This is a genomic window from Granulosicoccus sp. 3-233 (assembly GCF_052681095.1).
On sequence record NZ_JBQYLE010000004.1, the window covers coordinates 113,586 to 170,194 of the forward strand.

56 protein-coding genes (2 of these 56 cut by a window edge) are annotated in these 56,609 nt (G+C 59.3%); 22 read left to right on the plus strand and 34 right to left on the minus strand.

Annotation, left to right across the window (positions count from 1 at the left end; all coding sequences use genetic code 11):
• A protein-coding gene (locus tag ACUNV4_RS12405; RefSeq protein WP_430878873.1) for a GMC family oxidoreductase crosses the window boundary here: on the plus strand, positions 1–1,001 show its 3' portion. Its footprint begins 619 nt before the window's first position; the window shows 1,001 of its 1,620 coding nt (coding positions 620–1,620); its start codon lies off the left edge, out of view; it ends in the stop codon at positions 999–1,001.
• Positions 1,002–1,058: 57 nt separating this feature from the next.
• Here ACUNV4_RS12405 and ACUNV4_RS12410 read toward each other — a convergent pair whose 3' ends face one another.
• Together ACUNV4_RS12410 and ACUNV4_RS12415 are read right to left on the minus strand one after the other, a co-directional pair.
• Positions 1,059–2,285, minus strand: coding sequence for an MFS transporter (locus ACUNV4_RS12410; protein WP_430878874.1), 1,227 nt, complete (start codon positions 2,283–2,285; stop codon positions 1,059–1,061).
• Between the two features lie 30 nt (positions 2,286–2,315).
• Complete coding sequence (locus ACUNV4_RS12415; protein WP_430878875.1) at positions 2,316–2,939, minus strand: HAD family hydrolase; 624 nt, start codon at positions 2,937–2,939, stop codon at positions 2,316–2,318.
• 155 nt (positions 2,940–3,094) lie between these two features.
• Here ACUNV4_RS12415 and msrA point away from each other — a divergent pair, with 155 nt between their 5' ends.
• A complete protein-coding gene (gene msrA, locus ACUNV4_RS12420; protein ID WP_430878876.1) occupies positions 3,095–3,685 on the plus strand; it encodes a peptide-methionine (S)-S-oxide reductase MsrA in 591 nt (196 codons plus the stop codon).
• Positions 3,686–3,749: 64 nt separating this feature from the next.
• Here the strand turns inward: msrA and ACUNV4_RS12425 are convergent, their stop codons facing one another.
• Both ACUNV4_RS12425 and ACUNV4_RS12430 read right to left on the minus strand, forming a co-directional pair.
• On the minus strand, positions 3,750–4,685 hold the full coding sequence (locus tag ACUNV4_RS12425; RefSeq protein ID WP_430878877.1) for a pirin family protein: 936 nt from the start codon (positions 4,683–4,685) through the stop codon (positions 3,750–3,752).
• Between the two features lie 85 nt (positions 4,686–4,770).
• Positions 4,771–5,631, minus strand: coding sequence for a pirin family protein (locus ACUNV4_RS12430; protein ID WP_430878878.1), 861 nt, complete (start codon positions 5,629–5,631; stop codon positions 4,771–4,773).
• 125 nt (positions 5,632–5,756) lie between these two features.
• Here ACUNV4_RS12430 and ACUNV4_RS12435 point away from each other — a divergent pair, with 125 nt between their 5' ends.
• Positions 5,757–6,668 (plus strand): LysR substrate-binding domain-containing protein, encoded by a 912-nt coding sequence (locus tag ACUNV4_RS12435; RefSeq protein ID WP_430878879.1) that lies wholly within the window; start codon positions 5,757–5,759, stop codon positions 6,666–6,668.
• 42 nt (positions 6,669–6,710) lie between these two features.
• On the opposite strand, the gene ACUNV4_RS12440 is transcribed toward ACUNV4_RS12435, so the two are convergent.
• Positions 6,711–7,451 (minus strand): maleate cis-trans isomerase family protein, encoded by a 741-nt coding sequence (locus ACUNV4_RS12440; RefSeq protein WP_430878880.1) that lies wholly within the window; start codon positions 7,449–7,451, stop codon positions 6,711–6,713.
• A 283-nt stretch (positions 7,452–7,734) separates the two neighbouring features.
• Between ACUNV4_RS12440 and ACUNV4_RS12445 the strand changes: the two genes are divergently transcribed.
• Together ACUNV4_RS12445 and ACUNV4_RS12450 are read left to right on the plus strand one after the other, a co-directional pair.
• A complete protein-coding gene (locus ACUNV4_RS12445) occupies positions 7,735–9,660 on the plus strand; it encodes an AAA family ATPase (RefSeq protein ID WP_430878881.1) in 1,926 nt (641 codons plus the stop codon).
• Between the two features lie 119 nt (positions 9,661–9,779).
• Positions 9,780–10,358, plus strand: coding sequence for a GNAT family N-acetyltransferase (locus tag ACUNV4_RS12450; protein ID WP_430878882.1), 579 nt, complete (start codon positions 9,780–9,782; stop codon positions 10,356–10,358).
• 20 nt (positions 10,359–10,378) lie between these two features.
• Here the strand turns inward: ACUNV4_RS12450 and ACUNV4_RS12455 are convergent, their stop codons facing one another.
• The 3 genes from ACUNV4_RS12455 to ACUNV4_RS12465 form a co-directional block, all read right to left on the minus strand.
• The gene (locus ACUNV4_RS12455; RefSeq protein WP_430878883.1) at positions 10,379–11,179 is read right to left on the minus strand and encodes an aspartate/glutamate racemase family protein; all 801 of its coding nucleotides are present in this window, start codon (positions 11,177–11,179) and stop codon (positions 10,379–10,381) included.
• Between the two features lie 95 nt (positions 11,180–11,274).
• On the minus strand, positions 11,275–12,636 hold the full coding sequence (locus tag ACUNV4_RS12460; protein ID WP_430878884.1) for an NCS1 family transporter: 1,362 nt from the start codon (positions 12,634–12,636) through the stop codon (positions 11,275–11,277).
• 15 nt (positions 12,637–12,651) lie between these two features.
• Positions 12,652–13,350, minus strand: coding sequence for an aspartate/glutamate racemase family protein (locus ACUNV4_RS12465; protein ID WP_430878885.1), 699 nt, complete (start codon positions 13,348–13,350; stop codon positions 12,652–12,654).
• Positions 13,351–13,555: 205 nt separating this feature from the next.
• Here ACUNV4_RS12465 and ACUNV4_RS12470 point away from each other — a divergent pair, with 205 nt between their 5' ends.
• The gene (locus ACUNV4_RS12470) at positions 13,556–14,233 is read left to right on the plus strand and encodes a GntR family transcriptional regulator (protein ID WP_430878886.1); all 678 of its coding nucleotides are present in this window, start codon (positions 13,556–13,558) and stop codon (positions 14,231–14,233) included.
• Positions 14,234–14,277: 44 nt separating this feature from the next.
• On the opposite strand, the gene ACUNV4_RS12475 is transcribed toward ACUNV4_RS12470, so the two are convergent.
• Positions 14,278–15,435: an alpha/beta hydrolase gene (locus ACUNV4_RS12475; protein WP_430878887.1), complete on the minus strand. Its 1,158-nt coding sequence runs from the start codon at positions 15,433–15,435 to the stop codon at positions 14,278–14,280.
• Between the two features lie 65 nt (positions 15,436–15,500).
• Positions 15,501–16,457: a hypothetical protein gene (locus ACUNV4_RS12480; protein ID WP_430878888.1), complete on the minus strand. Its 957-nt coding sequence runs from the start codon at positions 16,455–16,457 to the stop codon at positions 15,501–15,503.
• A gap of 127 nt (positions 16,458–16,584) precedes the next feature.
• On the opposite strand from ACUNV4_RS12480, the gene ACUNV4_RS12485 reads away from it, so the two are divergent.
• Entirely contained in the window at positions 16,585–17,058 is a 474-nt protein-coding gene (locus ACUNV4_RS12485) for an Lrp/AsnC family transcriptional regulator (RefSeq protein ID WP_430878889.1), read from the plus strand.
• Positions 17,059–17,133: 75 nt separating this feature from the next.
• Here the strand turns inward: ACUNV4_RS12485 and ffh are convergent, their stop codons facing one another.
• Both ffh and ACUNV4_RS12495 read right to left on the minus strand, forming a co-directional pair.
• Positions 17,134–18,522 (minus strand): signal recognition particle protein, encoded by a 1,389-nt coding sequence (ffh, locus tag ACUNV4_RS12490; RefSeq protein WP_430878890.1) that lies wholly within the window; start codon positions 18,520–18,522, stop codon positions 17,134–17,136.
• A 99-nt stretch (positions 18,523–18,621) separates the two neighbouring features.
• Positions 18,622–19,347, minus strand: a complete 726-nt coding sequence (locus ACUNV4_RS12495; protein ID WP_430878891.1) for a DUF2786 domain-containing protein — start codon at positions 19,345–19,347, stop codon at positions 18,622–18,624.
• A 173-nt stretch (positions 19,348–19,520) separates the two neighbouring features.
• Between ACUNV4_RS12495 and ACUNV4_RS12500 the strand changes: the two genes are divergently transcribed.
• From ACUNV4_RS12500 to tsaA, 3 genes are all read left to right on the plus strand, one after another.
• Positions 19,521–20,378, plus strand: a complete 858-nt coding sequence (locus tag ACUNV4_RS12500) for a cytochrome C assembly family protein (RefSeq protein WP_430878892.1) — start codon at positions 19,521–19,523, stop codon at positions 20,376–20,378.
• A gap of 118 nt (positions 20,379–20,496) precedes the next feature.
• Complete coding sequence (locus tag ACUNV4_RS12505; RefSeq protein ID WP_430878893.1) at positions 20,497–21,801, plus strand: HlyC/CorC family transporter; 1,305 nt, start codon at positions 20,497–20,499, stop codon at positions 21,799–21,801.
• Between the two features lie 61 nt (positions 21,802–21,862).
• Positions 21,863–22,639 carry a tRNA (N6-threonylcarbamoyladenosine(37)-N6)-methyltransferase TrmO gene (tsaA, locus tag ACUNV4_RS12510; RefSeq protein WP_430878894.1) on the plus strand — a complete coding sequence of 259 codons (777 nt, stop codon included), beginning with the start codon at positions 21,863–21,865 and terminating at the stop codon, positions 22,637–22,639.
• A 17-nt stretch (positions 22,640–22,656) separates the two neighbouring features.
• On the opposite strand, the gene ACUNV4_RS12515 is transcribed toward tsaA, so the two are convergent.
• The 3 genes from ACUNV4_RS12515 to ACUNV4_RS12525 are packed head-to-tail and all read right to left on the minus strand — an operon-like array spanning position 22,657 to position 24,672.
• Entirely contained in the window at positions 22,657–23,709 is a 1,053-nt protein-coding gene (locus ACUNV4_RS12515; protein ID WP_430878895.1) for an adenylate/guanylate cyclase domain-containing protein, read from the minus strand.
• On the minus strand, positions 23,709–24,146 hold the full coding sequence (locus tag ACUNV4_RS12520) for a DUF1987 domain-containing protein (protein WP_430878896.1): 438 nt from the start codon (positions 24,144–24,146) through the stop codon (positions 23,709–23,711). The genes ACUNV4_RS12515 and ACUNV4_RS12520 overlap by 1 nt, the downstream gene beginning before the upstream one ends.
• The gene (locus tag ACUNV4_RS12525; protein WP_430878897.1) at positions 24,109–24,672 is read right to left on the minus strand and encodes a SiaB family protein kinase; all 564 of its coding nucleotides are present in this window, start codon (positions 24,670–24,672) and stop codon (positions 24,109–24,111) included. The genes ACUNV4_RS12520 and ACUNV4_RS12525 overlap by 38 nt, the downstream gene beginning before the upstream one ends.
• Positions 24,673–24,908: 236 nt before the next feature.
• Here ACUNV4_RS12525 and ACUNV4_RS12530 point away from each other — a divergent pair, with 236 nt between their 5' ends.
• The 4 genes from ACUNV4_RS12530 (at position 24,909) to phaC (ending at position 30,053) form a co-directional block, all read left to right on the plus strand.
• Positions 24,909–25,301, plus strand: a complete 393-nt coding sequence (locus tag ACUNV4_RS12530; protein ID WP_430878898.1) for a hypothetical protein — start codon at positions 24,909–24,911, stop codon at positions 25,299–25,301.
• 13 nt (positions 25,302–25,314) lie between these two features.
• Positions 25,315–26,838 (plus strand): SpoIIE family protein phosphatase, encoded by a 1,524-nt coding sequence (locus tag ACUNV4_RS12535; protein WP_430878899.1) that lies wholly within the window; start codon positions 25,315–25,317, stop codon positions 26,836–26,838.
• A gap of 90 nt (positions 26,839–26,928) precedes the next feature.
• The gene (locus tag ACUNV4_RS12540; protein ID WP_430878900.1) at positions 26,929–28,146 is read left to right on the plus strand and encodes a hypothetical protein; all 1,218 of its coding nucleotides are present in this window, start codon (positions 26,929–26,931) and stop codon (positions 28,144–28,146) included.
• Positions 28,147–28,241: 95 nt separating this feature from the next.
• A complete protein-coding gene (gene phaC, locus ACUNV4_RS12545; RefSeq protein WP_430878901.1) occupies positions 28,242–30,053 on the plus strand; it encodes a class I poly(R)-hydroxyalkanoic acid synthase in 1,812 nt (603 codons plus the stop codon).
• Between the two features lie 38 nt (positions 30,054–30,091).
• On the opposite strand, the gene ACUNV4_RS12550 is transcribed toward phaC, so the two are convergent.
• The 5 genes from ACUNV4_RS12550 to ACUNV4_RS12570 all read right to left on the minus strand — a co-directional run bounded on the left by ACUNV4_RS12550 (position 30,092) and on the right by ACUNV4_RS12570 (position 33,900).
• A complete protein-coding gene (locus ACUNV4_RS12550) occupies positions 30,092–30,667 on the minus strand; it encodes a DUF3299 domain-containing protein (RefSeq protein WP_430878902.1) in 576 nt (191 codons plus the stop codon).
• Between the two features lie 49 nt (positions 30,668–30,716).
• On the minus strand, positions 30,717–31,970 hold the full coding sequence (locus ACUNV4_RS12555; RefSeq protein WP_430878903.1) for an ABC transporter permease: 1,254 nt from the start codon (positions 31,968–31,970) through the stop codon (positions 30,717–30,719).
• 1 nt (position 31,971) lies between these two features.
• Positions 31,972–32,721: an ABC transporter ATP-binding protein gene (locus ACUNV4_RS12560; protein WP_430878904.1), complete on the minus strand. Its 750-nt coding sequence runs from the start codon at positions 32,719–32,721 to the stop codon at positions 31,972–31,974.
• Between the two features lie 38 nt (positions 32,722–32,759).
• Positions 32,760–33,410 carry a DUF2796 domain-containing protein gene (locus ACUNV4_RS12565; RefSeq protein WP_430878905.1) on the minus strand — a complete coding sequence of 217 codons (651 nt, stop codon included), beginning with the start codon at positions 33,408–33,410 and terminating at the stop codon, positions 32,760–32,762.
• A gap of 67 nt (positions 33,411–33,477) precedes the next feature.
• Positions 33,478–33,900 carry a hypothetical protein gene (locus ACUNV4_RS12570; RefSeq protein ID WP_430878906.1) on the minus strand — a complete coding sequence of 141 codons (423 nt, stop codon included), beginning with the start codon at positions 33,898–33,900 and terminating at the stop codon, positions 33,478–33,480.
• 125 nt (positions 33,901–34,025) lie between these two features.
• On the opposite strand from ACUNV4_RS12570, the gene radA reads away from it, so the two are divergent.
• The 4 genes from radA (at position 34,026) to dxs (ending at position 38,704) form a co-directional block, all read left to right on the plus strand.
• Complete coding sequence (gene radA, locus ACUNV4_RS12575; protein ID WP_430878907.1) at positions 34,026–35,405, plus strand: DNA repair protein RadA; 1,380 nt, start codon at positions 34,026–34,028, stop codon at positions 35,403–35,405.
• Between the two features lie 30 nt (positions 35,406–35,435).
• Positions 35,436–35,717 carry an exodeoxyribonuclease VII small subunit gene (locus tag ACUNV4_RS12580; protein WP_430878908.1) on the plus strand — a complete coding sequence of 94 codons (282 nt, stop codon included), beginning with the start codon at positions 35,436–35,438 and terminating at the stop codon, positions 35,715–35,717.
• Between the two features lie 29 nt (positions 35,718–35,746).
• Entirely contained in the window at positions 35,747–36,646 is a 900-nt protein-coding gene (gene ispA / locus ACUNV4_RS12585; protein WP_430878909.1) for a (2E,6E)-farnesyl diphosphate synthase, read from the plus strand.
• 93 nt (positions 36,647–36,739) lie between these two features.
• A complete protein-coding gene (dxs, locus tag ACUNV4_RS12590) occupies positions 36,740–38,704 on the plus strand; it encodes a 1-deoxy-D-xylulose-5-phosphate synthase (protein ID WP_430878910.1) in 1,965 nt (654 codons plus the stop codon).
• A gap of 39 nt (positions 38,705–38,743) precedes the next feature.
• Here dxs and ACUNV4_RS12595 read toward each other — a convergent pair whose 3' ends face one another.
• The 3 genes from ACUNV4_RS12595 to dapA are packed head-to-tail and all read right to left on the minus strand — an operon-like array spanning position 38,744 to position 41,420.
• Positions 38,744–39,556 (minus strand): MBL fold metallo-hydrolase, encoded by an 813-nt coding sequence (locus ACUNV4_RS12595; RefSeq protein ID WP_430878911.1) that lies wholly within the window; start codon positions 39,554–39,556, stop codon positions 38,744–38,746.
• A 2-nt stretch (positions 39,557–39,558) separates the two neighbouring features.
• Positions 39,559–40,545: an outer membrane protein assembly factor BamC gene (gene bamC / locus ACUNV4_RS12600; RefSeq protein WP_430878912.1), complete on the minus strand. Its 987-nt coding sequence runs from the start codon at positions 40,543–40,545 to the stop codon at positions 39,559–39,561.
• Entirely contained in the window at positions 40,542–41,420 is an 879-nt protein-coding gene (gene dapA, locus ACUNV4_RS12605) for a 4-hydroxy-tetrahydrodipicolinate synthase (protein ID WP_430878913.1), read from the minus strand. Before dapA ends, bamC begins: the two co-directional genes overlap by 4 nt.
• Before the next feature lie 89 nt (positions 41,421–41,509).
• On the opposite strand from dapA, the gene ACUNV4_RS12610 reads away from it, so the two are divergent.
• Positions 41,510–41,980: a peroxiredoxin gene (locus ACUNV4_RS12610; RefSeq protein ID WP_430878914.1), complete on the plus strand. Its 471-nt coding sequence runs from the start codon at positions 41,510–41,512 to the stop codon at positions 41,978–41,980.
• 94 nt (positions 41,981–42,074) lie between these two features.
• Here ACUNV4_RS12610 and ACUNV4_RS12615 read toward each other — a convergent pair whose 3' ends face one another.
• Both ACUNV4_RS12615 and ACUNV4_RS12620 read right to left on the minus strand, forming a co-directional pair.
• Positions 42,075–43,163 (minus strand): AI-2E family transporter, encoded by a 1,089-nt coding sequence (locus ACUNV4_RS12615; RefSeq protein ID WP_430878915.1) that lies wholly within the window; start codon positions 43,161–43,163, stop codon positions 42,075–42,077.
• Positions 43,164–43,351: 188 nt separating this feature from the next.
• Positions 43,352–44,281, minus strand: a complete 930-nt coding sequence (locus ACUNV4_RS12620) for a LysR family transcriptional regulator (protein ID WP_430878916.1) — start codon at positions 44,279–44,281, stop codon at positions 43,352–43,354.
• Between the two features lie 125 nt (positions 44,282–44,406).
• On the opposite strand from ACUNV4_RS12620, the gene ACUNV4_RS12625 reads away from it, so the two are divergent.
• On the plus strand, positions 44,407–46,098 hold the full coding sequence (locus tag ACUNV4_RS12625) for a proline--tRNA ligase (protein WP_430879220.1): 1,692 nt from the start codon (positions 44,407–44,409) through the stop codon (positions 46,096–46,098).
• A 177-nt stretch (positions 46,099–46,275) separates the two neighbouring features.
• Here the strand turns inward: ACUNV4_RS12625 and ACUNV4_RS12630 are convergent, their stop codons facing one another.
• Positions 46,276–46,722, minus strand: a complete 447-nt coding sequence (locus ACUNV4_RS12630) for a DUF2852 domain-containing protein (RefSeq protein ID WP_430878917.1) — start codon at positions 46,720–46,722, stop codon at positions 46,276–46,278.
• A 232-nt stretch (positions 46,723–46,954) separates the two neighbouring features.
• Here ACUNV4_RS12630 and ACUNV4_RS12635 point away from each other — a divergent pair, with 232 nt between their 5' ends.
• Both ACUNV4_RS12635 and ACUNV4_RS12640 read left to right on the plus strand, forming a co-directional pair.
• Positions 46,955–47,566 (plus strand): TetR/AcrR family transcriptional regulator, encoded by a 612-nt coding sequence (locus ACUNV4_RS12635; protein WP_430878918.1) that lies wholly within the window; start codon positions 46,955–46,957, stop codon positions 47,564–47,566.
• 261 nt (positions 47,567–47,827) lie between these two features.
• A complete protein-coding gene (locus tag ACUNV4_RS12640) occupies positions 47,828–48,607 on the plus strand; it encodes an acetoin reductase (RefSeq protein ID WP_430878919.1) in 780 nt (259 codons plus the stop codon).
• A gap of 150 nt (positions 48,608–48,757) precedes the next feature.
• Here ACUNV4_RS12640 and ACUNV4_RS12645 read toward each other — a convergent pair whose 3' ends face one another.
• The 8 genes from ACUNV4_RS12645 to ACUNV4_RS12680 all read right to left on the minus strand — a co-directional run.
• On the minus strand, positions 48,758–50,515 hold the full coding sequence (locus ACUNV4_RS12645; RefSeq protein ID WP_430878920.1) for a hypothetical protein: 1,758 nt from the start codon (positions 50,513–50,515) through the stop codon (positions 48,758–48,760).
• A gap of 100 nt (positions 50,516–50,615) precedes the next feature.
• Positions 50,616–51,884, minus strand: a complete 1,269-nt coding sequence (locus ACUNV4_RS12650) for an NAD(P)/FAD-dependent oxidoreductase (RefSeq protein WP_430878921.1) — start codon at positions 51,882–51,884, stop codon at positions 50,616–50,618.
• Between the two features lie 208 nt (positions 51,885–52,092).
• On the minus strand, positions 52,093–52,521 hold the full coding sequence (locus ACUNV4_RS12655; RefSeq protein WP_430878922.1) for a BrnA antitoxin family protein: 429 nt from the start codon (positions 52,519–52,521) through the stop codon (positions 52,093–52,095).
• A 222-nt stretch (positions 52,522–52,743) separates the two neighbouring features.
• Complete coding sequence (locus ACUNV4_RS12660; RefSeq protein WP_430878923.1) at positions 52,744–53,517, minus strand: hypothetical protein; 774 nt, start codon at positions 53,515–53,517, stop codon at positions 52,744–52,746.
• A gap of 100 nt (positions 53,518–53,617) precedes the next feature.
• Complete coding sequence (locus tag ACUNV4_RS12665) at positions 53,618–54,748, minus strand: GNAT family N-acetyltransferase (protein ID WP_430878924.1); 1,131 nt, start codon at positions 54,746–54,748, stop codon at positions 53,618–53,620.
• Positions 54,745–55,746 carry a hypothetical protein gene (locus ACUNV4_RS12670; protein ID WP_430878925.1) on the minus strand — a complete coding sequence of 334 codons (1,002 nt, stop codon included), beginning with the start codon at positions 55,744–55,746 and terminating at the stop codon, positions 54,745–54,747. The genes ACUNV4_RS12665 and ACUNV4_RS12670 overlap by 4 nt, the downstream gene beginning before the upstream one ends.
• Before the next feature lie 112 nt (positions 55,747–55,858).
• Positions 55,859–56,386: a GNAT family N-acetyltransferase gene (locus ACUNV4_RS12675; protein WP_430878926.1), complete on the minus strand. Its 528-nt coding sequence runs from the start codon at positions 56,384–56,386 to the stop codon at positions 55,859–55,861.
• 57 nt (positions 56,387–56,443) lie between these two features.
• Positions 56,444–56,609, minus strand: the final stretch of a protein-coding gene (locus ACUNV4_RS12680) for a GspE/PulE family protein (protein WP_430878927.1). 1,634 nt of this gene lie beyond the right edge of the window; only the last 166 of its 1,800 coding nucleotides appear in the window; its start codon lies beyond the right edge, outside the window; it ends in the stop codon at positions 56,444–56,446.

Sequence of the window (56,609 nt, forward strand, 5' to 3'; positions counted from 1 at the left end):
CACCCTTGCAGGACGATCCGAACCTTGAGGTGCGACTGCACTGCGAAGTGCAACGAATCCTGCTGCAGGACAATCGCGCCTGTGCCGTGGAGTATCGTGACCGATCCGGGCAGTTGCACACAGTCCATGCCGACGGTGAAATCATACTGGCAGCAGGCTCTCTGGTGACGCCCAAGTTGCTGATGCTCTCGGGCATCGGCCCGGCCGACCATCTGGCCGAGCACGACATTGCCTGCACGGTCGATCTTCAAGGGGTGGGGCAGAACCTGATCGACCATCCTGAAGTCCCCATGACGGCTCTGACCAATGGCCCCTACGGATACTACAAGCAGGGTGAGGGTTGGCGCATGCTGAAGAACGGCTTGCAGTTCAAGCTGTTCGGTTCCGGGCCGATCACCACGGCCGGTGTCGAGGCCGGTGCCTTCATCAACCCGATGGAGCGCGATGCCACGCCCACCATTCAGGCCTTCTGCCCGCCCATCGTGTACCTCGACCGGGACACACTCGGTGAAGTTGAAAACGGATATGGTCTGACCATAACAACCGTTGTCGTCAAACCAAAGTCGCGCGGCGAGGTTCGACTGGCCTCCGCCGACCCGTCTGCCATGCCACGAGTCTCACCGAACCTGCTGAAGCACGAAGACGACATGCGCACGATGATCGCCGGCCAGCGCTTCTTTCTGGAAGCTCTGCGTCAATCGCCGCTGGCAAGCCGCATCAAGCGCATCGCCGTACCACCCGATGGCCGCGATGACGACGAGACGCTGCGCAATCATTGCAAGCGCTTCGTCAAGACCAACTACCACCCCAGCGGTACTGCCCGCATGGGTCGTGATGGTGATCGCGATGCGGTGCTTGACGCCCGCCTGCGGGTGCGCGGCGTCGATGGGCTGCGGGTATGTGATCTGTCGGCCATGCCGAACATCAACGCCGGCAACACCAATGCACCGGCAATGATGCTCGGTGATCGCTGTGCCGATCTGGTCAGTGGACGGCTTTGATGGCTGTAGCCGTCCCGGCGACGACTCGGCCGATACTGCCGCACCGGGCGGCGTATCTCACGGTGATGGCTCGCTCGGCAGGCGCGACAGGCGCGCCACCGGAGACTCGTTGATGGGCAAGTGCAACAGCGCTGCCAGCAAGCCCAGAACGATCCCTGCGACCCACATGCTGTCGTAGCTGCCACTGCTGTCGTAGAGCCGACCACCGAGCCAGACACCCAGAAAGCTGCCGATCTGATGGCTCAGGAAAACGATCCCGAACAGCGTGGCCATGTATCGCGTGCCGAATACCTGCGCCACGATACCGGTGGTCAGAGGCACCGTGGAGAGCCACAACAGCCCCATGATGGCTGCAAAGCCGAGCACCACCAGTGGCGTCTTGGGCAGGAGCAGCAAGGCGGCGATGACGAGCGCCCGAGCCGTGTAGATGACACTCAGACTGAGCTTCATGCTGTAGCGCTGCCCGGCCATGCCCGACAGCAGGGAACCGGCAATGTTGAACAGGCCGATCAGTGCCAGACTGTAGGCACCGATGTTCGGATCCAGACCGATGTCGCGCACATACGCCGGAAAATGCACCGTGATGAAGGCCACGTGGAAGCCGCAGACGAAGAATCCCAGCGTCAACAGTACGTAGCCTCGGTGCGACAATGCTTCCCCGAGCGCCGCCTGCAGCGTCTGCTCGTTCTGCGCCTGACTGCCTGACACGCCATGCGGCAGCATCCACGCCAGCGGAATCAGGATCAATGCAAAGCAGGACATCATGATCAGGGCCTGCTGCCAGCCGAAACCGTTGATGAAACCCTGGCCTATCGGCGAGAACAGGACCTGCCCCAGAGAACCCGCTGCCGTACCGACGCCCAGTACCAGCGAGCGTCTTTCCGGCCCGACCACTCTGACCATGGATGCCATGGCCAGAGTGAAGGCCGAGAAGGCGATGCCCAGTCCGCACAGCACGCCACCGGTCAGATACAACAAGGCATGGGAGTCGGACAGGGCCATGCCGTACACCCCGGCAAAATAGGCCACGGCACCGCCGATGATGACGCGGCTGGAGCCCCACTTGTCCGCCAGCATGCCGGCAATGGGCAGTCCCAGCCCCCAGAACAGGTTCTGTAGCGCCATGGCGAGACCGAATGTCTCGCGCGACCAGCCCTGGTCCGCTGTCATCGGCTCCAGAAACAGCCCGAAGGAGGAGCGAACGCCGAAGCCGATGACAGAAATGAGACAGCCCGCCACAACGACGACCCATGGTGTGCGCCATTGGCGCGTCAGCAAACTCATGAGGCTTGTGCTCCTGTTGAATCGACCGAATCAGGCCAGCAAGTCCAGCAGATCGGTCAGTGCCGTGATTCGAGTCACCCCGGCCATGCTGATATCCGAACCGTGCGGATCATAGAATACTGCTGGAATACCTGCTGCCTGTGCCGCTCGCAGACCCACCTCGCTGTCTTCCACCACCAGACACTGCTCGGGCTCTGCCCGACAGGCTGCCGCCGCATGCAGAAAGAGCGCTGGGTCGGGTTTCCAGGCCTGCACCTGATAGGCACTGAAGATGTCGCTGTCGAAATGATGCGACAGACCGCAAATCTGCAGGGATCGTCGGGTCTTCTCGATTGAAGCATTCGAGGCAATGCATTTGCGGTGACGGAGTTGCGACAGCAGACTCTCGACACCCACGCTGGGGGTGATCATCGAATGCGCCAGTATTGCCTCTCGTTCCCGGTAACGCTGCAGACAGTCTTCGGGAATACAGCCTGGCTGCCGGGACTCGATATCCACGAAAACCTCAGCCAGCCGCCAACCCCGGTAGCGCTGCGTCAACTCATCGAGACTGCCTTGCAGGTCGGGGATGGCCTCCAGCAATGCCTGGGATGCGCATTCTTCACTCTGTACCAGAGTGCCGTCCATATCAAAGATGATGAGTGGGTGCTTCATGGAATACCGGATTGTCGCGGAGCTGCCATTGTCGGGCAATTGGCGAGCGCGTCAAGCCGATATTGCGATCAGCCCTTTGAATCCACCAGAACTCCGGCCGACGTACAAGGTCACAAACTCATGCAATCACCTGCGCCAGACACCTCGGAATACACATGAAAAGCACACTTGCCAGCCTCTTTCTCACCGCGGCCACCCTGCTGCCCCTGTCTGCACAGGCCGACACTGCCGTACTGGCCGGCGGCTGTTTCTGGTGCATGGAAAAGGACTTCGAGAGTCTGCCGGGGGTCAGTGAGGTCATCTCGGGCTTCACCGGTGGCAGCGCCGAGAACCCGACCTATCGCGGAGACCACACCGGCCACTACGAAGCGGTGGAAATCACCTACGATCCCGAGGTTCTCGACTACAAGGACATTCTCGATCATTTCTGGGTCAACATCGATCCGTTCGATGACCGCGGTCAGTTCTGCGACAAGGGTCCGAGCTACCTCAGCGCCGTATTCGTTGCCAACGAGGAGGAACGGGCACTGGCCGAGCAGACCCGTCAGGCCGTAGTCGAACGATTTCCCGACCAGACGGTCGTGACTCCGATTCTGCCGCTGAGCACCTTCTACCCCATCAAGGGCGATGAGATTGCTCATCAGGACTTCTACAAGAAGAGCCCCATCCGCTACAAGGCCTATCGATTCAGCTGTGGCCGTGATCGTCGTCTGCAGGCCATCTGGGGAGATGATGCCACGGTATAGCATCACCAGGCGGTGCCGCTGATCCGTCAGCGACACCGCCACACCACCGAAGGCGCTACCGGCTTCAGTCCGGCAAGGGAATGAACTCCTGGCGATCATCCGGCGGCAGATCGAACAGTCCGGCACCCCATTGCTGCTGCTGCCACTGTGCCTTCGCCTCTTCGATGCGCTCCTTGCTGGATGAGACGAAATTCCACCAGATGTAACGCGGACCGTTCAGAGTCTCGCCACCCAGAATCACAAGTCTGGCACCTCGTGAACCTGCTTTCACCGTGATCCGGTCGCCGGGTCGAAAGACCATCATCTGCCCATCCGTGAATTCCTGACCGGCGATGGACACGGAGCCGTCCACCACATAGAGTCCTCGATCCTCGTGATCATCGGGCAGTGGCAACAAGGCACCGGGCTGCAGGCTGACATCCGCGTAGAAGATTTCCGAGAACACGCTGGCGGGCGCCCTCTCGCCATAGGCATTGCCCAGGATCAGGCGCATGTGTATACCTTCGTCTTCGATGATGGGCAAATCCGCCTTGCCATGGTGCTCGAAGCTCGGCGCCACCGCTTCGTGGCTCTCGGGCAGAGCCACCCAGGTCTGAATACCGAACAGGCTGTGCGGGTTCTGACGGGTCTGTTCGCTGGTTCTCTCCGAATGCGTCACCCCTTGACCCGCCACCATCCAGTTGACCGCTCCGGGAAGAATCACCTGATTCGTACCCAGACTGTCACGATGCTGAAACTCGCCACGGTACAGATAGGTAACCGTTGCCAGTCCGATATGCGGATGTGGCCGAACATCCACGCCCTTGCCGGTAATGAATTCGGCGGGCCCCATCTGATCGAAGAAGATGAAGGGTCCGACCATCTGTCGTCTGGGTGCCGGCAACGCGCGCCGCACCTCGAAGCCGCCCAGATCTCGGGCTCTTGGCACGATGATGGTCTCGATGCTGTCAACACCGATCTCATCGGGACAAGCGGGTTCAATGCCTGGTCTCCAGCTCATGATTCTCTCCTGACATGCTGATGTGGGGTGAAAATCGGACGGTCCCGGCCGCATACCGAAACCGCCCGTATCAGGCCTTTCCTGTCTACATCGATCCGAAAGCACCACTCTGGAACTGCACCATGGCCTGCCGGATTTCATCGGCCGTGTTCATGACGTACGGACCGTGTGCCACAACGGGCTCATCGATCGGCTCTCCACTGAGCACCAGTATTCTGGCATCACTGTTCGCCTCGAGGCTGACCCCACCGCCCTCGCGGGCCAGCAGTACGGTCTGCGATTCACGAACGGTTTCCCGCCCGTTGACAGTGACCGTGCCAGCCAGTACCACTATCGACAGTGTATGCCCCTCCGGAACATCCAGTGTGACCGACTTGTGACTGCGCAAGCGCAGATCCCAGATGTTGATGGGTGTGAAGGTTCTCGCCGGACCACCCCGACCATTGAATTCACCGGCAATGACACGAACACTACCTGACCCTTCGGGCAGGTCGAGCTGCGGAATCTCTGTCTTCACGATGGTCTGGTAACCCGGGCTTGCCGACTTGTCCTTCGCCGGCAGATTGACCCACAGTTGCACCATCTCGAAATTACCACCTTTCTCGGCGAATGCCGGTGAGTGGTATTCCTGATGCAGGATGCCCGAAGCGGCTGTCATCCACTGTACGTCACCCGGACCTATCACCCCGCCAGCGCCGGTGGAATCACGGTGTTCCACTTCGCCCTCGTACACGATGGTGACGGTTTCGAAGCCCTTGTGAGGATGGGTTCCGACACCGCGTCGCGCCGTGGTCGGTTCGAACTGATGCGGCCCGGCATGATCGAGCATGATGAACGGACTGACGTGCTGCCCCTGATCGTGATGCGACAACAGCGTGCGAACGGGAAAGCCATCACCCACCCAATGTGCCCGAGGGGCACTGTGAACACCCAGTATCTGTCTCATGGACTTGATCTCCTGTGATGGACCGGACATTCCGGTCTTCGTTGGAATCAAGTATATGTGCGAGACGACAAATTGATTAGAGGGGTATTATTGATTGCATCGTCCCATATTCAGGACAATCAGCAATGCAAGACCTCAACGATCTCTACTATTTCGTGCAGGTGGTGAACCACGGCAGCTTTGCCGCTGCCGGACGTGCCCTGGGTGTGCCCAAATCGACGCTCAGCCGCCGCATCCTGGCTCTGGAGGAACGCGTCGGCATTCGCCTGATTCAGCGCTCCACCCGAAAACTGGCCGTCACCGAAATCGGTCAGGAGTACCATCGCCACTGCGTCGCCATGCTGGTGGAAGCCGAAGCGGCTCAGGAAGTCATCGATCGGTCTCGCTCGGAGCCGCAGGGACTGATCCGTTTGAGCGCTCCCCCGGCACTGATCTGTTTCGAACTCGGACCGATGATCGCCCGCTACATGGCAGCCTACCCACTGGTCAGGGTCGAGCTGGACGCGACGTCCCGGCGTGTGGACCTGATCGGTGAAGGGGTCGATGTTGCCATTCGAGTGCGTTTTCCGCCATTCGAAGACTCCGATCTGGCGATGCGCGTGCTGGGTGACAGCTCGCAGCGCATCGTGGCCTGCCCGGCTGTCATCGACTCACTACCGACAACGATCTGCCCGGCCGACCTGGCCAATCTGCCCAGCATGGATCTGGACCGACCCGGGCGTGAACACGTCTGGGAACTGAATGGCCCACAGCAGGCACAAGTCCGCATCCAGCATCAACCGCGCCTGATCACCGATGACATGTCACAGCTGCTGCATGCCGCCATTGCAGGGGTGGGGGTCGTGCAGCTGCCAAGCATGGTGGCGCAGGCGGAAATCCAGGCAGGCAGGATCGTCGACCTCCTGCCGCAGTGGCGACCACTGGCCGGGTCGGTGCAGGCCATCTTTCCTTCTCGCCGCGGCCTGCTGCCTTCCATTCGCAGTCTCATCGACTTTCTGGTCAAGGAGTATGCTGCACGACCTGCCGAGCCTGTCTGACAGAATACGGTGATCTTCTGCCACCGGAACAATACAAGCCTGTCAGAGTGCGAATACCCGGCCCCAGCCGGCAATCTCTGCCGGGCTGACGCCCACTTCCTGCAGGCAGTGCCATGCGGTGACAGAGACCGAATCCAGCACCGGCACGTCCATGTAGGTTTCCACTTCGGCCGCGACCGATGCTCCCCGGAAGTTGGTGCACAGTATCAGGATGACATCGGGTCGACTCTCGGCCGCCTTCATCGTGTGACCCTTGATTTCGTCTACCGTGTAGTTGGCGAAGGAGAAATTGTCGAGATCCCCCAGATGTGTCTCGTGAACGATCTCGAAACCCTGTTCCTCATAACGGCGGATGATCGCGTTCTGGATATCCGATGTGTAGGGTGTCACCAGAGCGAGTCGTTTCGCCTGCAGTCTGTCTATTGCCCGGGCAAAGGCCTCCATGGTCGAGGTGACCGGTATGCCGGTTTCTTCCGTGATTCGGGCACACAGGACCTGATCCTGCTCCATGCCCAACCAGGCTGCCGCCGTTCCGTTCCAGACAATGCAATCGACCTTGGCCTCGGCCAGTCGCAGAGCGGCTTCAGCGATGGTGTCATGATCGAATTGCCTGATGGACGCCTCTGACAGCGAGATGTCCTTCAATCGGAAGCGAGAGAAATGCACGGTCACCGTGTCCACATAGGGCATGAACAGGCGAGCGGTATAGGGTTCGAGCACCGTATTGGAAGACGGCGTCAACATGCCTATGCGTTTGGGGTTAACGACGGTAGGTCTTGTCATGAATCAATCGAAGTCGATCAGTATCGGGGTGGAATGGCGCATAACCATGTCACGAATGAGGGAAACTCTGCAAGCGGCCGCAAGTAAGCATTTTTACAACGATGGAAAAGGACGCCAACGGACACGCACGGGTGCAATGACAGCTTGTGCCCTGCAATATGCCGTGTTTCCGGGGAATTCCAACACCTGCAAGCGCTTTCCGTATTTCCGCACCACTGTAAGCAGTCTGCCAGCGGTGTAAGATCCGCACAGGATCGCACCGACCACTCCGCCGAGATCGACCATGCCACCGACCGATGCAGCCCTGTTTCTGCCGCTTAGCGACAATACGCTGCATGGCTTGCTGGACGAGTCAATGAGCTGGGAGCAAGGCGTCCTGTCATGCTCCATGCCTGAACTGGCCTCCCTGTGGCTGCTGGCCGGCCTGACCAGTCTCAAACCCGATGGCAGACGATCGCCGGAGCGATTGCTGGCGGACATCATCGATGCCTTTCATCCACAGCTTGAAGGTTCCGAGCTGGAACTGCTGCGCAAGCAGACCAGTGACAGGCTCAATCGCGACACCATCGAGGCAGGCTACTACCTCATCCGCGAGTTCCGGATAGCGCTGCTGGATGACGACAGCTGCGAGCAGCAGGACTATCTGACCGAACAGGGTCGTTGGGATTACGGCTTTTCCCAGCGTCAACGCGATCAGCAGGCATCACGGCGCGTCATGACCAGCGTGGCCGACCGGCGCCTGTCTTTGAGTACCGAGCAGAGTCGCGTGTTCCGGGAGTTTCAGGCAGACAATGATGAACACATGCATGTGCAGGGCTATGCCGGCACCGGCAAGACATCCCTGATCAAGAGCCTGTTGTCACTGTTCGAAACCTCGACATCACGCATTCTCGTGCTGGCTGAATACAGCCGACAGCTGGACGCCCTGGGTATCGATCGGCGCCACTCGGAAAAGGTTCACGCCTGTACCTTCAGCGAACTGGCAGATCTGGTCATTCCGCCGGACCTGACCTCCTCGGCCAATCGCAACATGCTGCGTCAGGACCGTACCCGCGCGACTCAACCCGACGACGTTCTGATTCGCCGGCTTGGTATTCGTACTGTCGGCAATCGCAGCAGCGAGCAGATCATCACCGCCGTGCGTGCCACCGTGTTCCGCTTCTGCCAGAGCACCGATGAGCGTATCGAGCAGAAGCATATTCCCGCGCGTTACGCGGCACTGTTCGACTCCACCCTGCATGCCATCGTCTGCCAGCATGCCCGTGAACTCTGGCAGGCCATCCTCGCCCCGCCCACGGCCGACTTTCGGCCACAGGTACGCGGCTTTCACAAGATCAAGTGGGCAGCACTGAACCGTTGGCCGGTGCCGGCACAGTATTCCCATGTGCTGGTGGATGAGTGTCACGACCTGCCGCGACCGGTCTTCCAGATTCTTGCCTGCAGCCCGCAAGCCCGGGCGACTCTGGGCGATGACTACCAGAATCTGAACGGTCGTTCCACACCCCAATCGAGAAGTACGCGTCTGCGGGAGATGGTGCAGTCGGTTCGATCGGGACATGCCGTGGAGAGCATCATCAACCCCATCATCACGGTGCATCCCAGTCGCACCAAGGCACCGTTTCAGGGCAACGACATGACGCAGCTGGACATCCGGTATTACCGGAAGGCGGCCGTTCCTCAACAGGCCGCCGTGATCCTGGTCAACGATACCTGGGGTCTGTTCGAATGGTCGCAACGATTGGCCAGCGCCAACATCAATCCTTCCCTGCTGAACGATCACAAGGACCTGGACATGTTCGTGCAGGATTGCATCGAGCTCAAGGCCGGTGGCCGCGGCGCTCGTCATGGCGAGCTGTTCCGCTATTCCTCCTGGCTTCATGTTGCCAGCGAGCATGCCGCCAACACCGGTTTCCAACGTATCAATCAGTTATTGGACAAGGGTTACGGTCATGCGCACTGGAAGCAGACCTATCAGCGATTTCAGCGAATCGGCAAACCTGCCTATTCCGTGGGTCTGATCGAGAACGTGCGCAACCTCGAGTTCGATACCGTCATGCTGACACCCGATGTCGTCAGCGCCTCGGCAAACCTGTCTCGTGCCGCCTTCAGCTCGGCCATCTATGTGGCAGTCACCCGTGCCCGCAAACAGCTGATCCTGCCTGAGTCGCTACGCCAGTGGATCGAGGAGATTTCAGCGCGTAGCGCCTGATGGCAAGTGACGCCGCATCGCCCCAGCCGGGGCGGTGGTGCTCTGCCCAACCAAACAATGAAACCTGTTTCTGCGTCAAAGACTGGTATTCGGCTTGCATATCACCCACCCTGTCAGTAATGACCCGAGTCGAGGTGGATGCCAATCGGCAAACCGGACAAGGAGATTTCTCTCCAGGGGACGAGAAAATGACGCGTTTCGAGACCGAACGACTGCTGGTTGCCGAATGGCACACGCTGCACAAGGAGCAATGGCCGTCTCTTGATCTGGCAGGCGCAGTGCAGGAAATACTCACTCCCAACGTGACCGCCTGCCTGCCCGCGTCCTGGCAGGGCAAGTATTCACGGGAACGCGCCGATCAATGGATCGACGATCGTGACGGCGAAGACGCGACCTGGCTGGTCGTCGAAAATACAACTCAAGAGGCAATCGGCTTGCTCATTCTCTCCGGGACCGATGAGTACGGACACCTTCGCCTTGGCTACATGCTGAAGGAATCGGCCTGGGGCAATGGCTATGCCAGTGAGCTGATCAGCGGTCTGGTCGGCTGGTGCAGAGAGAATCGGATCCGTTCTCTCACCGGTGGCGTCGTGAAAACCAATACGGCATCGGTGAGAGTACTTGAAAAATGCGGCTTCGAGCCAAGGCCGGATGACGCGACGAACAACGAACAGATGTATTCGATCGGGTTCGTTTGATCGACATCCGGCCCTTGGCGCTATTCCAGGTTTCTGAGCGCAGCTCGCGCTGCGGCATTCACCGCAACCACCAACGGCACGTCGAATTGTGGTTGGAGCCTGATGGCAGAAGCCGACAACGGACCGCCACCCATGATGACCGCGCTGGAGCCATCTTCATCAATGGATTCCTGCACGGCAGCCGCCAAGGCTTCGTCCAGCTTCTCCGGAGATGTGACCAGTACCTTCGGATCTCCCGGTGTCACTCTGACTCCCTTGTATTGATCCTCATAGCCCAGCGAAGCCGCCTTCTGCCGAAAGGACTCGATCAGGCCTTCATCCGGCGTGACAGTGACAATGCCGAACTCCCGACCGCCCGATGCAGCCTCGTGAAACACCTCTTCGCCGATACCGTATACCGGAATATCAACGACGGCGCGTAGCTCTTCCAGACCCGGATCGCTGAAGGCCGACACGATGATGGCTACCACATCATCGCGTGCAGCGACCTCTGTACCTATCTGCACCACACCCGGTATGGCATTTTCCATATCTTCAGGTGTTGTCAGAAGCGCCGGGGCTCCTTCGTTACTTCTCTCCTCGACGCTAGCCTGACCATCGACCTCCATGCGCGCCAACTCTGCCATCGAGTGAGTCGCTCCAGTACTGGAGTTCGGATTGATCAGGACAATGGTTCGCGGGGCAGCTTCCACGGGTGTGCTCGTATTGTCGTCTGCAACGGCAGCTGTGCTTGCCATGGCCAGGCCCGTCAGAGCCGCACCGACGAGTATCGGACGCAGATCTGACAGGTTCCTGAATGCGGATGTGACTCTGAACAGCATATCGATGATTCTCCTGTTGATGGACAAAACGGGATCAATGAGGGTGAACCGGTTGGCGGGAAGTGACCCGGCCAACCGCGGGGCAAGGCGATCCTTCAGCTCTTGAATCGAGCCGCTGAAGGCAGTGTATTCATCAGCACGTAGTAGCTCAGACCGGCCGGAATCAGGCTGGCGTACCAGGAAATACCGGAGAAAATCAATGCCACCACGACTCCGACAAGTGCCGCGATGAAACCTGCCCAGTTGATACCGCTGTACGGCCCGTTGGCGTCATAGAGCTTGTCGAGGTTCAGCTGACGCTTGCGCACGATGTAGTAATCCACCACCAGTATGGCGAAGATGGGACCGAGAAAGGCCGAGTATGTCTGGATGAACAGGCTCAGTCCGGCAGCCGATTCATCCTTGACCAGTTCCCAGGGAAAGGTGCAGAAAGCCAGCAGACCGACAGCCACGGCAGATTTCCTGAAACTCAGACCGAATACGTCCATCAGTGCATAGGCCGGGGGAATGACGTTGTTCAGAACATTCGTGGTCACCTGGGCAAAGGCGATGAACAGCAGCGTGATGACCAGCAGCGGCTTGTTGTCCACGGCGCTGGAGAAGACCTTGATGGGGTCCACTTCACCGGTGGCGCCGGACACCATCAGTCCGATCAGTCCCATGAAGAGAGTGGCTGGCAGAATCGAATTGGCATAGATGGCCACCTGCCGAAACTTCGACACCCGGGTTTCCAGCTCGCGCGAATAATCGGAGACATTCAGCATCATCGTGCTGTAGACGCCCAGAAACAGCATGGTGGCACCCCAGAACGGCGCTCCCCAGGTGCCCTCGACATTGACCAGGTTCGTCGAGATCTGCTCACCATACTTGTCAATGACGCTGAAGAACATGTAGACCAGCGAGCCGATGATGAAGATCGATCCGATGTTCTCCAGCCACTTGATGCCATGAAATCCCAGTACCGACAACAGAATCTGCAACAGCTGGAAGCCGATGAAGAACACCACGATATTGTCGTAGCCGAACAGGGTGGCCGAAACCAGATTGAGGGCACCTGCGCCTATCCAGCTCTGGAATCCGAACCACACGATGGCCGGCACACTGCGCACCAGAGCCGGCATGCGACTTCCAGAAAAGCCGAAGGCACTGCGGGCCTGTACCATGAAGGGAATGCCGTATTTATGACCGGCCGCGCCATTGATGGTCAGGGCAATGCCGATGACCGCGCAACCGATGGCGATGGCAATCACGGTCTGCAACAGGTTCAGGGTACCCACCAGCCCCGAGCCGACCGTGAACGTGCCGATCGAGACACAGCCACCCAGCCAGGCGAACAGATAGGACCACTGCCCCATGATTCGCGTTTTCTGAGGGGCCAGTGATTCCTCACCCATGCCCTTCTGCTCTACCACTCCTGCCGAGTGTTCGTTGACGACCTGTTCTGCTGTTGTACTCATGGCTGTCTCTCCGTTCTACTTCGAGTTGGGCTGCGCATACGCGCAGATCTTGCTGGTGCCGAGTCCGACGCTGATCAGTCCCTCGACGAATTTCACGGCCACGGCAACCCCGTCAATGACGGGGATGCCGGTCTCGTCACTGAGCCAGCGGGTCAGATCGGCCATGCCGGCACAACCGAGCACCACCGATTCACAGTGATCCTCGTCGATGGCTCGCAGAATCTCCGCCTTCACTCGCTCTCTGGCATCACTCCCCTCTTCCTCCAGGGCCAGTACCGGAATCTGCGCCGAACGCACACGTCGACAGTGGTGATCGACGCCATAGCGACGGGCGAGCTCCTCGATGACAGGCACCGAGCGTGGCAAGGTGGTCACCACCGAGAAACTGGTACCCAGAATGGTGGCGGCCTTCATGCCGGCCTCGCAGATCCCCATGACAGGACCACTGGCAACCTCTCGACAGGCACCGATTCCCGGGTCGTCGAAGCAGGCCACCACCACGCCATCCACACCCGCCTTCTCGGCAGCAATGACCTCGTGCAGCAAGGGCCCGACCGACATGGCCTCGTCATAGTGGCCTTCGATGCTGGCGGGAGAGCCCACCGCCGTGCGGGCAATGATCTCGACCCCGGGGCCGGCAAAGTCGCGAGCACTCTGCGCGATCTTCTCGGTCATCGAGGCGGTGGAATTCGGATTGACTACCAGAATTTTCATAACGCTTTCTCATGCGGCCTGACAGATTGATTGACAAACAAGCTACACAATATTGTTAACAATCACAAGTATTATTGTAAATGATCATAAATGGTGCATAGAGATTCCTGCTGCACTGCTTTCGACACAATTTCCGGCAGCTAGCAGCAATGCCGTTAAATGAGGTAGAATTTTCACTTTAAATCAGTCACTTGAAGCATCCCCGATGGCACAGGCTCCCGAACAATCGATAGTCGGAGGCGTTCTCGAAGCAATTGCCGAGCACCGCCTTAAGGCAGGAGTAAAGCTCGGGGAACAGGATCTCTGCGAGATCTATCACTGCAATCGTGCACATGTCCGTCGCGCTCTGGCGACACTGGAAGCACAGAAAGTTGTCAAACTCGAGCCCAATCGTGGCGCATTCATTGCCACCCCGACCCCCGAGGAAGCGCGCAACGTCTTCCAGGCCCGTCGTGCCATCGAGCTGGTCATTGCCAGGAATGTCTTGCGTCTGGCCGGACCCGAGGACATCGCCCGGCTGCGTGACCATGTCGAGCAGGAACATGCAGCCAGACAGTCAAGCGAACGCAGGGATGCCATTCGCCTGTCCGGCAGATTTCACCTCATTCTCGGGGAGATGTGCGGTAACGAGGTTCTCGACGAGTTTCTGAACGAGCTGGTCATGCGCAGTTCGCTGATCATCAGCATGTACTCCGCCTCACAGGCCCCTCTGTGTGGTGATGAGGAACACGCGCGGATAGTCGATGCCATCGAGGCAGGCGAGGAGAGCGTCCTGATGGAACGTATCGAACACCATCTGCGTCACCTGGAACACAGCATTGCCATCGAACCTGCCAATACAAGTCCGGATCTGAAGGATATCCTGCAGCCCCCCGGGCCTTGAACCACGGCTGCCGCAGGCCGGTAGCCGCCTTGCGAAGGCCCCTGCTACCTGTCGATGGCAAAGACCTCATCGTACTGCTGCATGATGAAATCGAAGTCAGGGTTGAAGGTCGTGCGCGCCATCGGCACCTTGTCCGGAGACGCGGTCCCTTCTGCGCCACGCCAGCGATCATCCTTCTGGTAGTAGAGGCAGGCGCTGAAAACCGGCCATTCATTGCCGTTGCACACCAGCTGCTTCCCTCTGGCGCCGTAAAACGGATTATCAGGGGCCACCAGCACGCTCATGTGAGCCTGATTGAGAATACGATACTCCGGGTAGGCACTCTTTCTCACGACTTCCCCGTCAGCCGCTTGCACATCACCATTGCCATAGAGCAGCAGTCGCTTGCGTGGTGAGGAAAATCGCTGCCTGAAAATACGTCTCACACGCTGCACACTGACAACCGAATCGTCCATGGAGGCAACCATCAAGACCGGCATGTCCAGCTTCTTCGATCCCCAGATATCATGCAGGTATCGCGTGCTCTTGTAATACTGCGCCGCCGCATTGATGGGTATGGAGTTGTATTTTGACGGATTGTCTTCGATGATCATGCCGCCGAACACCCACGGCTTCACATGCGATACCAGTGAAGCCCATCGCAGCAGAGAGTTGCGGGTACTGTAATAGGCCGGCGAGAACAGCAGCAGACCATCGATTCCCTCGTATTCGATGGCCAGTATGGTCGCGATGACACCGCCGAGTGAAAAACCTCCAATGAAGAACGGTTCGTCCCCCTGACGCCACAGTTCCAGCTGCAAACGTGCGGCGTCGAGCCACATCCGGTAGGTCACCTCAAGCTGAGCTTCCGGTGTATTGCCATGCCCGGGCAACAGAATGGCCCTGACATCGTAGCCGCGTTGCGCCAGCTCTCTGGCCATGTCACGCCAGACCGTCGGTGAATCGTTCAATCCATGAATCAGCAGATATCTGCCGCGATGAGGGACATCGCTGCTGGCCGGCATCTCGAAGGGGATGTTGTATTCGACATCCGACGCTCGGCGCTCCGGCAGCTGCGTCTCCAACAGGTAGCGGCGTACCTCCTCGATATGCGCCTGGAAATCCTGCTGTGGAGCCGGAAACCCGGCCAGCAAATCATCATCGGCGCGCGCCGCTGCGACCAGACAGAAAAGAAATACCAGCAGTGTGATACGCCGTGACACGAAACGATCCTTGCAAGCTCGGGGACGGAAAACGAAGATGATAACCGGACCCGTTCACTCCTGCTTCATACGGAAGGTTCCGGGGACACCTGCCACTTCCCCGGTGGCATCAAGCGAGCGAGTATGGCGATCACCACAATGCCGAAGACCAATCGAGCCCAGAGAATGCCGGACAGATCGGCACCCAGAGCCAGGATCAGCAGGGTGTCTTCGATCATGCTGTGCAGCAGTCCCAGAAAACACAGGGCAATATAGGCATCGCGGCGGCTCAGCATGCCATCGTCCAGATCCCGGATCAGCAGACCGGCACCGTAAGTCAGACCCAGCGCCACACCGATGACCGTGACATTGGCAGCCGAGCGCCCCAGACCGAAGAGTCGCAGCAAAGGTGACAGGCCGATGTGTATCAGTGTCTCCAGCCCGATGAGTCGGAGCAGCTTCAACAGCAGCATAAGGGTGAGAATGACCAGAAAGACCATGCCCAGTGCCTGCAGCTGAGCGAGCACCCAGGACCACAGACTGCCATCCGAGCCCACCGGCTGCCACACCCTCACCAGTGGCTCCTGCAACAGCTCGAAATGCGAATACACCAGGTGCAACAGAATGCCCAACAGCAGGGCACCGCCCACTCGTAATGCAATGGTGACCCACCAGGGTACTCCCGCCCGACGCGCGACCGCACCCTCGATGGGTATGGAATGGGCAAGCAGCATCATTGTCCCCAGCACGGTGACCTGCTCCACCGTCAAGGCCAGACCGGCAGCCATGTCATAAAACACGATGATGCCGGCGAACATATTGCTCAGCAAGGTGGTTGCCCAGACAATGCCCAGCACGGCCGGTAGCCCCGCCAGGGCCATGGCCGGGCCCAGCGCCAATCCGATGAGATCCAGAATACCCAGTTCCTGCAGCAGCTTCACGACGATCAGCGCCGGCACCATGATGCGAAGCAGCACCAGATACACCTGAATCGTTTCGCGCAGCAGCGCCATTGCCTGCCGCCAGTAATGTGAAAATGCCACGCGGGAAGATCCATTGTCTGTCGAGGGAGCACCACGATACCTGCAGCGACGCAGAATATTGTGTCCGATTGGGCCCGGTGAGAAACTTTCTTGGCGTTTTCATGAGCACGGAGTGCATAATCTGCACATGGATGCCATTGATCAACGGATTCTCGAGCAACTGCAGCAGAATGCCGATGTCACCAATCAGGCACTGGCCGAACAGGTCGGGCTTTCCCCCTCCGCCTGCCTGAAACGGGTCAGGCGGCTACACCAGAGCGGCGTCATAGACAGGATCGTGGCTCTGCTGAACCCGCAAGCCATCGCCGAAAGTCTCTATGTCATCATCGAAGTGACCATGGAGCGAGACAACAAGCGCCTGTACAAGCGCTTCGAGGATCGTGCGATTGCCAGACCCGAGGTGAAGCAGTGCTATCAGGTCACCGGCGAGATCGATTTCATACTGGTGATCTCGGTACCCGACATGCAGGCCTATGATCGCTTCTGCGATGCGGTGCTGTACGCCGACGACAACCTGCGCAAATTCCGCACCCTGCTCTCGCGTAGGCGCAGCAAGTTCGACACCTCGACCACGATCGACCCGAGCGCCCTGACGCCCTGACGCCCCACAATCATTCTTGCAAAACGCAGCACGCCTGCGGCCTGGCGCGGGTTCGCCCGGATGAACCGGCGCGGGCTACTTCATCCCCATGCCACCCATACCGCCCATTCCACCCATGCCCGGCGGCATCTTGCCCTGCATGGCTCGCATCATCTTGGCCATGCCGCCCTTGCTCATCTTCTTCATGGTACGGGCCATCTGCTGATGCTGCTTGAGCAAGCGATTCAAATCCTGAACCTGCAAGCCGGCCCCGGCGGCAATTCGCTTCTTGCGTGACCCTTTCAGTATCGCCGGGTACTTGCGTTCCTGCTCGGTCATCGAGTTGACCAGCGCAATCATGTGAATGAACTGCTTGTCGTCGATCTTCTTCTTCATGGCATCGGGCACTTCACCCATGCCAGGCATCTTGTCCATCAGCGCCGCCATGCCGCCCATGTTGGCCATCTGCTCCAGCTGGTCCTTCAGGTCGTTGAGATCGAAGTTCTTGCCCTTGCGCATCTTGTTGGCAAACTTCTCGGCCTTGTCATGATCGACCTTGGCCGTGACCTCTTCCACCAGACTGACGACATCGCCCATGCCCAGGATGCGCGAGGCGATTCGGTCAGGGTGAAAGGTTTCCAGTGCATCGGTCTTTTCACCGGCACCGATGAACTTGATGGGCTTGCCGGTGATGACACGCACCGACAGCGCCGCACCACCACGTGCATCACCGTCTGTCTTGGTCAATACCACACCCGTCAGCGGCAGCGCTTCACCAAAGGCCGCAGCCGTATTGGCGGCGTCCTGACCGGTCATGCTGTCGACCACGAACAGGGTTTCCACCGGCTTGATGGCGCTGTGCAGATCCTGGATTTCGGCCATCATCTCCTGATCGATGGCCAGACGACCAGCTGTATCGACCAGCAGCACATCCACCAGCTGCTTGCGCGCGGCATCCAGAGCGGCACGCGCGATGTCCACCGGCGACTGTTCTATCGAACTGGCGAAGAAGATCGCACCCACTGAATCTGCCAACGTCTCCAGTTGCTTGATGGCCGCCGGTCGGTAGACGTCACAGCTGACCACCATCACCTTCTTCTTGTCGCGCTCCTTGAGCAGACGTGCCAGCTTGCCGACCGTGGTGGTCTTGCCCGCACCCTGCAGGCCTGCCATCAGGACGACGGCGGGTGGCTGCGTGGCCAGATTCAGTGGCTCTGCATTGTCGCCCATGATCGCCACCAGCTCGTCATTGACGACCTTGATGAAGGCTTGCCCCGGCGACAGACTGCCGATGACTTCCTGGCCCATGGCCTTGTCGCGAACCGAGTCGATCAGTTGCTTGACCACCGGCAGCGCCACGTCGGCCTCCAGCAAGGCCAGGCGAACTTCGCGCAGCGTGTCCTTGATATTGTCTTCGGACAGGCGCCCCTGGCCCCGAAGGTTCTTGATCGTACGGCCTAGACGCTCACTGAGATTGTCGAACATGTTCGGTCCTGTCTCGTGTTGGGTGGGTGTCGGTGATCACACGGCAAACGCCGGCCGCCGACAGATTTTCCACAGTATACGGGAGCGCGCGGTGGGCTTTCACGCGTTGGTAATGGTCTTCTGCCTGCGGCCGCCCACCTGTTTGTCCAGTGACACGCGGGATCCGTCATCCGAACCAGCGGAATGTGCCCGGCCATTGCGGTATCGCACACGTTTCGGGCGACCCATCGTCAGACCTTCCATGCAGTTTTCCCGGACAATCTCGCGCTTGAGTACCGTCAGGCTGGCCCCGCGAGGGATATCACCGCTTACGCTCTTGGCATCCTGTCGCGCCGCCTCTTCGGCTTCACGTCGCTCGCGGTCGATCTTGCGGGCGCGCTCCAGCACGGCCAGCGAGAAGCCGACGCGGTAGTCAAAGCTGGCTGACCGACCCGGTGGTACCTCGCCATCGCGCTTGCGCGCCTTCAGCGAGCGCTCCATGACATCGGTCAGGTAGCCATAGGTCAGGGAGGCGACCTCCGCATCGATACTGAACCCGCGGAACTCGATGGTACGTCCCTTGACGCAGATGCAGTCGTGCAGCAAGGCCACCGCGGAGCCCAGCACCCCCACATAACTGGGCACGGCACGAAAGTCCTTGCCGATGGAACTGGCACCGAACTCCGAGGTTTCCAGATCCGCTTCGGTGATGCCGAATTTCGCCATCAGGGACTGACAGCGTCGCATCGCGATCTCGGCCTCATGCGGACTGGATTCGCTCTCGAGGCCCATGGCGTAGAGCTTGCGTATCCGCTCCAGCAGTTTTTCGCGATCAGCTTTTTCCATGCCCGCAGCATACCGGCCCGAGCAGCCTTCTGTGTGACCGGCGGGCCGGAAAGTTACCTGACGAGCGCGTTTTCCAAGGCATACTGGCCCTCGGTGCTGCATGCTATTCTGTACAGGATCTTTCATGCAGGTACACACCTGCCGCATCAAGCCGAGGCTACAGGCAAATTTTCGTGAGCTACATCATTCCATTGATTGCAGTCGCGCTCTACAGCCTTGCCAGCGCACTGCTGACCCGATCACTGGCCCATCAGGCACCCCGATTCGACCAGATGATCATGTCCGGCGGTCCGAACAGCCCTGACAGCACGCATGGGGCTGCGGCTCGCGGGGGTCGACGCCGCAAGACCTTACTGCTGGCAGCCGTTGCCGCGCTGCTGCACGGCTGGCTCGTTTATCGGCAAGCAGGCCTGCCCGGGGCACTGTCCCTGCCGTTACTCACGGCCATTGCCGCCACCACCCTGACCATCGTGTTGCTGCACATCCTGCTATGTCTCCGGCAGCCGGCCGACTACCTGGGTATTGCCGTCTACCCGCTGGCAGCGATTTCCCTGATCAGCAGTCATGCGTCAGCCGGCGGCACCCCCATCGAGGGCAGTGCCGTGCAGATCCATGTCTTCCTGTCGCTGGTATCCTACGCCATGCTTGCCCTGGCGGCCGCGCAGGCCGTTCTGGTGGCCATCCAGATCCGTTTCCTGTCTCGCCACAAACCGGGGGGCTTCATGCGCGCGCTGCCGCCGCTGGATTCCACCGAGGAACTGCTTTTCATCCTGTTCAGTACCGGATTCGTGCTGCTGACACTGAGTCTGGCCAGCGGATTCTTCTTCCTGGAGGACATGTTTGCCCAGCACCTGGTGCACAAAACCGTATTATCTTGCATAGCTTGGGGCATTTTCGGCATATTACTGTTTGGCCGCTGGCAGTTCGGCTGGCGTGGCAAGAAAGCCGTGCACTGGACTCTGGCAGGCTTTGCGACGCTGGTGCTGGCCTACTTCGGCAGTAAAGTGGTGCTGGAGGTCGTGCTGCAATAACCTGCCGGAGTGCCTGCCTTACCGTGTAACAGAGCACTTAGTTGGAATACGAGTATTCAAAACGGCTTACTCGTTGCTATAGTGCAATCATCCACAAGCAAAAGCAGGCCGGTTGTTCTTGAACAGCATACCCATCAGCGCACTGGTATCCATACTGGTCTTGCTGGTAATCATCTCAGGTTTCTTCTCGGGGTCTGAGACGGCACTGATGTCACTCAATCGTTATCGATTGCGTCATCAAGCCAATAACGGGCACAAGGCAGCCCAGCGAACCGCCAAATTGCTGGAAAAACCCGACAGGCTCATCAGCCTCATTCTGCTCGGCAACAACTTCGTCAACATTCTGGCGTCTGCCATTGCCACCGTCATTGCCCTCCGGCTCATGGGCGAAGCCGGCATTGCGGTTGCTACCGGCCTGCTCACCATCATCATTCTGGTGTTTGCCGAAGTCACGCCGAAGACCTTTGCCACCCGGCGCGCGGAAAAATTCGCCTTCATTGCATCGGCCGTCTACGGTCCGCTGATGATCGCCACCTACCCACTGGTTGCCGCGACCAACTGGGTCAGCACCCTGATCCTCAAGCTCCTGAAAACCGATGCTGTCAGCGATGACGAGCACCTGTCCAGCGAGGAACTGCGCACCGTACTCAACGAAACCGCCGGCATGATTCCGCAAAGACACCGGGAAATGCTGGTCAACATCCTCGATCTGGGCACGGTATCGGTCAACGACATCATGGTGCCGCGTAATGAGGTGGTCGGTGTGGATCTGGCGGCCCCCTGGGACGAAGTGCTGCAGCAGCTGAGTGCCAGCACCCACAGCCGTCTGCTCATGTACCGCGAGAGCATCGACAACGTGGTCGGTTTCCTGTACCTGCGCAACCTGCTGGAAGCGGTGCGTACCGGCAAGATCACACGCCAGTATGTCGAAAGTGTCATTCGCGAGCCCTACTTCATTCCCGAAGGCACCACGCTGACGGTACAACTGCTGAATTTTCAGCGCGAAAAGCGCCGCATGGGTCTGGTCGTGGATGAATACGGCGACATCCAGGGCATGCTGACCCTGGAAGACATCCTCGAAGAGATCGTCGGAGAATTCGACAACGACCCGCAAATCTCGCCCCCCGAGATTCGCCCTCAGCCCGACGGCAGCTACATCGTCGATGGCACCGCCCAGGTACGGAATCTGAACCGCTCGCTGAACTGGGCACTGCCATCGGAAGGACCGAAGACGCTCAACGGAATTGTGGTCGAACACTTCGAGAACTTCCCACCGCAAGGTGCGGTGTTCACTCTCAATGGTCACTCGATGACCATTCTCGCCGTAGAGGACAACAAGGTGCAGCAGGTACGCATCGATCCTGCCCTGCAGGATGAGAGCGAAGAGGAAAACCGCAGTTCACGCGCTGCCGCCGGCGACTGATACTCCACGACCCGTCTTGCCCGATGACGGGCTCTCGGGTGGGATCTGCCCCTGCCGACTCATGGCAGACCTGCCTGGTCTTCAATGCTCGAAACCACTGATGCTCAGCGATACCTTTTCCATGGATGCCATCGCCACCATCCGCTCTTGCTACAGCCAGCGCTTCGGCATCCCGAGACAGCCTGGCCTCGTGGACAGCGCCGTGGCAGCCATCGAGTTCGAACCCACCAGGGACAACGAACTGGCACTGCGGGACCTCGGCTCCTTCTCCCATCTGTGGGTGGTGTTCGTCTTTCATGGCCAGAGCTATTCACGATTCAAGCCCCTGGTACAGCCACCGCGACTCGGCGGCAAGAAGACCATGGGGGTCTATGCCACGCGCAGTCCCAATCGACCCAACCCGATCGGGCTGAGCGCCGTGGCCCTGCGCGACGTCAGGTTCGACAAGGATCGGTTTCGTGTCCTGGTGGATGGTGGTGACTTTCTCGATGGCACGCCGGTACTGGATATCAAGCCCTATGTGCCGTTTGTCGATGCCATACCGGACGCCAGGTCCGACTGGGCAACCCAGCTTCAGGATGGCCTCGAGGTTGGCTGGACAGTGCAAGCGCTGCAACGACTGGCCGAGATCGAGCCCGGCTGCGACCTCGTGGCAACCGGCTCACTCGGTCTGCAAAGGCTGATCGAGCAGACATTGGCTCAGGATCCACGTCCGGCCTACGAGCGTGGCAAGGACGGTAAACCCGGGCAACACTGGGGTGTTCTGGTCGGCCCTGTCGACGTGATGTTCGAAGTCAGCCAGGGCCGCGTGATGGTCGTGTCGATCAAACGCTCATGAGTGGAGTATCGGCGATGCTATTTTTCATCGACCACGATGGTATTGCCGCTGTCTCCTGCCAGCAGGCGCACCAGGTGGAAAATTGCCAAGGGGTCTTCACCGTGTTTGGCCACGATCGCTGCAAACGCCTGCTTTGCTGACGGATCATCGGATTCGAGTTTCTCGTAGGCCGCGTTGTACGCCGCCACCACCGAACTGCACATCTGCTCCGGCGCCAGCGGCTCGAACACCTTCAGGCCGGAGGTCTTGCCTTTCAGAATGAGTGTGCCTACCGGACGACCGATGAAGCCGGTGATGCCGTCAACCACCGTGGCGCTGGCGCAGATTCTCGTCCCCAGATGCTTGTTGACCGATTCCAGCCTGGCGGCGGTATTGACCGTATCGCCATACGCGGTGTAATTGAAGAACACTTCGCCCCCGAAATTGCCCACCGTCGCCGCGCCCTTGTGCAGGCCGATTCGCGTGACCCCCAGATGAATGCCCTCTTCCGCCTTCTGCCTGCGGAACGACTCGGAGAAGGCATCGATCTCCAGCGCACAAGCCAGACCACTGGCAGCCTGTTCCGGCTGTTCCACCGGTGCCCCGAAGATGACATGCAAGGCATCGCCGACGATCTTGTCGGTCGTCCCGCCATGACGAAAGACGATCTGCGTCATGTTGTCCAGATACTCGTTCAACAGGGGAACGGTCACGACAGGATCATGTGTCTCCACCAGCGCGGTGAAATCGGCAATATCGGTGAACAGGAAGGTCAGCTCGCGCCGCTCCCCACCCAGACCCAGAAAATCCGGATCGACGACCAGTTGTTCAGCCAGATTGGGGGAAAAGTAACGCGACAGGGTTGCCTTGGCCGTTTCTGCCGCATTTCTCAGGCGGCGCAATTCCTCATCATTGCGATCACTGACACGCAACAGTCGCCGAGTCACCTTGAACAACTTGCAGTATTCATGCAGCAACGATTCGACCATCTGCCGATTGTCCGGATCCTGGTCCGCACCTTTCCTCGCCAGCCACGCATTGGTCGCCGCTATCGTCTGTTCCTCCTGCGTGAAAAGGTCAGCGGTGGACATCACACCACCATTCGTTCGAGTCTGAAATTGACCTCACGCAAATCCTCCCCGAAATCCACACCGAGTTCCTCCATGGTGTCGTCTTCAGGGTCATGGAACCAGTACACGTCCACCCGGCAACCGCGGGATGCCGCCTGATCCAGCTTGTCCATGAGCAACATGATTGCCTTGGCACTGCTGCTGTTGAAATAGATGAGTTCGAAATCGAAGCGACAGTGCGTCGGGGACGCCTGCAGATAGGCATCCAGCGCATCGAACAGGGGGTAGTAGAAACGGGTGACATCCTCCGGATACGACTCGCCGATCAGACGAAATCGGTGCTCCGGAAAATTGAAGGAGACTTGCGGAGTTCTGGTCGTTGCGGGTATCTCGAGTGCATCCATGATGATGGCATCTCTCTCAGATGGTTGCCTTGATGGCAAAGAACGTGTGCTCATCATCCACTTCCTCGAATTCGAATTCAATAGGCCTGGATGTTCGTCGGGCGATCTCCATGAACCCGACTCCGGCCCCTTCCTCCAGCTCCTGCAGATTGCGCAGCTGCGATTTATAGGCAATCTTCAGCTCTTCCGGCGATTTGTTCTGCAAATCCGTCAACCTGGCTCGAATACCGGGTACATCGGCTGCCACAATCAGGTTACCCGAATGAATGATGAAGTCATCACCCACCTGACCGATGGTCAGGATGCCGTAGCGGGAGTGGTCGTCTGCATTTTTCAACGGTTTATCCTGTTCGGCAGAAGCCTGTCGCGCCGAATAGCGGATAATGTTCTGCATCTGCTCGACAAACACGGCAAATATGCTGCGAGTGGTCCTGGTATCGACATCTTCGCTCTCCAGCTTGTTCTTCAGCGCCGAACCGATACCCGTGAGTATGTTTTCGGTGATACAGCCGCAATAGGCGAAGGTAATGCCTTGTGAGTGCAATTGTGACTGCAGCTCATTGAGTTTACTGGCTCTCACTACTGTCTCCCTGGCCGGCACCCTCAGCGGGCAGAGGCACAATGTGCTTCATGCTGCGGCGGATGCATTGAATCCGAGACTATTTAACAGTGTCGTCCACACGTCTACATATGTATCATAGAAATACAGCAATAAAAAACGAATATTACTGCAACCCGAATACCGGGAAATTTCTGGTCGGTACCGGCAACTTGCCAAGCCACCGGCCGGACCGCTTGTTGCATCGGGAGACGTACGTGAACAGGAAAACCGCATGGGCCAGCCTGATCATTCTGCTGTCGGGGCTGATGCTCTCGACAGCTCACGCAGCCAGACTCTCCACCGCACTGCAAGTCGAGCTGCAGACCGCCATGCTGACCTACAACGACTCCATCCTGAGCGACGGCAGCTACCTCTACCTTGACACGCGAACGGATACCATGCGCGTGATATATCCGGCCAATGCCCATCCCTTCATCGTATCGCTGGGGGAGCACTATTTTGTCTGTTCCGAGTTCATCGATGACAACGGGGACTCCATCACGGCCGACTATCTCGTCAGGAAAATCCAGGGTAAATACAAGGTTGTGCAGATGATCATCGACGACAGGGAGTCATTGAGCAAGGCCATGAAAAAGGCGGGCCGTTAATCTGGCACTACCGATGAACCCGTTTGATGCCGCCCTGTCACTGTTCAGGCGACACATATTCTTCAAGTACATCGCGGCCACCCTGATACTCGGCATTCTGGGAAATGCCGTGGTGCTGGTCCTGTACCTGCAATATCGCAAGACCGACCAGAGTGGACAGATTGCCGCAGAGATCGCAACGGTTGCCAATCGCCTGGCCAGGCCCGCATCCGATCTTCTTCGAGCTGGGGACATCCCGAAATCCCGGGAGCTTCTGTCGATCTTTGCCGCCTATCCCTACGTGATCTGCACGGATCTGCGGATCGAGGCCAGCGAAGCACCTGCCGTGTCATGGCCGGTGATCGGCTGTTCACGCATCAGAAAACCGGGCAGAAGCATCGATGTCAGCCTGCCCGGTGTCGGCACGGCGGCCAGCATGCATGTGCGCATCGACCCCGTTGTTCTGACGAACAGGCTGACAAGAGAGTTTGCCGTACTTGCATTGTTGGGAACGATAGGAGGACTGGCACTGACGCTGGCAGGCATTGCCGCCTTTCTGTGGTTCATCAATCGCCCGCTGAAGCTGTTGCTGACTGCCATCGAGCAGTTCGAGCAGGAGGGTGTACCACGACACGCCGACTACCACTCCAACGACGAGATCGGCAAGCTCATCAGCAGTTACAACTCCATGCTGGACCGCGAAACAGAGCGCGTCACCGAAATCCGTGAAGCTCACGAGTCGATCCTCGACAGCGTGAACTACGCGACTCGCATTCAGCGCGGCCTGCTGCCCACCCACAGTCAGCTCTCGGAGGCCTTCGCCGAGCATTCGGTGCTCTGGCAGCCCAGAGACCTTGTCGGAGGTGACATCTACTGGATCAACACCCGCAAACAGGGAACGACCATCGCCATCGTCGACTGTACCGGACATGGTGTGCCCGGTGGGTTCATGAGCATGCTGGCCATTGCCTCTCTGGAAAGAATACTCTCCGAGGATGACAGTCTGTCGCCGGCGGCCATTCTGACGAGACTGAGCGACCTGACCAAGGGTCTGCTGAATCAGTACTCGACCGATGCCCGATCGAACGATGGCATGGATGCGGCCATTTGCATGATCGACAGAGACTCCGGCAGTGGCGTATTCGCAGGTGCACACTTGTCATTGACGATCTGTTCCGAGCAGGGCACCTCCCGCATCAGGGGCGACCGCCTGAGCCTCGGATATGCGGATACGCCCGGCAACCCGCAGTTCCAGGAGACGCGCTTTGCGTTGAGCGCAGACACCAGACTGTTGCTGCATACCGACGGCATCATCGACCAGGTGGGTGGGGCACGCGGGATCGCCTTCGGCTACAAGCGCTTCGCCTCGATTGTCCGGCAACACCGTGCTGACAGCCTGACAACCCTGACCGAGGCACTGGAACGCGAATTTGCCGAATACGCTGCCGGTGAACCAAGACGGGATGATCTTACCGTCCTTGCCTTTCGGCCTGCGCTGTCTGCCGCCAGCGCAGGTGTAGCGGCGCAAGCCACCCTGCCAGCGGAAAATGCCGTCTGACGAGTTCAGGCCGGGCTGGAGTCCTGCCGGCATTCGTGTAGAGTTGTCAGCACTGGGTCTGAAAGATCGCTATCGGAGACGAGACATTTCATGGAAAACCTGCTTACCCTGATCATCTCCTTTGGCATTCTCATGGCCTTCGTGCTCGTGGTGTTCTGCGTGATCAAATGGTGGAACATGCCGGTCATCGGTGTCACTCCCGTGTCGCTGTTCACGTTCATCGCCATTCTGTTCACCTCGGGTCTGGATGTCGGGCTGATCATGTTTCCGCTGGGCGAGTTCCCGATGTATGCCGATACCGCCAGTGCGCCGGAATACGGCTTCACCAATCCGCTGGCCATCGAGTTCGGCTTCTGGGGCTTTCTCATCTGGGCGTTCTACTTTCTCACCAGCTTCTATTTCTGCGTGATCGAACCCAAGGTCAGATTCTTCGAGATTCCGCTGGTGAAGATACTCAACAACATGGTGATCATCGGCACCTGCGCCTTCACCGCCAGCCTTTTTCTGGTCTATCTGCCGTCCTACATCCCGGAAATCGGGGACGGTGAAAGTGTGGTGGCAACCTTCTACGTCATCGTGTTCTGTGTCATTCTGGCGGCCGCCTACTCCAGTACCGATATCCGTTACGTCAGGATTCTCAGTGTCGGCTCCACCGTTCTGTTTGCCGCGCTCATCATTCTGATGTGGGCATCAGGCTCCATCGGACCGGGAGAGCTGGGTGCCAACATCAGCCTGCTGAGTGGCTACTTCACCAATCTGCACAAGTTCATCATTCCGATCAACGCCTATCACGAGTTCTACCTGTTCTGGTGGTTCGCCTGGTCCATCATGATCGGTCAGTTCACTTCCCGATTCGTGGGTGGCATGCGGACACAGTATCTGTTGCTGGCATTGCTGGTCATTCCGTCCATTCCACTGGGTATCTGGTTCTCCATTCTGTACCACTTCAGTGCCAACGAGATCGATACCACCGGTCTTCTGAACGCGGCGATGATCATCGTGGGCATCACCTTCGTGATCAACTCGCTTGACAGTCTGATCCGGCTCTACTCCGACAATCTGTCCATCACCACGCAACGCTTCGGCAAACTGCCGTATATTGCCGGCAATGTGGTGGTGCTGTTCGGCCTGACGCTGCTCTTCCAGAGCCAGTGGCTGCAGATCCAGTGGATCGGCGCCGTGGTTGTCGGCATCTATCTGGCCTGCGTGATTTTCATCGTTGTCACGAAGCGCCGGGAGGTCCTGTCATTGACATCCTCGCCACCCGAAAATACCCTCGACTTCACCAGAATCGATACCGTTCACTAACACGCCACAAGGACGTGTCGGGGAGCACCGGATAGATACCGAGCCCGGACCCGGTCCGGCTCCTCGTCACTGATTACCGACAGGATTGATGTCCCATGACCGACAAGCAAGCAAGCAACACGGAACAGCCGAGTCCCGAGGCAGTTCTCCAACAGATGAACGACGTCGCGCAGCAGAGTCAGCGCGCCCTGCAGGCGTTCTGGGAGCGCCAGGCCAAGGAGTCTGCCTCCGGTGGCTTCTCGCTGATGGATGCCAGCTCCATCAGCAACGCCTTCGCCGACTGGTCATTCAAGCTGATGCAGGACCCGGCAAAACTGGTCGAGGCGCAGTTCAGCTACTGGCAGGAACAGATGAAGGTGTGGCAGAGCTTTGCCACACGCGCCACCGGTGGTGAAGCAGCACCCGGTGCACAACCGGAGCCCGGTGATCGGCGATTCAAGGACCCGGCCTGGAACGAGGACATGGTCTGCGATTACATGAAGCAGTCCTATCTGGTTTCCGCCAAGTGGCTGCAGGGGCTGGCACACAATACCGGCGATCTCGACCCGAAAGAACAGGAGCGGGTGGACTTCTACACCCGGCAGTTCATCTCGGCCCTGTCACCTTCGAACTTTGCCCTGACCAACCCGGCAGTGCTGAAGAAGGCTCGGGAGACCGGTGGCCAGAGCCTGGTCGAAGGGCTCAAGCACATGCTGAGCGACCTCGAGAAGGGCCGGGGACAGCTCAAGATCAGCATGACCAATGAAGACGCCTTCGAAGTGGGCACCAATGTGGCCACCACACCGGGCGAGGTGATCTTCCAGAACGAGCTGATGCAGCTGATTCAGTACACCCCGACCACGGACAAGGTGTACAAGCGCCCACTGCTGCTGGTGCCACCCTGGATCAACAAGTTCTACATCCTGGACCTGCAGCCCAAGAACAGTTTCATCAAGCATGCCGTTGATCAAGGGCACACCGTGTTCGTCGTGTCGTGGATCAATCCTGACGAGACACTGGCGCACAAGAGTTTCGATGACTACATGAAGGACGGTCCACTGGCCGCGCTGGATGCCATCGAGGCAGCCACCGACGAGAAGAGTGTCAACATACTGGGGTTCTGCATCGGCGGCATCCTGGTCAGCTCCACCCTGGCCTATCTGGCGGCGCAGGGACAGGCAAGTCGCGTCGCCTCGGCAACCTTTCTCACCTCCCTGTTCGACTTCAAGGAAACCGGCGAAGTCTCGGTATTCATCGACGATGACCAGGTTGCCCAGATCGAGAAGCATGTGACGGAGAAGGGCTATCTGGAAGGCACACACATGGCCAACATGTTCTCGATGATGCGTGAGAACGATCTCATCTGGTCGTTTGTCGTCAACAACTACCTGCTGGGACGTGAGCCCATGGCCTTCGACCTGTTGTACTGGAATGGCGACTCCACTCGCCTGCCGGCCACCATGCTGCTGTTCTATCTGCGGCAGATCTACCAGCAGAACCTGCTGCGCGAACCCGGTGGCATCAGCATGGCCGGCACGCCCATCGATCTGCGCTCGGTGGAGACGCCCACGTATTTCATGGCGGCCAAGGAAGACCACATTGCCCCCTGGCAGAGTTGCTACCCCGGCACACAATTGCTCTCCGGCAAGAACCGCTTCGTGCTGGCGGCTTCAGGGCACATCGCCGGGGTGGTCAATCCCCCGGCTGCCAGGAAGTACGGCCACTGGACCAATACCAGCCTGCCCGATGACCCGAACCAATGGCTGGAGAACGCCGATTGGCATGAAGGTTCCTGGTGGACAGACTGGTACCGCTGGCTGTCTCGCAAGAGCGGCGCCAAGGTGGCCGCCCGGACACCGGGTGACGGCAAGCTCAAGCCGATTGAAAGTGCACCCGGTAGTTATGTGCGAATCCGCGCCAGCGAGTAGACGCTGACAGACAGCCGCGCTTTCGCCAGCCGCTGGTATCAGCGGCTGTACGGCATCACTTCTTCCACTTCCAGCTTGTAGCCGGCTTCAGCCAGATCGCTGTTGACGGTCACGGCACGCAGAACCCCTACGGCCCAGATCGGGTCGTAGGGACTGTTCAGCTCGATCGGTGTCCCCGAATCGGCATAGACGACCTGATTGGCCGGTGGTGGAGGCGTATGAATGCAGGCTCCCATGTAGGGCACCAGCAGGAACTCGCTCATTTTCAACTGCCCATCGAAGTCCAGCGGCGTGACATAGGCTGGCAACTTGACGCGCTTGCCGTCGAGCGATTCGACCACCGGCGCGTATTCGAACTCGGCCTGCAGCTGTGCCAGGCGAGCGTTCGATTCATCACTGCCATCGAGCAGTTTGTCGATTTCTTCCTGAGTCATCGTGTTGAACGGGTTCTCCGGCTGCTGGAAATCAGCCGGTATCAGGTCATCCCAGTTCAGCTCGACGAGTTCGACGTCCTCCTGCTCGCTGGAAGATGACCACCAGCCCGATTGCACGGCAGCGGCGTAGATCGAGACGCTGACGGTAGCGGAGAGCAAGGCAATTTTCAGTAGTTTCATGGGATTCGTTTCCTTGTCAGAGTCGAGGAAGTTCTGTCATGCGCATCGGTCAGAGCCGTTGCGCCATACCGTCGGCCAGAGATTTGCGATAGGCACTGAGTGCCGGCAACAAGCCGGCCAGCAATCCGGCGGCGACGATCGACACCAGGATCAGCCAATCGCTCTTTCCCGGTAGCGCCAGCGCCACACTGATGCCGTAATGGTGCTGCAACCACTGTCCGCCGATCAGCGTCAGCAGATAATGCAGTGCCAGGCCCAGCACCACGCCGACAATCGTCAGCAGGGTGGACTCGATGCACAACAGCAGAAACACATGCAGGGGTCTGGCGCCTGCCGAGCGCAGGATGGCCATCTCCCGGCGACGCTCGTTGAGACCGGCCAGCAGCACACTGACCAGATTGATCAGGCCGCAGACCACGACGCTGACCGAGACGATGAAAAGGGCGCTTTCTGCCACACCGACCAGTCCCCACAATTCCTGCAGGGCAACACCGGGAAGAATGGCCAGCAAGGGTTCTTCGGCATAGGTATTGATGGCTCGCTGTTCACGGAATACGGTACCACGCGACTTCAACCCGATCAGCAACGCGGTTACGGCGGTGGGTTCGAGGTCCATGCCGCGAATGGTCTCGGCACTGGTCCCTTCCCCGCGCACCTTGGCACCGCTTTGCCAGTCCACATGCATGGCCTCGATACCTTCCAGGCTGACATGCACGGCTCGATCTACCGGTGTTCCGGTACGTGCCAGTATACCGCTGACCGTGAAGGGCTGTTGATCATGTTCCACCAGGCCCACGTTGCCGGTGCCGTGCGCCACGACGATCGATTGTCCCAGGGTATAACCGAGTTGCTCGGCGACTTCGCTGCCGATGACGGTATCGAAGACATCCTCGAACTGCCGGCCTTCTGCCAGAACCAGCGAGCGATCATTGCCATAACGAAAATGCTCGAAGAAGCCGTTGTCGGTGCCGACCACCCGAAAGCCCATGTGCGAATCGCCCAGTGACAGGGGCACCATCCAGTCAACGGCAGGACGCTGTGCAATATCCTGAACACTCTCCCAGCTGATGTTGTTGGTGGCATTGCCGATGCGGAAAACCGAGTACAGCAGCAGCTGCACGGCACCGCTGCGAGCTCCCACGATCAGATCGGTACCGGATACCGTCTGGGTGAAACTCGAACGTGCGTCCCGGCGTATCTTCTCGACCGTGAGGATCAGCGCCACGCTCATGACGATGGCCAGTATTGCCAGCAAGGCTGTCGGCCAGCGATTTCGCAGACTCTTCCAGGCGATGGCAAACATGTCAGCCGGCCTCCTGCAGATACTCTGACTCGATTGCCGACCCGGCCGAATTGATCTGCGCCAGATCGATCTGCCGATCAAAGCCACTGGCCAGGGTCTCGTCATGACTGACGAACAGCAGACTGGAGCCTGCCGCCGCCACTTCATCGAACAGCAGACGGATGAAGGCCTGCTGGGCATCACGATCCAGCGCCGAAGTCGGCTCATCGGCAATGATCAGTGATGGACGTCCGATCAGTGCCCGTGCAACCGCTACCCGTTGCTGTTGCCCGACACTGAGTTGCATGACCGGACGCTCGAGAATGTCGCCCGGCAAATGCATGCGCTGCAGCAGTCGCTCGGTCTCCAGCCGCAAGGATGCGCCGGCCTGCAAGGCCTGCGTTCGCCGGCGCCGGGAAAACCGGCACGGCAGCTGAACGTTTTCCGCCACACTCAGAAACGGCAACAGGTTGAACTGCTGGAAGACCAGGCCCAGATGATCGGCCCGAAAGCGGTCCCGGTGACGCCCCTGCAGCGAGCGCAGATCGACACCATCCACACGAATATGCCCTTGCTGGGGCAGGATGACCGCCGACACCAGGCTCAGCAGCGTCGTTTTTCCCGAGCCCGAAGGTCCGCGCAGGAACACACGCTCACCCGCCGCGATGGCAAAGTGATCAATGGCAATGACCGGCTGCTTCTGGCGAGGCCAGGTGAAACTCACCTGGCCCATTTCCAGAATCGCCGAGCGGCTGGCTCGAGATTCATTCATGTCGAATACTCAGTACGGGCACTGATACCGGACCAGGCCTACAAAAGCGAACCTACATCCAGGCTTGCACTACCAGCAGTCAACTCGACAGCGCCCTGACCGGCTGGCCCGATCAGCTGCACATCGATTTCCTCCATACCCGACCAGATGTCGAACAGCTTGACGGTCACCGTTTCCAGTTCGGCCATCTGCGCGCAGTCGAACACGTAATTGACGAGCACCGCGGAATGCGACTCGGCTTCATCGTGATCGTGCTCTTCGTGCTCTTCGTGCTCTTCGTGCTCGTCGTGCTCGTCGTGCTCGTCGTGCTCTTCGTGCTCTTCGTGCTCTTCGTGCTCTTCGTGCTCTTCATGGTGCTCGCCATCAGCTGCCATCGATGACTCTATATCGGCCGCGGCAAGAACACATTCGGCACCGCTGAAGACAAATAGTTCATCCGCCCGCTCCAGTTGATGCAGGGCCTCATCGACAGCCGAATGCTGCGCGTCGGTTGAGGGCTGGTGTTCGAAGCCCACCAGATTGTTCCAGGGTGACTCCAGTTCGATGAACAGCTGTTGACCGTCCAGCGCGATGTTGAGCTTCGCGCCGCCATGGACATGGCTGTCGAGGTCACGCTCCGTGGCCGCGTAAACCGCAGATAGTGATGAACTCAGATACAGTGCCGCTGCCGGCAAGGCGATGATTTTCATTGAGAATTTTCCTGTAGACAAGATTGACACGACACCGGCCGGTATCGTGTGGTAACGACTGTCGGGGTCAGGAAAAAGCGGGTGGTCCACGAATGGCATTGTGCTCGGGAAGCTGCAGCAGTCGTGCCGGAGGCGGCAACTCCTGCTGCCGGAATGCGATGGGTGTCACGCCACTGGATACGGCAGAACCGATGGCGGCGCAATGTGAACCTGCATAGACATGATAGATGACACAGGAGCGATCCAGCGACGCCTGACTCTGGCTGGCATCAGGCGAGGATGAACTCCGTTTGCCATGCTCATGCAGAGCCCGGTGTTCAGCCTCCGTCATACCAGCCGGATGGGCTGGCCACGCAGACGCGTGTGCCGATGTCATGGCCACCCCGGGGTGCACAACGTGCACATGCCCGGCCATGTGGACAGACGACACGATCTGACTGAACAGAATCGCAGCCGCTATCAGCAGATGAATGGAACGGGAAGTGTGCATCCGCGCAGTATAGGCCAATGCACTTGAGGCAGGTGTTACCAGGCGATGTAACTGTATAGGGATCGGCCCCCGCGAAGACATTCGACAGCTGGCAGCCGGCGCGTCAAACATGCCACACTTGTCGCATGTCCAAAGTCAAACAACGCTACCAGTGCACCGCCTGCGGCGCGATCTCCTCCAAATGGAGTGGTCAGTGCGCCGACTGTGGTGAATGGAATACCCTGGAAGAGTCGCTTGCGCCTGCCAGCACGACAAACTCCGCCACGGCTGCGGCCACCAATGCACGCTATGGCGGCTACGCCGGCGGCAGCGGAATCACCAATGCCGCCGATGTCACGATGGTCGAACAGGCGCGGATCGGCACCGGCCTGACCGAACTGGATCGCGTCCTCGGTGGCGGCCTGGTCTCCGGATCTGTCACCTTGCTGGGTGGCGACCCCGGCATCGGCAAGTCCACCCTGCTGATCCAGAGTCTGGCTCACCTGAGCCAGCAGCACCGGGTGCTGTACATCACCGGTGAGGAATCCCTGCAGCAGGTGACTCTCCGGGCACGCCGGCTCGGTCTGCCGGAGCAGAATCTGCGTCTGCTGGCCGAGACCCAGGTGGAAGCCATCCTGTCACACGCCAGCCAGGAGAAGCCGGATGTCATGGTCATCGATTCCATTCAGACCATGTACACCGAGCTGCTCAGCTCGGCACCCGGTGCCGTGGCTCAGGTACGCGAGAGCGCCGCACGACTGGTGCGTCATGCCAAGCAGACCGGCACGTCCATCTTCCTGGTCGGTCACGTCACCAAGGAAGGCGCCCTGGCGGGGCCACGCGTGCTGGAACACATGGTCGATACGGTATTGTACTTCGAGGGCGACCCCGGCAGTCGCTACCGGGTCATCCGTGCCGTCAAGAACCGCTTTGGTGCGGTCAACGAGCTTGGCGTCTTCGCCATGGATGAATCCGGCCTGAAGGCCGTCAAGAACCCGTCTGCCATCTTCCTGTCCCGACATCCCGAGCCCGTCAGTGGCAGCGTCATCATGGTCACCCGGGAGGGCACACGCCCCATGCTGGTCGAGGCTCAGGCACTGGTGGACACCAGCCACTCCGGCAGCCCGCGCCGCGTATCTCTTGGCCTGGAACAGAATCGGCTGTCCATGCTGCTCGCGGTCATGCACCGACATGCCGGCATTGCCATGTTCGATCAGGATGTCTACGTCAATGTGGTCGGCGGTGTACGCATCTCGGAGACCGCCGCCGACCTGCCCGTGCTGCTGGCGGCCCTGTCATCGTTCCGTACGCGTCCCCTGCCCAGCGATCTGGTGGTCTTCGGCGAGATCGGCCTGGCCGGTGAGGTCCGCCCCGTGGCCAATGGCGAGGAACGGTTGCAGGAATCGGTCAAGCACGGTTTCAAACGCGCCATCGTGCCCGCTGGCAACACGCCCAAGAAAGCCATCAAGGGACTGCACGTGGATGGTATACATCGTTTACACGAAGCACTTGACCTGCTCGACTGACGATCCCGTAAACTATGGCCGTTTGGATCAATGAGCAGGCCAGTGGCGCAGAAATCGAAGAAAATCCCGAAATCCACAAAATTCGAAGACGCCCTGGGCGAACTGGAAGCCATCGTGGAGTCGCTGGAGACCGGTGAACAGTCACTGGATGCCTCTCTGGAGCAGTTCGAACGTGGTGTATCGCTGTCTCGCTTCTGCCAGCAGAGCCTGAGTGAGGCGGAGCAGAAAGTCAGGATCCTGATGAATGATTCGGCCGATGCCGATGCCGACGAAGACAGTCTCGACGACTTCGACACCGACACCCAGCACTGATGACCAAGACTGCTTCCCGGAATTCGATCATGGTTGACGAATCGTTTCACGAGACCCTGACATACTACCGTCAGCGCGTAGACAATGCCCTGTTGACGCACTTGCCGCCGCGAGCAAGCAGTGGCACGCAACTGCCCACGGTGATGCACTATGCGGTGACCAATGGTGGCAAGCGGGTACGGCCTGTGCTCTGCTACGCCACCGGCAAGGCGCTGGATCTGTCACTTGACAGGGTCGATGTTGCCGCCTGCGCACTGGAAATGATGCACGCCTACTCGTTGGTGCATGACGATCTGCCCGCCATGGACGATGACGATCTGCGTCGCGGCAAACCGACCTGTCACAAGGCCTTTGACGAAGCGCTGGCCATTCTGGCGGGTGATGCCCTGCAGGCGCTGGCCTTCACCATTCTGGCACTCAACCGTGATCCGCTCGTTTCCGACACCGCAAAACTTCGCATGGTGGAAGTGCTGGGCGAGGCCAGCGGTGCCAAGGGCATGGCAGCCGGTCAGGCGATCGACCTGGAGTCCGTGGGGCGCACGCTGACCCTCGACGAACTGGAAAACATGCACAACCACAAGACCGGGGCGCTGATCAAGGCCAGCGTTCTGCTGCCGGCCGTTCTGTCCGAAACTGCCGATCCGGAGCTGCTGCCTCGGCTGGAAGGCTATGCCGGCGCTGTCGGCCTGTGTTTCCAGATCGTCGATGACATTCTGGACGTGGTCAGTGACACCGAGACTCTGGGCAAGAAGCAGGGGGCCGATATCGCTCTCAACAAGCCCACCTACCCCGCCCTGCTGGGGCTCGATGGTGCTCGCGAACATGCCGAGCGCATGCATCAGACCGCCCTGTCCCACCTGGACGGTCTTGGCCCGGAATTTGACGAACTGCGAACACTTTCGGCCTACATCATGCAACGCACTTACTAGCTGAGCTCGGGAATTTCACCCGATTCCGTTGCCCGACTTGTAAATACCCCCGTACAACAGGGATAATCCGCGTTAACCCATTTTTGTTGCATCATGACTACAACGACGGAATATCCCCTGCTGGACCGCATTCACGCACCGTCAGACCTGCGTAAACTCGAACTCCATCAGCTACCGGCCCTCTCCAGGGAGTTGCGTGATTTCGTGGTGGAATCCGTCTCGCGTACCGGTGGACACCTGGGCGCCAGTCTTGGCACCATCGAACTGACCGTAGCCATCCACTACGCCTACAACACCCCGCGTGACAAGCTGGTATGGGATGTCGGCCACCAGACCTATGGTCACAAGATCCTGACCGGTCGGCGCGAGCAGATGTCCACCATCCGCAAGCAGGGTGGCCTGGCGGGCTTCCCCAACCGTGAGGAAAGCGAGTACGACACCTTCGGCGTGGGCCATTCCAGCACGTCCATCAGTGCGGCCCTGGGCATGTCTCTGGCTGCCCGCCAACGGGCCACCCACTCGCGCGTCGGCAGCGCAGCCGAGGGCCCGCACAGCAGCAACACGGCCCTGTCCACACAGAAGCAGGAGCCCGAGAAGGTCGTTGCGGTCATCGGCGATGGCGCCCTGACCGCCGGACTTGCCTATGAGGCACTGAACCATGCAGGCGGCGTGAAAGCCGACATGCTGGTGATTCTGAATGACAACGACATGTCCATTTCCCCCAATGTCGGTGCCATGAACAAATACCTGGCTCGCATGCTGTCCGGAAAATTCGTCTCCGGCGCGCGCGAAGGCAGCAAACGGGTACTCAGCAAGGTGCCTTCCATGCTGGAGCTGGCACGCCGCACCGAAGAACACGTCAAGGGCATGGTGGTACCCAGTTCCTTGTTCGAGGAACTCGGTTTCAACTATTTCGGTCCGGTTGACGGACACGATGTCGAAAGCCTGGTGGCCGTGTTGCGCAACGTGCGCGACCTGAAAGGACCGGTCTTTCTGCATGTGGTCACTCGCAAGGGCCAGGGTTACAAGTTTGCCGAGCAGGATCCGCTGGCTCTGCACGCCATCGGCCCGTTCGATCCGGCAACCGGCAAGGCCCACAAATCGAGCAAGTCCAATCAGCCCACCTACACCCAGGTGTTCGGCCAGTGGCTGTGCGACATGGCCGCGCTGGACGAGCGCATGGTCGGCATCACGCCAGCCATGCGCGAAGGCTCGGGCATGGTGGAGTTCGAGAAACAGTTCCCCGATCGCTATTTCGATGTCGGCATAGCCGAGCAGCACGCGGTGACACTGGCCGCCGGACTCGCCTGTGGTGGCATGAAACCCGTCGTCGCCATCTACTCCACCTTCTTCCAGCGCTCCTATGACCAGCTGGTACACGATGTGGTGCTGCAGAACCTGCCCGTGGTCTTCGCCATCGACCGCGCTGGCGTGGTCGGACCTGATGGCCCCACCCATGCCGGCAGCTTCGACTTCTCCTTCATGCGTTGCCTGCCCAATATCGTCATCATGGCGCCGGCCGACGAGAACGAGTGCCGCCAGATGCTCTATACCGCCATGCAGATCGACGGGCCCAGCTCGGTACGTTATCCGCGTGGCAACGGCCCTGGTGTCGATGTCGACGAGAACATGGAAGCCCTGCCTGTTGGCAAGGCCGAGTTGCGCCGTCAGGGCAAGCAAGTTGCACTGCTGGCCTTCGGCACGATGGTGGAACCTGCCGAGCAACTGGCCGAGGAACTCGGTTTCACCGTGGTCAACATGCGCTTCGTCAAGCCACTGGATACCGCCATGATCGAATCCCTGGCCGAATCGCATGAGCTGATCATCACACTGGAAGAAAATGCCATACCCGGTGGTGCCGGTGCTGGCATTCTCGAACACCTGTCGTCTGTGGGCGTTACCACGCCGGTCAAACTGATCGGTCTGCCCGATGAATTCGTGGAACACGGCTCGCGCGAAGAATTGCTGGAATACTGCAGGCTGGACGTGCATGGCCTGCGTGAGCAGATCTCGATACTGGTCGCTGCGGACAACCGGCGCCAGGCGGCGGGCGGCTAGAAGCCAGCCACCGCCAGCATGGACACGGCGACCACGGTATCAGACCGCGCTGGCCATGTCCTCTGACAGGGCCGCGTCCACGGTCTCTGCCACCACGCGGAACCACTGACTGCAACAGTGCTGCGCCAGCACCGAAATGCGATGGTGTCGATCCTCGACATGTTGCTGCATGGTGGCCAGAGCCAGTGCATCCGAATTGTTCTGCTCGGACAAATGGCCCAGCAGAATGTATTGCAGCTCCGGGTGATCCAGCTCCCTGAGCAACAGGCCGGCCTGCTCGTTGCCGAGATGACCATAGTCGGAGCGAATGCGAGCCTGCAGACTCGGTGGATAGGGGCCGTTACGCAACATGTCGTTGTCGTAGTTGCACTCGACCACCAGCCCATGAACCCCTTCGAGTTTCTCGCGCACATGCGGTGTGCAGGCGCCAAGATCCGTGACATTGGCAAATCGCACGTCACCGGCGGAGAAGACGAATTGACAGGGTTCTGCAGCGTCGTGCGGCGTCGGAAATGGATCGACTTCCATATCGCCGATGACAAAGGGCTCATGTGCGTGAAACAGGCGTACCGAGGAAAACCGGTTGTCACGTGCCCGGTGATAGGTGCCATAAGTGCACCAGACCGGCAGACCGAACTTGCGCGACAGCGGCCCCACCCCCTTCATGTGATCGCCGTGCTCGTGCGAAATGAGGATGGCGTCCAGCTCGGACGGTGACAGTCCCAGGTGATGCAGGCGAGCAATGGTTTCCTTCATCGTGAAACCACAATCGATGAGCAGGGTAGTACGTTCCGACTTCACCAGCAGCGAATTACCGGAGCTGCCACTGCCCAGTGCCGCAACCTGGATCATTGTCAGGCTATCTGCGCCAGCAAGGCATCCAGTACCGCCTTCTCGTCTGCATCCGGCAGACGTCGGCCACCGGTGTCTGTCAGCGCAACCCGTACCTCACTCACATGCTGCGGGGCCAGCTCGATGACCAGCGGTGTCTCGCCATTGAGAAACTCGATACGTCCCACGCCGTCATCACTGCTGGTGACCGCGTAGTCAAGCGTTTCCAGCGCCCCCAGTACCGCGTTGAATGATGGCCTGAAACCGCGCTGCATCACCAGCTGACGGCCGGAACCCGTGGTCACTATCAGCACATCGTCCGTTACCAGTCGTGCCTGTTCGGCATCGATGATGCCACGTGCCTTCTGCTCGTTGACCCCCAGAAAGACCAGCAGTCGACCGAGAGTGGCGCTGGTCGCTTCCGGATCATGCGACTCTGCCGGCCAGGCCAGTGCATCGCTGTCGGCAGCCGTGGCCACGGCCTCGGAAGCCGCCTGAGAACGTGCAAACAGGCGACTGCCAGTACCATTGCGTTCCAGTCGAAACGCTACCCGCGAGAATTCCTCATCGCCGCCGATCAGGCTCTGCAGCAGACTACCCCTGGTAACGGCACTGGCCGGACGCCACTGCGAGAAGATCAGCCCGGCGGCAGGTTCTGTCTTCGCGATCAGATACTTTTCCTTCTTTGCAAAGGCCAGCAACTGTGGCCAGATTTCCTCGGCGGAAGCATCGAAGGCCAGCCAGCTCTGCTGCCCTGCCCGCTCGAAGCGTGCCGAGGAAAACTGCGGTAGCAGGGTATTGCGAGTGACCGGCCCTCCACTGGTGCCGGGCAACACGAATTGCTCCGTATTGCTGACGTCCGTCAGATCCGGCGGAACCTGCAGGGTACGCGCCGCCTCGGCATCCTTGTCATACAGCACATCCGGACTGTTGGCAGACTGCAGACTGCTGCAGCCGGCCAGCACGAAGGCGACAACGGAGGCCGCAAGCAATGAACCAGGCGTTCTCATGACAGGGCTCCAGCCTTCTTCAGCGCAAGGGTAAGCACTTCATGATACTCACTGGCCAACGGTGTCAGCGGCAAGCGAATACCACTGCCAATGCGACCCATGGCGTGCAGAGCCCACTTGACCGGGATGGGGTTGGATTCGTGAAACAGATCGCGGTGCAGATCGCCGATGCGAGCTTCGATGGATTCGGCCGTCGCGCGATCGCCTGCAATGGCCGCCTTGCACATCAGATGCATCTCCCGAGGCACGACATTGGCCGTTACGGAAATATCGCCATGGGCACCGGCCAGCATGCTTTCCATGGCCGTTGCATCATCACCGGTGACCACCATGAAATCGTCGACACAGGCATCGATCAGCTGTCGGATTCGCTCGACCGTACCGTGCGCTTCCTTGATACCGATGATGTTGCTCAGCGCTGACAGGCGTGCGGTAGTGGCCGGCTGCATGTCCACCGCCGTGCGGCCGGGTACGTTGTACAGAATCTGCGGAATGTCCACGGCCTCGGCAATCGCCTTGAAATGCTGGAACAGACCTTCCTGCGTCGGCTTGTTGTAATACGGGGTTACCAGCAGGCAGGCATCGGCACCGGCTTCACGCGCGCGGCTGGTCAGTTCGATGGCCTCGAAGGTCGAGTTTGCGCCGGTACCGGCAATCACCGGAATGCGCTTGTTGACCAGTTCGATGGTCTGCTTGATCACCCGGGCATGCTCCGGTACCGTCAAGGTAGCGGACTCTCCCGTGGTGCCTACCGCCACGATAGCATCGGTACCAGCCTCGACATGGAATTCGATCAGTTCGGCCAGCGCCGCATCATCGACCGTACCATCGTCAAGCATCGGGGTGACCAACGCCACCATACTGCCCTGAAACATGCTTCACTCCTGAGTTATCCCGCAATGGTACTGTTGACCAGCCGCTTTCTCAACCGCTATCCGAACGTTTACACCGGCCCTGAAATCCCATGAGCACTCCAGAACTGAACAAACCCGCCCCGGCCTTCGATCTGCCCGCCACTGGCGAGCGAAACATTTCCCTGTCCAGCCTCAAAGGTAGCAAGGTGGTGCTGTATTTCTACCCCCGTGATGCTACGCCGGGGTGTACTACCGAAAGCCAGAACTTCCGCGACGCCATCGACGCCTTCACGGCAGCCGGGGCCGTGATCCTGGGTGTGTCTCAGGACAACATCAAGAGCCATGAAAAGTTCAAGGCCAAGCACGAGATGCCGTTCGACCTGCTATCCGACTCGGAGGACAGAATGTGTCGTGACTATGCTGTCATCAAGCTGAAGAAGATGTACGGCAAGGAGTTCGAGGGCATCGAACGCAGCACCTTTTTGATCGATGAAAAGGGTGTGCTGCGCCAGGAATGGCGCAAGGTCAAGGTTCCCGGGCATGTGGACGAGGTTCTGGCAGCCGTGCAGGCACTCGACTGAGCCAACGCCGGTACCCTCGGCCCGAACAGACCGGCTGCGCGGCGGACGACCGCGCAGCCCTGCCGAGACAGGCTCTGCGACGACACCCCCGGAATCAGCCTTGTCGGGGACCGTCAATCAGCATGCTCTGATGGTCTCGCGCCTTGGGCCAGGCGTTCATGACCGCCTGAACCAGCGTTGCCAGCGGAATGGCGAAGAACACGCCCCACAGACCGAACAGGCCACCGAAGAACAATACCGCCGCGATGATGGCCAGAGGGTGCAGATTGACAACCTCCGAGAACAGCAAGGGCACCAGCACATTGCCATCCAGAATCTGGATGATCTGATAGGCAATCAGCAGATAACCCAGCTTGGCAGTCAGCCCCCACTGGAAAAATCCGATAAGCGCGATCGGCACGGTTACCGCAATGGCCCCGACATAGGGGATGATGACCGATAGTCCCACCAGGAAGCTGAGCAGCAGGGAATAGTTCAGGCCCATCACGGCGAACAGGATATAGGTCACCACCCAGATGATGATGACTTCGACGAACTTGCCACGGATGTAGTTGGCGATCTTCTCGTCCACCTCGCGCCATACCTGAAAGCTCAACTCGCTGCGATGAGGGACGAACTTGGCGGCAAAGGTCAGCAGCTTGTCCTTGTCCTTGAGTGCGAAGAACACCATGATCGGCACCAGTACGACGTACACCGCGATCATCACCAGGCTCCCCAGTTGCGCCAGGGAAAATGACAGCACGCTCTGCGTGAATGACGTCAGTTCACGTCGCAGATTGTCGATCAGATCGTTCACCTGATCCACGGTAAAGATATCGGGGTATTTTTCCGGTAGCCGCAGCATCTGCTCCTGGATATTGCCCACCATGCCCGGCAATTCCCTGACGATGCCGGTGAGCTGCTGCGACAGTACCGGTACCAGACCGAAGATGACGATCAGCGACAGGGCCAGAATGATCAGCAGGATGAACACCGAGGCCAGGGTGCGCGGTACATGCCAGCGCTGCATGGTGACCACCACGCTCTCCAGCAGATAGGCCAGTACCAGCGCCACCAGGACCGGCGCCATGATATCGCCCACCAACCACAGCAGGCCGAACAGCATCAGCAGCAGGAATGCGAGAATGACCGCCTGCGGATCCGAAAAGTTCCGGGCGTACCAGTCTCGGAAAATGTCGTACATCGTCTGGACGACTCCTTGAATGACAAGTTGAGCAAAGGTCGAAGCCTAAGGCTCCGGATACCACAACAGTATGACACCCGACAAGACCGCATGGCGCATCGGATGGACAGCGAGCCAGATTGCAAGTTCGATGCTGGATCGTCAAGCCGTATTTCTGACGCATCCGGGCACGGCGAATTCGCCCTGAATCAGCTCTTTTTCAGTGCGTCCCTGTCTGATGGCAAGGTTTCCTCGAAATACCGACGCGCAAACTGGAACAGCTCGTACATCAGCTGTGTTCTGAACTTCTGCTTCTGTCTCACCAGATAGAATGAGCGCAACAGTGGCGGATTCAACGGCAGTGCCACCAGTTTTCCCAGATCCAGCTCCTTTTTCAGCGTCGAGCCGGACACGATGGAGATTCCGACACCTGCCTGCACGGCGCCCTTGATGGCTTCGGTGCTACCCAGCTCGAAGGGGCAGTTCAGATCGCCCTCGGTGATACCCTGCGCAATGAAATATCGTTCTATCACGCTGCGGGTCCCCGAACCATCTTCGCGGTGGATGAAAGGATTGCCCAGCAGGTCGCGTGCTGCCAGCACCGATGAGCCACTCAATGCATGTCCCGGCGGCACGATCACGAACAGCTCATCCTGCTGACACTGTTCGACACGCAGCAACTGATTGTCGACCTCGCTTTCCACCACGCCCAGTTCGATGGAATTGTCGGCCACCATGCCGACAATCGTGTCGGTATTGGCCACCCGCAAGCGAATCTGGACTTCGGGAAAGCCTTGTCGAAACCCGCCCAGCAGGCCCGGCAGCATGTACTCGGCAATGGTGGTGCTGGCGCCGAGAGTCACCAGCCCCGTACGATCTCCGGTGAGCGTCTTGACCGATTCCTGCATCTCGTCGTACAGCCCCAGAATCCGGTCGGCATATTCCATGACCTGCTCGCCGGCGGCGGTGAGACTTATCCGATTGTTGCTGCGATCGAACAGACGCGCGTTGAACTCCTCCTCCAGCTGCCGGATCTGGTGTGTCACGGCTGGCTGTGTCATGTGCAGCAATTCGGCAGCGCGCGTGAAATTGAGCACGCCGGCAACCGTGTGAAACACCTGCAGTCGACGATCAGACATGGGGCAGCATTGAGTGGTAACAGGATTCGTCCATCCTGACATGATACTTGTCTGTCGTCTCCAGAGGACGACATGCAGTGCCCATGGCTCGTTATACTCCCCCTCTAACCAACGAGATCAAGGGTATGCGCGCCAGTCAGTTCCATATCAGTACCGCCAAGGAAACCCCCAATGATGCGGAAATCGCCAGCCACCAGCTGATGCTGCGCGCCGGCTTCATACGTCGACTGGGCTCAGGACTCTATTCCTGGATGCCGATGGGGCTGCGTGTGGTGCGAAAGATCGAAGCCATCGTACGCGAGGAAATGAACCGGGCCGGCGCACTGGAAGTGCTGATGCCGTCCGTGCAGCCCGCCGAGCTGTGGCAGGAGTCTGGCCGTTGGGAAAAATTCGGTCCCGAGCTGCTGCGACTGCATGATCGTCACGACCGCGAATACTGTGTCGGCCCCACCCACGAGGAAGTGATCACCGACATCGCACGCCGCGAGATCAAGAGCTATCGCCAGCTGCCGGTCAACTTCTACCAGATACAGACCAAGTTCCGCGACGAGGTCCGGCCTCGTTTCGGTGTGATGCGGGCGCGCGAGTTCATCATGAAGGATGGTTATTCATTCAATCTGGGCGAGGCCTCCCTGCAACAGAGTTTCGACCAGATGCATGTGGCGTATTGCAACATGTTCGATCGAATGGGTCTGGAATATCGGGCAGTCGAGGCCGACAGCGGCAGCATCGGTGGTGCCATGTCGCGTGAATTCCATGTGCTGGCAGACAGCGGCGAAGATGCCGTGGTCTACTCCACCGAAGGTGACTACGCCGCCAACATGGAAAAGGCAGCCGTGGTCAGCCAGGGGACGCGAGCCGCGCCCAGCGAGAGCATGGCCAGCATCGACACCCCCGGTGTGCATACCATTGCCGAGCTCGCAGCGCAGCTGCAGGTGGAGGAATCGCGGTGTCTCAAGACCTTGCTGGTTCAGGGCACCGAAGACCCGGTGGTGGCGCTGGTTCTGCGTGGCGATCATCAGCTCAACGAGATCAAGGCAGAACATCTGCCCGAAGTGGCCACACCGCTGGTCATGGCCGATGCCGAGGCCATCAAGGCAGCGGCCAACTGCGATGCAGGCTCCATTGGTCCGGTTGGCCTGAATCTGCCGATCATCGCCGATGCCGACGCGGCGAGTCTCAGTGATTTCGTCTGTGGTGCCAATGAAAACGGCAAGCATCTGACCGGAGTCAATTGGGGACGTGACCTGCCGGAGCCCGAAGTACGCGATCTGCGCAATGTGGTCGAAGGTGACCCGAACCCGGTCGGTGGTGGAACACTGAAGATCGTACGCGGCATCGAAGTCGGACACATCTTCCAGCTCGGCGATACCTACAGTCAATCCATGGGTGCCACTGTCCTGGATGAAAACGGCAAACCACAGACCATGATGATGGGATGTTACGGCGTGGGCATCACCCGCATCGCCGCCGCTGCCATCGAACAGAACCATGATGAGCGGGGCATCATCTGGCCCATGGCCATTGCCCCTTTCGAGGCCGTGATCTGCCCGATCAACATGGTCAAGTCAGAGGCCGTCAAGGCAGCTGCCGAAGCCCTCTATGCCGAGCTGCAGGCTGCAGGCGTCGATGTGCTGTTCGATGATCGCCCCTTGCGTCCCGGCGCCATGTTCACCGATATGGAGCTGATCGGCATCCCGCATCGCTTTGTGGTCAGCGACAAGCTGCTGGCGAACGACGAAATCGAGTATCGTGATCGACGCCAGCCGGAATCCGAGGTCATTGCTCGCACCGATGTGCTGGCACGCATCGTCTGACACGGATTACCGATCGATGCTGGTTGCCAGGACCCTGTAACAGGCTCTGGCAGAGAAAAGGCCCGGCGACCTGCGGCAGTGTATCGACTGCCCCGGGTCGACCGGGCCTTGTTCGTGATTGCGTCTGTGCCAGCCGGCACAGACGCCCCTTCAACACTCATGATGCACTGCCCCGAACTATTGTTCGGAAGCACCGGCCTTGCTGCCACTGGCCATGAAACGATCGAATTCTTCCTGATCGGCACGACGCCTGGCATCCATTCGAAAGTCGCTGAAACGCTGCGCACGTGATTTGATTTCTTCCTTGATTTCACGGATGCGATCGTACTGCGTCTGCTGGTAGTCATTGAACACGACGTTGTCAGACTCGCCCTGCACCGATTTACTGCCATTGAACAGCCGGCCCCACTGTTCCCGCACGGCTCCCGGCAGATCCTGCACATCTCGACCCGAATAGATCCAGAACAGGATGACCAGGCCCACGGGCCAGAACAGCACGAATCCGGCGACCATGGCGACGATATTGACGCCCGTCCAGCGACCACTGCGGCCTGCCTCGTCCGCGCTGCGTGACCATGAACGATGACTGCGCGATTCGACTGTACTTCTTCTTGATGAACACATGATTGATACCTCTTGGCTTGTCGATGTCGAGAAGCGTGGGTAATGCAACAGCACTCTTCGAAATCAATGCATTTTATCTCATCAACTTCGACAACGACCCGCTTCCTCAGCCGCTGCATGTAAACACTGTTCACATATAGTAGCGGAAGATGAATCCGAATTTCAAGCGTTTTCGAAAAAAAAGTTAACACTGATCACATTGGCGAGTAGAATCGATTCCATGAAACTTCCGATGAAAAAAGACAAGGGGAGCTACCATCACGGCAACCTGGCCGAATCGCTGCTGGATGCCGTGGATGAGCTCGCCACGCAATTCGGGCTGGAGGCGGTCAGCCTGCGAGCCTGCGCCAAGCGCCTGGGGGTATCGCCTTCCTCAGCCTTCCGTCATTACAGCGACAAGCGGGATCTGCTGACCGCCTTTGCCACCCGTGCCTTGTTGCAGCTCTCCGATACGCTCTCTGCAGCGAATGCAGACGCGCACCGGGAAGAAAAGGACGCTCTGCTCGCCGTCGGGCTTGCCTATATCGCCTTTGCCATCGACAAGCCGGCCTTTTTCCGTGCCATGTGGAACGAGGAAACCATCTACTCGAGTGATGATGCCTATGTGGCAGCCGCCGAGCAGCTCAGCGCCAACCTGAAAGGCGGCTTTGCCGATTCGATTCACGACACTGACCCCGAGCAGCTCAGCGACGAAGAGCTGCTGGCCTGGTCATCCGTTCATGGGCTGGCGAACCTGTTCGTCGATGGGCCGGTTGGTCGTGGTCAGTCCAGACAGCACAAGCTGGCATTGGCAACGCGCATGATCGATGCCATGCGACCGGCGTTTCGGCTGCCTTCGACCTGATGCCGGACATCTGGCTCGGACACCGACTTGTCTCCGGCCCGCTCCAACCGTTGCAATACCCTGCAAGGCGTTGCAATGTGTGGCAAATGCAACACCTGCACCGACACCGTCACTTTTGCCTGCCTCGCATGGGCTGACCCCATCGTTCATTCTCCCTCGTCAACATGCTCAACTGCAGCTTCGGTCAGCTTGACACCAGAGCGCTGTTGCAGAGCTCGACAGTTGACTGACAAACCACGGAACGAGAGGAACACAGACGTCATGGGAATAGAAGGGAAAGTTGCACTGGTCACCGGTGGGGCGCAAGGCATCGGTCTGGGAATCGCAAAGAGACTGGCGGCCGATGGAGCTGCAATTGCACTGGTCGACCTTGATCAGGGGAAGCTGGACAAGGCCGCTGCCGAGGTTGCCGAAGCCGGCACCAGGGTCACGACGTTCGTGGCTGATGTGGCCAATCGAGAGGCCCAATCGGCTGCCATCGATCACACCGAGTCGGAGCTTGGTGGCTTCGATATCATGATCAACAATGCCGGCATCGCGCAAGTCAAGCCCATTGCGGAAATTACCGAAGCCGACATGGACAGGATTCATGCGATCAACGTCAAGGGCGTGTTGTGGGGCATCCAGCTGGCGGCCGCCCGCTTCAAGGCCAACGGTACCCGGGGCAAGATCATCTCCGCCGCCTCGATTGCAGCACATGAAGGCTATGCCATGCTGGGCGCTTACTGTTCGAGCAAGTTCGCCCTCCGCGCTCTGACACAGGTTGCGGCCAAGGAATTTGCCAACGACGGCATTACCGTCAATGCCTATTGCCCCGGCGTGGTGGGCACCGACATGTGGGTGGAAATCGATGAACGCTTTGCCGAAATCACCGGCGCAAGGAAGGGCGAAACCTTCGATCAGTTTGTCGGTTCGATTGCTTTGGGGAGAGCCCAGACTCCCGTGGATGTTGCACAGCTCGTGTCCTATCTGGCGGGACCGGACAGCGATTACATGACTGGTCAGTGTGTGATCATCGATGGCGGCCTGGTGTACCGCTAGAAAGTCTCGGCACGTCTCGAGACATCTCGGCACGTCTCGTCGGTGCTGTGCGCGCTTGCTGACAAGTGGCCGTCATGCCCTGCCCGGTACGCAGCCCGGGCGGGACATGGCGGCTTCTTCCCGGGAGCTGGTGCAACCCCGCCCTGGCGTTCAGGGTTGAACCGCGTACCCCTCATTCCACAACAGTGGCCCCAGTGTGCCACCATCATCGGACTCGATCATGAAGGTATCGCGTTCGCCTTCCACAGGGGTGACATACAGCCGACTGCCATCATCGGCCCGAATCTCGATAGTGCCCTGTTGCCAGAAAAAACTCTCCTCGGGGTCTGCCCTTGAATAGGGCACGGATTCTCCGGTTTCAGGATCGCTGGCGATCAGGACATCGTCCTCGAAGCCGAGATCGACAACGACTTGCAAGGTCTTGCCCCCCGTCCAGGGAGCGCTGACCGCAAAGGAACCCTGCACCGTGTTCTCGACACGGTACTCCAGTACCCGAATCGGCTGACCATCGTCACCGGGCAAGGTCACACTGCCAATGCCCGAATTGTTGTCGATCTGCCTGCGAGTCATGGAGTAATCACGGACCTGCAACTGCCCTCCCTCCACCGGGCCTGCATACTCTGCCGAGTCCCAGCCGGATTCGATATTGGTTGCCACGAAGGAGGTATTGCCATAGGCATAGCCACCACTGAGCGTCTGTGTATTGCCGTTGCTGTCGGTCACCGAGAAATCATAGGCCGGGTAACGGACAATGCTGCCGCGCACCAGATTGCGAATGCCGCTGGTACCGCTGTAGGTGTTGTTGCCTGCCACGCAGCGGTCGAACACTGCATCGGAAGAATTGATGGAATAGGCCTGGTACACCGTGACGCTGCCACCGGCAGCACAGGTATAGGTCGCATAGCGAATTCCGTCATGGTAGTCCTCTTCGCCATACACGTTTTCCACCGGCCAGGGAGGGTTCTGTTCGCCACCTTCCAGCAGGACGATGTCGTCGATGGTATTGCTGATGAAGAAGGCCTTGTTCTGAAAGTTCAGATCCTCCGCCGCGCTGTCGTACATGCCGTCGATGGCCTCTTCATTGATGACATCAACCAGGCTGGCCAGCAGTTCCTGAGCATTGTCCAGCCTGAGCTGGCGTTCCGAAGCGGAAGCATCCGTGGATGCCGGCACGGTGATCGAGACTCCCTCGGACAGGTCAAATGGTCTGATGTCGAATTCGTAGGCCTGATCAGCGGCCAACCCCTCGATGAAGAAACTGGTGCCTCGGGTGCTGCCTATCACCACACCATCCTGAAACACCGTGTATTCGATGGGCGACTGCGCACCGGCCTGGCGTGCCCAGAAGAGTTCGATGGCGGAGGATGAGTAGCGCGCATGGCGCAGATCGATGGCCTGCAGGCTGGATCCGTCATCGCCGGGAACAACGATGTTTTCCCAGCGCCGACCACTCGTGTGGTTGATGACAATGTATTCGCCGGGAGCCAGCGAACAGCTGCGCCCACCCTGGCAAAGCGATTCATAGGTGCCGGCCCGTTGCACCTGGTACCAGCCATCGTCCGGCCAGCTGACGCCATTGGCAGTGATGACGATCTGTTCTTCCTCGACCGGACCCAGCTCGACTCGGATATCCTCGAATCGCTCACCCGTGGTGTGGTTGATGACGATATATCGCCCCATCGGCACCTCGCAGGAACTGACTCCCGCACAGATCTCTCGGTAGTCCGAGCGGCTCTGTACCTGATACCAGCCATCGCCGGGCATCATGATGGTCTGGCCTTCCATCGTCGGTGCGACCTGGGCAATACCGCTGGTGCATGACAGTGACAGGCCCACCAATACGCCGGTGAGGCTGCAAGGGTATTTGTGCCACTCACAAGCTGCAGAGCGCATGAAGGGAATACTCATCTGAAATCCTGTCAGCGTGATGATATTCGTTCGAATCTACACCGGGACTGCCTGCTGTGACAACGCCACAATTACCTGAAGAGCACCGCCGGATCGCCGTTCATCGGCGCTCGCGCCAGGCGTCCATGAGCTGGTATTGCCAGTAGGTCGCCTGTACTGCCGCCCGCCCCACCACACCACCGGTGTATTCGAGTCCGAACGGCGCAAAATGTCGGTAACGGTCACTCTCTTGCAAAATGGCTTCAGCCACGACCTTGCCACCGATTGCCGTCGTGGCCATGCCATGCCCTCCAAAGGCGGTGCAATACCACAAGCCTGACAACAGCTGACCGATCTGCGGCATGCGATGCCGCGCATAGCTCATGAGACCCGACCAGGCCATATCCACCTGGAGTTCCCTCAGTTGCGGGTAGGTGGCAACCATGCTCTGGTGCAGCAGTCGCGACAGGGCACGCGGTTCGCTGGTGCGCGTCGTGATCCTGCCTCCCCATAGCAAGCGCCTGCCATCGTCCACAAGGCGATAATAGTCCGAGGCACGCCGGTCATCCAGAATGGCAGAGCGAGTCTGCAGGGCACTGGCCAGCAGCTCCGGATTGGCCTCGGTGAGCATGACGTACGTGGCAATGGGCAGAAAACTGCGATGCAGCACCGGCAGCAACCTGCCGGTATAGCCGCCCGTGGCAACCACCACATCGTGTGCATTGACTGTTCCACGAGGCGTGACGATCTGCCAGTTGCCGCGCACGCCCTTGATGGACTCCACGATGGTTTCTTCGTAGACATGGCCGCCCAGCTGACGCGCGGCATCGACCAGGCCACGCGCATAGGCCAGCGGATTGAAATGAAAGGCATTGCGATCATGCAGCGCATCGTGATAGCGCCCTGATTGCAGGCATTCGCTCAATGCGTCGCGATCCAGATAATCGACCGCATAGTCGAATTGCTCGGCATACCAGTCACGCCTTGCGCGGAGCTGTGCAGCGGCTGGATAACGACAGGCGCTGATGATGCCATTGACCGGCGCTGCCGACTCGATGCCCAGCTGTCGAATGTTGGCGGCAACCAGCCGCATGCCCTCGATCGACAAACCGTGCAGAATCCGCGCTTCGGCGGCACCGACTCGAGCTTCAATGGCCTGGTAACCCTGTGCATATCCAGGGGATACAAAACCGCCGTTGCGCCCGGATGCTCCCCAGGCGATACGTTCGGCTTCCAGCACGACGACCTGCCTTCCGGCACGCAACAGTTCCAGTGCCGTGCTCAGTCCGGCCAGCCCTGCGCCAATGATGCAGACATCCGTACCCGTGTCTTCAGCCATGACATGAACGGACTGTTCCGGCAGGCTACGGCTGTACCAGGTATCGATCATGCGGGGAGTTCAACAGTGAGCAGGCATTGACAGACGAAAAGCGACAGGCAGAGGCTGACCGTTTTCCTGCCACGCACCCGCAGTCGTCAGGCACCCGTGCAGAATCGTGTCCAGCCTGGCCGGATACTACCACTGTGCTCTGTCTACCGCTGCCACCGTTGCAAAGGCCGCATACAGGGCCACACAGCGCCAGAAAAATCGACCTGCCTCAGCCCTGACCCGTACCGGCAAGCTCGATTCTCGTCTCCGGCCCGGATGCCCCGTCGCCCTCGCCGTCAGTCGCTGCCTCGGGACTCGACCCCGTGTCAGCATCGTCCACGGCGTCGACTGCCGGATCATCCTGCTTGATGCCGGTGGTCTCGGCAGTACTGCTGCCTGTGGTTGCCTCGACTCTGCTGCCCTTGTCGATTTCCATCAAGGCTGTCAGCAGACCATTGATGCGACTGTAATGACGAGGTCCCATGTCCTTCAGCCATGCCATCACCTCGGCATTGAGACGTATCTTGGCATCCACCTTGGGAATGTATCCGGAGCCTCGTCGTGGGCGGCCGATGACCGATGTGGCAACCACGTCGTCAGCGCGCTTGAACAACGCCTCGAGGTCAATGTATGTCTTGTCCGTGCTTGAATCTGGCATCCGGAAACTTCCACCGTGTACATGTCTTTAATCGGTGGCCAGTTTATCCATCCGGTTTTTTTTCAAATGCTGCGCAGATCACACATATGTGCCAGAGTTGCAACCGGCACACGGTTCTTTGAACCGATAGCCACTATCGCCCTCTCGACACGTCTGCCGGCTCCAATATTACTTGCTGCCCGGGTACCACTCGCTCGACACGTCCGACGTGTGCACTCTTGCTTACTGCTCGGGTGCTGCCAGCTCGATGACCGGATGAGCGGCCGGGTTGCTCAACTCACAGCCCTGAGCGCTGATCGCCTGGTCACCCACACCAATGGTGAAGTTTCCGGCCTTGGCAATGCCGGTTGCACAATAGTCCGGCAGGCGCAAGGCATACAGACAGCCGCCGGGGACCGGTTTTCGCAGCACCACACTGGTCGGTGCATCGGGGGCAAAGCCCGCCAGATAGGCTGTCACCGAACCGGTGCCCAGTTCAGCGGTCAGACCGACCACATCCTGTTGGCGATGCTGCAGCTGGATGGCACCATCGCCACGTGAGAGCAGTTCCAGTGAATTGCCGAGGCTCTGCGTCAACGTGACATAGGCGGATACGTCCTGAGGGCTGTCGAGGTCGCCGGCTGCCTGTTCCTCAACCGTCAGGGATCGGGTCACCGCCATGTCGAAACTCTGGCCGACCAGCGAACATCGTGCGGACGAGTCGATGGTCAGGCCGATACGTTCCTGATCAACCAGATCAGCCGGCACATCCCGGGTCGGGCCACTCAACTCACCGACTTCGCCAATCTCACCGGCATCCGGTATCTCATCCTGCCCGAGCCCCTGCTCTTCTTCATTGTCGGTGTCTTCCTGTTCCTGCTCATCGCCGTCCTCGACCGGACTGCTCGAGCTGCTACTGTCTCCGCAGGCGCTCAGCACGAAACAGGGCAACAGGACCATCATGGCCAGCCAGGGATGGTTACCGGATCGGTCGCGGGTCTGAAATCGCTCGAGCATGGGTTTGTTCCCTGAAAGTGGCGGACCGAATGCGAAGACTCTCGCCGGATGATTCGTATGGTTACCAGAATTCTCGACGAGGTCAATCGCTGGCAGGCGATCAGGCGCCAACAGCTGTCAGTCCCTGGCGACGGCGCAGTTGATCCCTGGCTCCCCCCATCAGCGCGCGCACACCGGGCCGCAGATAGGCGACATCCACCGTGCGTGTCTCGTCGCGGGCGTAGACCGACTTGTAGGCATAGTGCCCCTTGAGCATGTCGAGTCCTGTCATGCCCTGCTCGATACCCCGCTGAATCACATAGGTGAACAACACATGACCGGGGCTCAGGTTTTCATGCTCGGGCGAATAGCCACTCTGCATGAACAGCAATTCACCGCGCCAGACGAAGATGTACTGCACGCCGATGATCTTTCCATCAAGCTTCAGGGTGGCCAGCCACAGGGCGTCGTCCGCGAAGAACTGACGAATGATCGCTCGGTGAAACTGCTCGTAGGCAGCGCTGCGAAAACCGCCGGCCTCCTGCTTGCTCTCCCAGCGCAGACGATGCAGTGCAACCAGCGCATCGCAGGCTTCGGCCAGATCCTCCTTCGACGCGCACAGCGACAGTTCCCATCGCCCTGCTGCATCCAGACGATTCTGCCGATGGTTGATCTGCTTGCGGCGCTTGCGACTCAGTTGTGCTCGATAGTCGTCGAAGCTTCCCGGCAGTGCCGATTTCTGGATCACATGGTATCGCGGCGTCAGTGCCACTCCGGGCAGCTGTGCCGCCAGAGCGCCGGCCCGCCTGGCCAGCGAGGAGCTCTCGGCCATATCGCTCAGCAGCAGCTTCTGCCAGCCCGGGATCCGGGGCAGGTATTGCAATATCATCCGCTCTGCAGCATCGCGTCTGGCCGGAATGGCAATGATATCAAGGTAGTCCGGAGAGGTATCACCGCCACTGCCCAGGAAACGCAGAACCCTGACTGGAATCACTCGGCACATGCGCGCTGTTTGCAGATACAGAGGTGCAATGGCAACCACCCGGCGTCCTTCGCGCACTACCAGCAATGCCAGGGTGTCACGGGGGCTGGCGTAGTGCTGCCACCACAGACTGTTCCAGGTCCAGGTATTGAAGGGGGTACAGCGCGTGTCCAGTCGCTCCAGGCCTTGCCAGATGAGCCGCAGTTGCTCGAAGGCTTCCGCCGACTGCAGACACTGAATACTCAGCGAGTCGGTGTCCGGCTCGATCACACTGCCTGCCCGCCATCAGCTGCGCTCTTGCGGGCAAAGGAGGCCAGACGCGGCTCGGACAACTTGCGCAGACTCAACGGGGCATCCGGGTCCAGTTGCAGATCGGTGATGTAGCTGGCCGAGCGTTCACGTCGCCTGAACGGACGGATCCTGTTCAGAATGCGGTAGCTCATGCGTTTGACAGCCGGTACCACGCCCTCTTCGGCCATGCTGCGATTGCGTATTCCCAGATTTCGCAGGATGAAACGATTGGCCAGTTGCACATACTGTCGCCGATAGACCACCGGTGTGTAATAGCTGGTGGCCAATGAGACATTCATGTCCACATTGACGATACGGTGCGGGCCGTTGTGCGGCCAGGAGGCGGCATCGCCTGGCTGCAGGCGACAGTGCATGGCCTGTTGATCGAACGCCGCCTTGTAGGGCAGGTTCTCGCCGATTTCACCGGCGTAGATATCCTCGAGATAGTCCTGTGGAACCAGTTCCAGATCCATGGCCGGATACAGCCAGACATCCTTCTGCCCGCGCAGATGCCACAACATGTTGGGCTCGGCATCCAGGTGGTAGTAGACCTGCGCGCCGGGGGAGCTGATCAACAAGGCACTGTGGGTACCCTTCGGGTTCTGCAGATGCGGGCAGTGCTCGCCAAGATGTGCATACATGGCATCGATCAGTTCCCGATACTCGGCGCGATTCTCTTCGATATGCACCAGGTTCAACCAGATACGACCCGTCTCCACGGCCCGCCACAGATCGGCGCCCGATGTACCTTCGGCAATATCGACCTGTCGCCAGTCGCTGTTGTTCTCCGGGTCGGTCCCCATCGAATAGGCCTGCAGATGCCGACGGGGGTACTCGTCGAGCAGCGCAATCAGGGTTTCGGTGCGGAACAGCGACAGCTCATGGTAGCCGTGCGGGGTGATCTGCGGTACCAGGCCGAATTGCCGATACTGCTCATCGCTCCAGTCGATGGGGCTCGAAGTCTGCTGATCTGACATGCTGATCTCTTGATTCAAAGGTGAGGCGATCGGACCATTCCGATCCCGATGTTACTTGCGAAACAGTATGTCTGTCATCAAGCGGATAGTCATGCACCGCACAGATGTCAGTTCAGACAGATCCGGGGCGATGCAGTTCACGCTGCATGTAGACGATGTCCAGCCACTTGCCATGCTTGAACCCCAGTCCCCTGGCGGTACCGATGTATACGAAGCCGCAGCGTTCGTGCAGGCTGATGGAGGCGTGGTTGGCGCTGTCACCGATCACCGAGATCATCTGACGGTACCCCGCACGGATGCAGATCGAGATCAGTTCCTCGAGCAGCTGACGACCTACTCCCTGACCGATGCATTCAGGCGCAATGTAGACGGAGTCCTCCACGGTGAAGCGATAGGCCGATCGCGGCTTGTAGTTGCCGGCATAGGCAAAACCGGCCACCTGACCGCCGCGTTCGGCAATCAGGGTCGGATAGGATGCCGCTTCCCGCTGACTGAAGCGTTGCAGCATTTCCCGGTGATCGGGCGGCACCTCCTCGAAACTGCCCGTCCCGTGCAACACGTGTCGGGCGTAGATGTCCGTCATGGCCTGAACGTCGTCAGGGGTGGCTGCTCGCAGCAGCAGAGGAGGCGCAGTCGTCACCGGCAAGGATAGTCCGTCAATCAGATGTCCGGATTATCCTGCAGCCTCGCCGCAATCTCAATCGAGCAATGGCGCCGGCGTCACCTTGAGCACTTCTTCGAAACTGGTCTTGCCCTGCGCGACCTTGCCGAGCCCACTGATGCGCATGGGACGCATGCCGTCCTTGTAGGCCTGCTTGCGCAGGTCTTCCAGATGCACATCCGGGGTCACCAGATTCTTCACC

What these genes read in the sequence shown, in the direction of transcription:
- ACUNV4_RS12650 (WP_430878921.1), bottom strand. Translation starts at nt 51,884, where the DNA reads ATGATCGATACCTGGTACAGCCGTAGCCTGCCGGAACAGTCCGTTCAT.
- bamC (WP_430878912.1), bottom strand. Translation starts at nt 40,545, where the DNA reads ATGAGAACGCCTGGTTCATTGCTTGCGGCCTCCGTTGTCGCCTTCGTG.
- ACUNV4_RS12550 (WP_430878902.1), bottom strand. Translation starts at nt 30,667, where the DNA reads ATGAAACTACTGAAAATTGCCTTGCTCTCCGCTACCGTCAGCGTCTCG.
- phaC (WP_430878901.1), top strand. Translation starts at nt 28,242, where the DNA reads ATGACCGACAAGCAAGCAAGCAACACGGAACAGCCGAGTCCCGAGGCA.
- ACUNV4_RS12435 (WP_430878879.1), top strand. Translation starts at nt 5,757, where the DNA reads ATGCAAGACCTCAACGATCTCTACTATTTCGTGCAGGTGGTGAACCAC.
- msrA (WP_430878876.1), top strand. Translation starts at nt 3,095, where the DNA reads ATGAAAAGCACACTTGCCAGCCTCTTTCTCACCGCGGCCACCCTGCTG.
- ACUNV4_RS12620 (WP_430878916.1), bottom strand. Translation starts at nt 44,281, where the DNA reads ATGTCTGATCGTCGACTGCAGGTGTTTCACACGGTTGCCGGCGTGCTC.
- ACUNV4_RS12560 (WP_430878904.1), bottom strand. Translation starts at nt 32,721, where the DNA reads ATGAATGAATCTCGAGCCAGCCGCTCGGCGATTCTGGAAATGGGCCAG.
- ACUNV4_RS12615 (WP_430878915.1), bottom strand. Translation starts at nt 43,163, where the DNA reads ATGTACGACATTTTCCGAGACTGGTACGCCCGGAACTTTTCGGATCCG.
- ACUNV4_RS12580 (WP_430878908.1), top strand. Translation starts at nt 35,436, where the DNA reads ATGAGCAGGCCAGTGGCGCAGAAATCGAAGAAAATCCCGAAATCCACA.
- ACUNV4_RS12460 (WP_430878884.1), bottom strand. Translation starts at nt 12,636, where the DNA reads ATGAGTACAACAGCAGAACAGGTCGTCAACGAACACTCGGCAGGAGTG.
- ACUNV4_RS12430 (WP_430878878.1), bottom strand. Translation starts at nt 5,631, where the DNA reads ATGAGACAGATACTGGGTGTTCACAGTGCCCCTCGGGCACATTGGGTG.
- ACUNV4_RS12670 (WP_430878925.1), bottom strand. Translation starts at nt 55,746, where the DNA reads ATGTCAGATCAGCAGACTTCGAGCCCCATCGACTGGAGCGATGAGCAG.
- ACUNV4_RS12610 (WP_430878914.1), top strand. Translation starts at nt 41,510, where the DNA reads ATGAGCACTCCAGAACTGAACAAACCCGCCCCGGCCTTCGATCTGCCC.
- ACUNV4_RS12465 (WP_430878885.1), bottom strand. Translation starts at nt 13,350, where the DNA reads ATGAAAATTCTGGTAGTCAATCCGAATTCCACCGCCTCGATGACCGAG.
- ACUNV4_RS12635 (WP_430878918.1), top strand. Translation starts at nt 46,955, where the DNA reads ATGAAAAAAGACAAGGGGAGCTACCATCACGGCAACCTGGCCGAATCG.
- ACUNV4_RS12540 (WP_430878900.1), top strand. Translation starts at nt 26,929, where the DNA reads ATGGAAAACCTGCTTACCCTGATCATCTCCTTTGGCATTCTCATGGCC.
- ACUNV4_RS12535 (WP_430878899.1), top strand. Translation starts at nt 25,315, where the DNA reads ATGAACCCGTTTGATGCCGCCCTGTCACTGTTCAGGCGACACATATTC.
- dapA (WP_430878913.1), bottom strand. Translation starts at nt 41,420, where the DNA reads ATGTTTCAGGGCAGTATGGTGGCGTTGGTCACCCCGATGCTTGACGAT.
- ACUNV4_RS12640 (WP_430878919.1), top strand. Translation starts at nt 47,828, where the DNA reads ATGGGAATAGAAGGGAAAGTTGCACTGGTCACCGGTGGGGCGCAAGGC.
- radA (WP_430878907.1), top strand. Translation starts at nt 34,026, where the DNA reads ATGTCCAAAGTCAAACAACGCTACCAGTGCACCGCCTGCGGCGCGATC.
- ACUNV4_RS12660 (WP_430878923.1), bottom strand. Translation starts at nt 53,517, where the DNA reads ATGCTCGAGCGATTTCAGACCCGCGACCGATCCGGTAACCATCCCTGG.
- ACUNV4_RS12655 (WP_430878922.1), bottom strand. Translation starts at nt 52,521, where the DNA reads ATGCCAGATTCAAGCACGGACAAGACATACATTGACCTCGAGGCGTTG.
- ACUNV4_RS12515 (WP_430878895.1), bottom strand. Translation starts at nt 23,709, where the DNA reads ATGTCCACCGCTGACCTTTTCACGCAGGAGGAACAGACGATAGCGGCG.
- ACUNV4_RS12595 (WP_430878911.1), bottom strand. Translation starts at nt 39,556, where the DNA reads ATGATCCAGGTTGCGGCACTGGGCAGTGGCAGCTCCGGTAATTCGCTG.
- ACUNV4_RS12425 (WP_430878877.1), bottom strand. Translation starts at nt 4,685, where the DNA reads ATGAGCTGGAGACCAGGCATTGAACCCGCTTGTCCCGATGAGATCGGT.
- ACUNV4_RS12625 (WP_430879220.1), top strand. Translation starts at nt 44,407, where the DNA reads ATGCGCGCCAGTCAGTTCCATATCAGTACCGCCAAGGAAACCCCCAAT.
- ACUNV4_RS12440 (WP_430878880.1), bottom strand. Translation starts at nt 7,451, where the DNA reads ATGACAAGACCTACCGTCGTTAACCCCAAACGCATAGGCATGTTGACG.
- ACUNV4_RS12415 (WP_430878875.1), bottom strand. Translation starts at nt 2,939, where the DNA reads ATGAAGCACCCACTCATCATCTTTGATATGGACGGCACTCTGGTACAG.
- ffh (WP_430878890.1), bottom strand. Translation starts at nt 18,522, where the DNA reads ATGTTCGACAATCTCAGTGAGCGTCTAGGCCGTACGATCAAGAACCTT.
- ACUNV4_RS12645 (WP_430878920.1), bottom strand. Translation starts at nt 50,515, where the DNA reads ATGAGTATTCCCTTCATGCGCTCTGCAGCTTGTGAGTGGCACAAATAC.
- ACUNV4_RS12570 (WP_430878906.1), bottom strand. Translation starts at nt 33,900, where the DNA reads ATGCACACTTCCCGTTCCATTCATCTGCTGATAGCGGCTGCGATTCTG.
- ACUNV4_RS12410 (WP_430878874.1), bottom strand. Translation starts at nt 2,285, where the DNA reads ATGAGTTTGCTGACGCGCCAATGGCGCACACCATGGGTCGTCGTTGTG.
- ACUNV4_RS12565 (WP_430878905.1), bottom strand. Translation starts at nt 33,410, where the DNA reads ATGAAAATCATCGCCTTGCCGGCAGCGGCACTGTATCTGAGTTCATCA.
- ACUNV4_RS12485 (WP_430878889.1), top strand. Translation starts at nt 16,585, where the DNA reads ATGGATGCCATTGATCAACGGATTCTCGAGCAACTGCAGCAGAATGCC.
- ispA (WP_430878909.1), top strand. Translation starts at nt 35,747, where the DNA reads ATGGTTGACGAATCGTTTCACGAGACCCTGACATACTACCGTCAGCGC.
- tsaA (WP_430878894.1), top strand. Translation starts at nt 21,863, where the DNA reads ATGGCAGACCTGCCTGGTCTTCAATGCTCGAAACCACTGATGCTCAGC.
- ACUNV4_RS12455 (WP_430878883.1), bottom strand. Translation starts at nt 11,179, where the DNA reads ATGCTGTTCAGAGTCACATCCGCATTCAGGAACCTGTCAGATCTGCGT.
- ACUNV4_RS12445 (WP_430878881.1), top strand. Translation starts at nt 7,735, where the DNA reads ATGCCACCGACCGATGCAGCCCTGTTTCTGCCGCTTAGCGACAATACG.
- ACUNV4_RS12450 (WP_430878882.1), top strand. Translation starts at nt 9,780, where the DNA reads ATGACCCGAGTCGAGGTGGATGCCAATCGGCAAACCGGACAAGGAGAT.
- ACUNV4_RS12555 (WP_430878903.1), bottom strand. Translation starts at nt 31,970, where the DNA reads ATGTTTGCCATCGCCTGGAAGAGTCTGCGAAATCGCTGGCCGACAGCC.
- ACUNV4_RS12495 (WP_430878891.1), bottom strand. Translation starts at nt 19,347, where the DNA reads ATGGAAAAAGCTGATCGCGAAAAACTGCTGGAGCGGATACGCAAGCTC.
- ACUNV4_RS12520 (WP_430878896.1), bottom strand. Translation starts at nt 24,146, where the DNA reads ATGAGCACACGTTCTTTGCCATCAAGGCAACCATCTGAGAGAGATGCC.
- dxs (WP_430878910.1), top strand. Translation starts at nt 36,740, where the DNA reads ATGACTACAACGACGGAATATCCCCTGCTGGACCGCATTCACGCACCG.
- ACUNV4_RS12470 (WP_430878886.1), top strand. Translation starts at nt 13,556, where the DNA reads ATGGCACAGGCTCCCGAACAATCGATAGTCGGAGGCGTTCTCGAAGCA.
- ACUNV4_RS12630 (WP_430878917.1), bottom strand. Translation starts at nt 46,722, where the DNA reads ATGTGTTCATCAAGAAGAAGTACAGTCGAATCGCGCAGTCATCGTTCA.